This is a genomic window from Komarekiella delphini-convector SJRDD-AB1 (assembly GCF_014831675.1).
In the GTDB taxonomy this organism is placed as follows: domain Bacteria; phylum Cyanobacteriota; class Cyanobacteriia; order Cyanobacteriales; family Nostocaceae; genus Komarekiella.
In genome coordinates, this window is the sequence record NZ_VJXY01000004.1 from 1 (window position 1) to 57,671 (window position 57,671).

Below are 57,671 nucleotides of genomic sequence, written 5' to 3' on the forward strand. Positions count from 1 at the left end.
TTTTACTGTGAGTCGCAACACACTGCTGCGATTAGTGCGTAGGATGCCTCTAACATCAGTCGATTCGCCACAAACTCTTGGAGTAGACGATTTTGCCTTTCGCAAAAGCCAAACTTATGGCACTATACTCGTTGATTTAGAACAAAGTCAACCAATAGCTTTACTCAAAGACCGCTCTGCGGAAACTTTAGCCCAATGGTTAAAAGCACATCCAGGTATTAAAGTTGTCTCACGAGACCGAGCCAAAGCTTATGCTAGTGGCATTAGCCAGGGAGCGCCCGAAGCTATCCAGGTTGCAGATCGTTTTCATCTACTACAGAATCTAGGAGAAACACTGGAACGAGTGTTTCATGGGCATAGCAAAGACTTGAAACAAGTTGATGAAGCTTACAGTCAAATCGAAGTCATCCAAACAGATGGCACAGTAGTTGCGCCAGTACCGCCACCCCCAACACCGACTAAACAGGAGCATCTTGCTGAACAACGTCGTACACGAAGACTGGCAATTTATGAACAAGTTTGGGAATTACATCGCCAGGGTTGGTCGGGACAAGCTATTGCCCGCAGACTTGGTATTGGTCATGGAACCGTGTTTCGTTACCTGAGTAGCCCCACATTTGTTGAACGTCAGGGACGCAGCGACCGTGGTCGAAGCTTGCTGAACCCTTACAAAAATTATCTTCTCAAACGCTGGAACGAGGGTTATATCGATACCAAAGGTCTGTTTGCGGAAATTCAACGGCGTGGTTACTCTGGTAGCTATGATACTGTGGCCCGCTACACCCGTCGATTGCGTTCCTCCCAAGGTTTGAAGCTGAGGCAACGGCTGGTAAATAAGCCTCTGCCAATAGTTGCTGAACCAGAGAAAAAGTCTTTGACTCCCAGTCGTGCAACTTGGCTAGTGCTGCGGCGACAGGAATTGTGGAAGCGAGGCGATGAACAACTGATTGCACTGCTAACGGCACAACACCCCGAATTAGCTCAGGCAATTGAATTAGGTCAAGGTTTTGCTCAACTGGTGCGTACTCGACAACCTGAAGAACTTGATACTTGGTTGACGCAGGCGGAAAATAGCATTCTTTCTCCTTTTCGCAACTTTGCTAAAAGTTTGCGAGAAGACTATGATGCTGTCAAGGCTGGTGTAACACTTTCAGTGAGCAATGGCCCTGTTGAAGGTCACATCAACCGATTGAAAATGTTGAAACGACAAATGTATGGTCGCGCAGGAATAGATTTACTTGAGCGACGGCTCTTGCTGGCTATATAAAGCGCGGGCAGGTGACAGTAAAAAGTAAACTCTATTTTTGCGTTAGCGCAGCTTACCGTAGGTATCGCTCTTGGTGGGTACTTCGTGCCATCTCTCAATCTCAGTAATAGTTATTATTTCATCTTTTCTTGTTGCGATCGCCTAAACTAATATCCCCAATCAAGATCACCAAAAGTTGCCAAGACCCTTTTTTCTGACTGGGTTAATTTTTTGGATGAAGGAGATGGTGCATTCACACCAGATGCAACCGTAACCTGATATTTCATCTGAAATGACTGGAAATTACCTTCAGTTTTAGGCGTACAGTTTAACTCCAGTTGATAAATTCCAGTATTGGGAAAGACAATATCTGCTCCAGGAATACCTTGATATTTTTCAACTGAGATAGCTTTAACAGTAGGTTGTAGCACTGGTAAATCAGCAGGTTTACGAGGTTGCAAGTAAACAGCCATTTGACAATTAGCCTGCTCTAGTGGCAGGATTTTTCCTCCTTTGCGGGTAAGTGCAACCCAGGCTTTAGCATATTCTCCAGCTTTGAGAGTATGGTAAGGCTCAATGTGCCAAGTGCCTGCCACATCCCCTGATACTTGAATATTGTGAGCAGTAGCAGGAGTCACAAATAAGGCGAAAAACAGCGTGTAGCTTAGAGTTTTATTGATAGTTGATAGATATAACATTTTATTTGTAACCTTCACATAAGCCACAGCCTACGTCAAAAGAGAAGCATTCAAACTTAACTTTTTTAGTGATTTTATTTATATCTTTTAGGAAAGTATTCAATTTTCAATTGCTTGCGCGATCGCTAACCCAAATCCAGATCACTCAGTACGATGCGAGCGATCACTTCGTCTGTCAAGGGTAAGTGAACGATGAAAGTGCTACCCTTACCAAGTTGGCTTTGCACCTGTATACTACCTCCATGAGCCTGAACAATTGCTTGCGCGATCGCTAATCCCAAACCAGATCCACCAGTACGACGCGAGCGATCGCTGTTCACTCGATAAAAACGGTCAAAAATCCGCTTTTGCTCGTGCGATCCAATGCCAATCCCTGTATCTTGAACTTCAATTACAGCATGACCGTTGCTGCGTTTGAGGATGACAGTTACATAACCGCCAGCAGGGGTGTATTGAATAGCATTGGCAATTAGATTAGAAAACACACGTAACAGTTGGTCTTCATCTCCCATTACATATAAAAGTTCTTGGCATAAAACCAAAGATGTTAGTTGCAAAGAAGCCGCAGCCGCTAATGCTAAAAATTCTTCTATCAGGTCATTAATCAAAATATTCAGACAGCAATGTATTTGTTGTGCCGCCTGCGTTTGCTGTTCCAATCGAGACAGTAACAGCATATCCTGAACTAATTCAGCTAGTCGATAATTTTGACGTTGGATAGATACCAAAATATCTCGCGTCTCCTGAGTTAGATACTCCATATCAAATAAAGTTTCTACCGTTGCATTAATCGCTGTTAGAGGAGTACGCAACTCATGAGAGGCATCAGACGTAAACTGTTGCATTTGTTTATACGACCTGTCAATTGGTCGCATTGCTAAGCCTGCTAGCCACCAACTAGAACCACCAACTAACAATACCGTAATTGGCAATCCTAGCGCCAAAATTACTTTCAAAGCCGCGAGACGACTATCAAGGTCATTTAGACTGCGCCCTACCTGAATATAGCCCCAATCTTGATTATTTTGAGTGTGCAGCAGTAGAGACTTTTGACTGTAACGATTACCTTGCAAGTCTTTGACTGTTTGCCATACTTGGATTTGCACAGTCGGTGGCAATTCATCAGGTTGGAAACCTGCCACTGCAATTAACCGCCCTGAACCATCGACAAAACGGATGTAATATTGCTTATCTTTGTATACAGGACTAAAAATGCCGTGTTCATTATGGGTGCTTTGACTGTGACTCAGGATATTTTGGGTAGGACAACTGGACTCAGCTAAACAAATATTTGGTAAAACCTGCTGGAAAACTAGCTCTGTAATACCAGGTTGTTTCAAAGTTGGTTCAATTACATCATGTAGTGTACCTGCTACCGATTCCAGTTCCCGGTTGATAGAAACCACATAAGCATCAATGATTACCTCATAAACCACGAAACCGCATAAGGACAGAATCAAAGCCATAACTACCGCATACCAGGTAGCCAATTGCCAGCGAGTCTTACGAAATAGTCGAATCTGCATTGCCAGGATTGAAACGATAGCCCATACTAGGGACAGTTTCGATTAGCCCATCACAACCATATTCCGATAATTTGCGTCGCAAAAGTCGGATTTGAGCTGCTACTACATTACTAACGCGTTCTGCACTAAAGGCATACAGATGATTCAAAATTTGGTCACGAGTAATAACTGTATTAGGACGTTTCATTAAGTATTCTAATAATTGAAATTCTTTTTTTGTTAAATAAATTACCTGATTTTCCCCATTAGGATACTGACGAGAAACTGTACAATTACCGCAGTCTAGGATAAGACCACCAACTTGCAATTGTAAAGGCTGGATCTGAGACGTAAGCGATGCACCTCCTAAAGCAGATCGCCGTTGCAATGCACGCAATCGTGCCAATAGTTCTGCCATGCCAAACGGCTTGATTAGATAATCATCTGCCCCTGCATCTAGACCAGCTACCTTATCTGCCATGCTATCTTTAGCGGTTAGCATCAGCACTGGTAAAGCATTGCCCCGATTTCTTAAACGTTTACACAATTCTAAACCTGACATTCCCGGCAGCAACCAATCAAAAATTGCCAGTGTATATTGAGTCCAATTATGTTCTAGATAAATCCAGGCTTCATTTCCATCCAAAACCCAGTCAACAATATATCTTTCTTTACTCAACTTTCGCTGAATTGACGCACCTAGATCCGGCTCATCTTCAACTAACAGAACTTTCATAAGCAGTAGATTTACTCTAGAAAGTTGTTCATTAAATTACACGCAATTGAACAATTCCAATGGGTAACTCTACATTCATACCAGCGAGAATAGTAGATATTTTGTAGAACTTATCACCAGTAGTCACTGCTGTTTTTTTAACATTCTTCATTTCTACGATGATGACAGTTCCAGGAGCAACTAATTCGGCAAACTCTAGCGTAGCTTTTTTGCCTTGAATAGAAACTTTTGCCGCAATTTCTTTACCAGATTGATCGGACACATCAATACTTTCTCTAAGAACAATGTTAGCTGGAGCTTCGATAATTAGCTGAGAAATAGCCTTGCTTTTTTGGGGAACCGCTATTTTTAAAGTATGTCTGAGAATTCTCCAGTGGCGAATACCTTGAGGAGATTCACCTAAGCTAATAACGTGAGGAAAATTACCAGATTGTGGTGTAGGATTTGCATAAGTAGCTGGAACTACAACTGCCATGGTTAAGGCTAAAATCGTAGTATGTATCAATTTTCTATTCATTATGCTCTTATGATTACCTCACTATATACATCAATTATCAGAATCATCTTCGGTGAAAGATGTTACCTCTTAATAGCTTGACAAAGTGAGATGAAATTTGGGTGAAATTTTAGCTAGTTCAAGGTATTATTTAAAAATAAAAATAAATCAGTGACCTTTGGCGGAGCAATAATACTTTCGTAACCGTATACTTTTTTATAGTCTCAAAGCTCTGTCTAACCTCGTTTCAGCTTATATCGATATTGACAAACAGTTGAAAAAGCAAAATGTTAGTATTAGTATCTTTTCATACTTCAACTGAAAATATACTCTCGTAGATTTGTTTGGCAACGACGGAGGTAACTAAGTGCTTGTTTTTCTATGTAACGAACTCTCCTCTCACTAATGTTGAGATGTTGAGCTATTTGCGTCAAGGTGAGTTCGCAATTATCTTCCAAGCCATAATGCAAAATTAGGACTTGTTGCTGCTGTGGAGTTAATTCTCTCAGTGAGAGATATATATCTTGACGCATTAAATTTTGAGTTACTTGGATTTCAAGCGAGGCTTCTGGAACTTCTGTTAAAAGTTCTTGCAATTCTGTGTCTTGGTTATCGCCCATTTGTTTATCTAATGAGACAGGTTGACGAGATATCATCAGCAGTTCGCGGATTTGAGCAGGGTTTAATTTCATCTTTTCTGCAATTTCAGGTACACTAGGACTACGCTTTAATTTTTGAGATAATTCCCTTTGCACTTTTTTAAGTTTATTCAACTTTTCGGTAAGATGAATTGGCAGTCTAATAGTTCGTGATTGTTGAGATATTGCTCGTGTCATTCCCTGGCTAATCCACCAATAAGCATAGGTAGAAAACTTATAGCCACGAGTGGGATCAAATTTCTCTACACCACGCTCTAAACCTAGTGAACCTTCCTGAATTAAATCCATAAACTCCACATTTCGTCCTTGATATTTTTTGGCGATAGAAACCACTAAACGAAGATTTGCTACCATCATCTTTTGCTTTGCCTGTGTACCTTGCTGAAAAATCTCCTTCACTTCTATTTCACTAAGCTGTACATATTTAGCTAATTCTTTTTGAGATGGTTCGTGGTTGAGTTGTTTCTTCAAAGTTTCCTTTTTATTTTGTAACGTAATCATCTGCTGTACCTGTTTGCTAGATGAAATTTCTTCCTCATGAGTCAACAATGGTACACGAACAATATCTTGCAGATAATTCCGAACTATATCTGTGCTGAATTTAATATTTGACGTTGTTGTCATGTTACAAATCGGCATAATTTTAGTATTTTTTGTTTATATGAAAATATGTTTAATAAACATTATTCATTCATGTTACGGTAAGTAGCCACGGCTGAAGGAGAACTGCGATTGAGGTAGCGAAATATCCAATATTTAAAAACTGTATCCATGATGACTGGAACAGTAGCAATAAATAAAGAAGCAAGATTTTTATTTTCTGGTAAACCGTAATGTTGGAAAGTACTTTCTATAACTATTTGCCAACCATAAGGAGAGTGAAAACCGACAAATATATCTGTAAATAGAATAATTAAAAAAGCCTTAGCGGAGTCGCTTAGACTATAAGTTATATCGCCAGCAAAAGACATAAGAATGGATAGCTGCTGCTTACCTGTTAAGATTAAAATAATTAATGTGATGGCTGTAAGTATATCTGTAAAAATATTTGTTACTGCATTAATACTTTTAATTTTATTTTCTGCTACTAGCGCAATAGCTTTTTTCTTAATCTTCTTTTGAACAAGCTCGTCAGAGAATGTGGTGACTTTACCTATTCGAGCTTCAAAATAAACACTTTGCTCAAATCTTTTGAGTTCCGCTAAAACTTTTTCTTCTTGAGAACAATTTAAAAAAATATTTAACTCTTGTGAATTCCAAAACTTCTCAATTAAGGGAGCGATTAAAAAATTCCTAGAAAGCTGATTTATAAGTAATGGAACTACAATCAGAAGTAACAAAAAACGGACAGAGGAAATTGTTTGAAGTCGAGAAGCGCGAAACTCTTCAATAACCTTTACTTCGGCATTTGGATCTAACGTCTGTTGAAATTTTTCTATCGTCCGCAGGATAGAGCGAGGAATAAAGCTCATCTTTTGAGATGATGACTTTGATTTCATCTTAATTTATAAGCATCACAATTATAGTTGCACCCATAATTTAGTGAGACAACTGTGGCATTTTAAAGAGCTATAAGGCTATAAAATTTAAAGTTTAAATCTCTAAATTCTACTTTACAAAAACAGGATGAAATTAAGATGAAAAATCAGTATTTTATAGAAAGTTTTTCCAGCTTTAGTTATTTTCGTATATGCAAAAACGGCAAGTTTTACTTGAATAGCTATTACTTTAGTAATTTGTTATCGCAAAGCTAACGTGGTTGAGTATTCAGTCAGAATAATTACTTCAAATGCGATCGCCACCAAATTATCTACCCACATACTCAACTAAATTGATTTAAACCACGTTTTCTTGAGCAAGAGGACATGGAAAACTTGGATCGCCTGTTTCTATCTGAATTGTAGTGTGTTCTATACCAAAATGGTCGTGAAGTTGTTGATTTACCTGAACTAAAAAAGCATCACTAAGATTTCCAGCAGGCATAATTAAGTGAGCAGTGAGAGCTGTTTCTGTGGTACTCATCGCCCAGATGTGCAAGTCATGAACACTAGATACACCGGGAAGTTCAGCTAAGAATGTACGGACTGCAAGTGGTTCAATACCTGCTGGTACTGCATCTGTGACTAAGTTCAAAGATTCTTGGAACAATTGCCAAGTACTCACAATAATCACGACAACGATCATCAAACTTACAACTGGGTCAAACCATAGCCAACCAGTAGTAACAATCGCAATACCAGCCAGGACTGCACCCAAAGACACCGCCGCGTCAGCAACTAAGTGAATAAAGGCTCCCCTAATATTCAAGTCTCTTTCACGACCAGATAAGAACATTAAGGCACTTCCCATATTGATGGCAATACCTACCGCAGCCACGCCAATAATTGTACTACCTGATACTGGACTAGGTTGAGCAAAACGCTGTATGGCTTCCCAGGCAACTGCGCCAGAAGCTACGAGTACGAGAACAGCGTTCAAAAGAGCTGCCAAAATAGAGGAGCGACGTAACCCGTAAGTGCGGCGTGGTGTTGGTTGGCGACGACCGAGGAAGCTTGCTCCCCAGGCAAGTAACAAACCTAGAACATCACTCAAATTGTGACCAGCATCGGCAAGTAGGGCAAGGGAATTGGCAGCTAACCCATAAACTACTTCAATGACAACAAATCCAGTGTTGAGAGCAACGCTAATAATGAAGGCACGGTTGTAATTAGTCGGTTCGTGGCTGTGTCCGTGACTGTGATTGTGAGACATGAATACTGCCCTTAAAGCGTTACCAACGGCGACAGAACTTCTAGGTTTTGACAAGTGACAAACTTATCTTTAAGCATATCTTTGACCAAGGAAAAAAATTCGGTTATTGCACTTTCACTATCAATAACTGTAATGACAAGTGGTAGCATAGAAGACTCAATAGATGGATCTAGCTCGTTCATAGTGCGAAAAATACCATGTTTGCCATATCCAGAAATTGCTCGCATCACCGTCATCCCTGTTATTCCCTGTTATCGAGCGATTCCCAATAGAGTTTGGTGAAGTGGTTGGTGCTGCCAACCATCAGACTCACTGATTATAGATTGTTAGCTGCTTCCATTTAATTGGTTCGTGATTGTACTGTTGAACCATAACTGTTATCCCGTCGCTACCACTTGCTATTAATTATCGCTTGAAGGTAAAACGACCATTAAATTTTTCACCTTTTACATCCGTTTGAATAACAACTTTATACTCTCCCGTTGCAGTTCCGGCCAGGTTTGCCGTATATTGTTTTTCCTCGGTATTATAAGGAACTTGTAGAGTTTTTTGAGTGCCATCTGGTAGCTGAATTTGAGCCGTGAGCTTGGCATCAGTAATTGATTGGTCTTGCTCGCCGTGTACGCTGATATCTAAATGAGTAGAATCTTTTTCTATATCTGATTTAAACTCTAAATGATATTTGCCCGAATTTACAACTTGACTGCTAGACTTCTCTCCACTATTGGAGTGACCACCTTTTTCATCATGGCCATGACCGTCGTTTTCATTATGCACTTCCCCAGTTTTAGCAACGGGTTCAGTTTTAGTAGATGTTTCTGTAGTTGCTGTTTTAGTAACGGGTTCAGTTTTAGTAACACTTTCTGAGTTAGCGGCTTGATTCCCACCACTACAAGCACCCAAAAAAATTAATCCTACACTGCTAACAATTACTAAACTGGTTTTCAGAAATTTCATTGATTTACACTCCTCAATATTTGGTCAATTAACAACTAAAAACTTGCCTCTCCTGCAATTTATGTCTGAACAATTGGTTCAGCCTTTCTTGGCATCAAATATCTACTAAACTGTACATACAAAGTCGGAAGTACCAAAAAAGTTAAAGCAGTTGAAGTAAACAATCCACCTAACACTACAACACCTAGTGGCTGGAGGATTTATTTTCCGGCTCCGCTAACAATTACCAAGGGTGAAATGCCCAGTCCTGATGATAGCGCAGCTAAGTAAGTTTAAAGACAAAGTACTTTATACTTCATCCACTATCCCAGATGAAGATGAAATTGAGATGAAATTTTTAGGGACAATAAGTAAAATTTCTATGTTAGCAATTGTTACTAAATCATCAACACCGTTGCTACTTAGACACCAATTGCCCCTGGTGTCAGCTACGCTATACTTATCCATACAAGTATTTCAAAATTAAAGAGCATCAGTCAGCTAGATAGCTGCGTGAGTTAATTCCATATCTTCGTAGAAGCGTGAGAGCTTGTTTTTCCACTTGTCGTACTCGTTCCCGACTAATACCCATCCGTTGACTAATCTGTACTAGGGTCAGTTCACATCCACCTGCTAAACCAAAGCGCAAGATTAAGACTTCCTTTTGCTGGGGAGTCAGCTTTGCTAATAAGTTGTGAATATCTTGATAGAGCAATTCTCGTTCGGCGTAGCGTTCGGGAGACATTCCATCATCTTTCAGCAGATCCTGTAATTGGGTATCCTGCTCAAACCCAATTCTCATATCTAAGGAAACAGGTTGACGAACCAGCTGCAAATATTCTCGAATCTGACTGGGTTCCAGATTGAGGGCTTGGGCGATTTCATTCACGCCAGCAATGTAACCAAGCTTTTGAGATAACTCTCGCTGAACACACTTAATTTTGTTCAGTTTATCAGCCATGTGAATGGGTAAACGAATAGTACGGGATTGTTGTGCGATCGCTCGTGTAATTCCCTGACGAATCCACCAGTAAGCATAAGTGGAAAACTTGTATCCAAGAGTTGGATCAAATTTCTCTACCCCTCGTTCTAGCCCCAATGCACCTTCTTGAATTAAGTCTAGAAACTCAATATTGCGTTTCTGGTATTTTTTAGCAATAGACACCACTAACCGCAGATTAGCCTGAATCATCTTCTGCTTGGCAATTTGTCCTTGACTTAGTTGTTGCAGTAGTACATCTTCTTTCAACTGCATCTTGTCAGCCCATTGTTGCAAAGTGGGTTCATGCTGTAATTTTTCAGCTAGCTCTTCTTTTGCAGTAAACATCACCATCATTTGCTGAACTTGTTGAGCAAAAAAAATTTCTTGCTCATGGGTTAACAGAGGTACACGTCCAATGTTATGAAGATAGATATTTACTGCATCTGCTGTAGATGAAAATTCGTTATTCTTGCTCTTAAGTTTAGTCACTTGGGATGTTGAATTAGGCATAAATATGTTAGCCTCAATTGAATAAAATCAAATGGTTACATAAAAATAAATAAGCACAAAATAATCGAGATGATAAATTTTAAAAACTTCATCAATTAATTGGTTCAAACTGTCCTAAAAAAGTAGGTCGGGGACGGGTAATGTCAACTTCCCACAAAGCCTTAACATTCGCTAATGATTCCCGTAATAAATCGGGAATCATTCCTCGTAGTCCATAAATTTCTATATCTGGAGTTCCTAAACCAACTGTCTTTAGTCCTAATTGGCGACAGGTATAAACAGTGCGGGGAAGATGATAATTTTGAGTGATGACAACAGCTTTATGTACACCAAAAACTTTATGAGCGCGATAACAACTCTCATAAGTGCTGAAACCTGCATAGTCTAGGGTAATGTTTTTCATCGGTACACCCAGATCATGGGCATATTTCTGCATAGACCTGACCTCATTATAGGAAACTGTGCTGTTATCTCCTGTCATTAAGAGCTTACTAATCTTTCCCATTTTATAAAGTTTGACAGCAGCTTCTACACGGTCTGACAACATAGGTGTGGGATTACCATTTGGAAGAATTCCTGCACCGAATACTATTGCAACCAGTTCTTTTGGGACTGATTCTGGTTGAACGTAGCGATCGCCATTCGTCATTAAACCTATATAAGCCGTTGCTATTAAAGGTTTTGCTAATACACTAATTACTAAAACTAGCAAAATCCATCGCAGGTAACGGAAAAAATTGAAATATTTTTTTCCTACAATTTTTTTAAAAAATCTCATATAAGTGATGTTTTACAGAGTATTTTATTGGATCAGCGATGCACATTCTCTAAAGTTGATGTGTAACTATAAATTACTTCTTATATTATCAGCCAGTAAAACAAATCACTGGCTGTACTTTAGCAAAATTACTGTCACATCTGTGCTTAACTTAGTGATGCCAATTAATTCTCCAACACCACCCCAGCTACCTTTCCATTTTCCTCAACAACCGCACTTCGCTTAGGTAATAAAAACCTACCAAACTTCGAGTACAAAGCAGGTAAAACCAGCAAGGTTAACGCTGTAGAAGTAAACAAACCACCCAAAACCACTATCGAAAGTGGCTGTAAAACTTCCTTACCTGGACCCGATGTAATTACTAACGGTACTAATCCCAAAGCGGATGTAAAGGATGTCATCAAAATAGCATTGAGTCTTTCCATTGACCCGACTAGAAGGATTTCTTTTAATGACATTCCGCTAGAAAATTTAGTAGTGTAATTGTCTACTAAAAGTAGTCCGTTGCGAGTAGCTACACCAAATAAAGTCACAAAACCTACCAAGGAAGCGACTGAAACAACGCCCCCTGTTAGTGCTACAGCAATTACACCTCCGACTAAAGCGATGGGCAAGTTAATCATAATCATTGCTGTAGAAGCAATGGATTTGACAGAAAGATACATTAATACCGTAATCACTACAAAGGAAATAGCACTGAAAATCAAAATATTTTGTGAGGCTCTTTCTTCGGCTTCAAATTGACCGCCATACTGAATAAAGTAACCAGAGGGCAATTGCACTTGTGCTTTGACTTTGTTTTTAATTTCATTGACTACCGATCGCAAATCTTTGCCCTGAGCATTAGCAGATACTACAATTAGACGGGAGACATTTTCCCTGTTAATAGTATTTGGGCCAGTGCCATAGACAACTTTAGCCACATTAGCTAAAGGAATTTTATTTCCCCCTTCATCTCCACCTTGGGAAGGGGTATCAACTAACAAATTTTCAATTGTTTGTAAATTATTCCGGTATTCTGACTGCAACCAGACAATTAAATCAAAACTTTGTTGCTTATCCAAAACTTGCGATACTACTTTACCATTGAGCGCAGTTTCGACAAGTTCAGATAGTTGCCCAACTGTTAAACCATAACGTGATGCGGCAACACGGTCAAATTTTATTTGAATTTGTTCAATGGGAACTTGCGGTTCTAATTGTAAATCTACAAGCCCAGACACAGATGACATTGCACCTTCAACTTGTTGACCAATCCGGCGGAGTTCTTCTAAGTCTGAGCCAAATATTTTTACAGCAATTTGACTTCTTACCCCAGATAATATTTCATCAATTCTGTGAGAAATAAATCCACCAATATTTGCAGCAGCACCAGGTATTTTATTAAATTCTTCCCGCAACCATTCTACTGTTTCTTTCCGCTTTTCCATTCCTTTGTCACTCAGCCCAATATCGAGATGGCCAAGATTTACGGGTGCTGCATCTGGATCACTAGGGGCGCGTCCTGCCCGTAACTGCACATATTTTAACCTGGGGTCATCTTTGAGTTTATTCTCCAACACAAAGGCGGCACTGTTAGTAGCTTCTAAAGATGAACCTGGATAAAGAGCTAAAGTATTTACCAAAGTTGATTCTTGAAATTCTGGTAAAAAAGCCCGTCCTAAAGCTGGAAAAATCACTATTGCCGCTACCATTCCCGCTAAAGCCACCGAGATAATGATCATGGGACTGTTGATAGCAAAATCTAAACAAGGATAATAGAAACGCTTGAAAATTCGGGGTATTAATGGTTCCTTTAACGGCATTTTTCCGTGTGGAAGTAAAATTGCACACAAAGCCGGACTTACAAGCAGCGCTTCTAAACTAGAAACTATAACTACCACCAGATAACTAAGACCCATCGGGCCAAAAATCCTACCCTCTACACCAGCGAGGGCAAATATTGGAGAAAAAACGACAATAGTAATTAAAGTTGCCCCAATCAGAGATTCCTGGACTTCCTCTATTCCTTGAAAAACAACTTCCAGTATTGGACTAGGATTAGGAGAGTATTTATTTTGTCGCAACAAACGAAAAACATTTTCTGCATAGACAATGGCATCATCAATCGCTGTACCAATGGCGATCGCTAATCCCCCCAAGGTCATTGTATTCAGCCCCAAGCCCAAAAAAGATAATACTTGCAATGAAAATATAAAAGTCAGGGCAAAATTTAACAGCACAACTCCAAGAGTCCGCCAATTCATTAAAAAAGGGATGAGGATAACGGCTGCAATGATACTACCTTCTACCAAGGCTGATCTAACATTTTCTACTGAAGCATCAATATAATCAGCTTGACGGAAGGTCGCATTTACTTTAATTTCTTTCGGTAAACCTGCTTCTAGCTCAGATATTGCGGCTTCAATCGCACGGGTGACGGTGGGAGTATCAGCGAGAGGTTGCTTATTCACCATCACTACTACAGCATCTTTGCCATTTAAGCTGCCATCGCCTATCTTAATCGCACCGCCAATTTGAATTTCGGCAACATCTCCCAACCGCACAGGCGTTCCTTGACGGGCAACAATTACAGATTGTTTTAAATCATCCAAGGATTCAATTCGGCCAATTCCCCGAATCAGAGTTTGCTTGTCAGGGCTGATTAAAAAGCCACCAGGAGCATTGACATTTGCTCCCTGTACTGCGTCAGATACTTGCTGTAAGGATACATTAAAAGCTCTGAGTTTGTTCGGATCTACTAGTACTTGATACTGGCGCACTTCACCGCCATACACTAGTACTTGACTAACGCCAGGAACTGCTAAAAGGCGGTTTGTAACTTGCCAATCAACGATTCGGCGTACTTCCATCAAGTCGATTTTGGATGTTGGGTTTTGGATGGGTATTTCTCCTTTCTGCCCCTCCTCTTCCACTGTGAAAGCATATTTTAATACAGTGCCGATAGGTGAACTGATAGGAGCGAGTCTTGGTGTTTCAATTCCTTCGGGTAGCTTACTCACTACTTGTTGCAGTCGTTCTTGTACTAACTGGCGGGCTTGATAGATATCTGTTCCCCAGCCAAAAACGACTCTGACTACGGAAAGTCCTGCTGAGGAGGAAGAACGAACTGCGCTGATCCCTGGTGTGCCGTTGATTGAGCTTTCAATTGGTAATGTCACCAGAGATTCTATTTCTTCAGGAGCAAGTCCGGGAGCTTCTGTTTCAATTTCGACCTGGGGAGGTGCAAAGTTGGGGAAAACATCCAACGGCATTTGCGGGATAGTATTAAATAATATGATTATTGTGGAAATAAGTGCCGCAATCACTACTAACCAGCGTCGAGAAATTACCCATTTAGCAACTGTACTAATCATTATCTATTTAGTTGTTTATTGTTGTTGGTTATTAGTTGTTAATTATTTCAAATCCACAACTTTATAAAAGAGAACTTCAAATTCCACATTATTAATTTTTTGGCGTTGCTGATAGCCTGCGTGGCGTAGCCATATTGAAGTATGAAATAAAAAATCAAGGATTTAAAACTCCTACTCTCTGCGCCACCCTGCGGGTTCCGCCTTTCCTACGGGACACTACGCGAAAGCGGTACTGCGTGTTAGCGTTAGCGGGGCGTAGCCCGATAAATTCATACTCTTAATCAGCACCGCAAATTTTTTATTAGTAATTGGAATGAGTATCCTTGTCATTTTTCTCAACAGAAATGGCGGGAGTAGAGGGGGTTGGTTGTTTGTGGTTGTCGATATAAACCTCGGTTTCATAATTAAAACCGTTACCTACTGGTACTAAACGGGAACGGTTACGACGGCTAGACCAGAAACTACCAGCTAGGAAAGCCAAAGTAGCAAGGGCCACTCCTCCTGCTCCAAATAACCACAGAGGTAGCGGTAAGATGTTAGCCTTAGTATCCTCTGAATGTGCTTGTTCCTGTTCTTCTCCTTCGTTAGATTTACTACCACCCTTCAATGATTGTGCATAAAGTTGTGGCGCACGCTGGGTAACGACTGAATCTCCCTCGAATAAACCACTTTTAATCTCAATTAAATCTTCAGAGGTTTGTCCTAGCTCAACTTCAACAGATTGGAAGGCATTGCCGTTTCGGACATAGACCAATTTCTTATTATTTGCATCTACTACAGCAGACTGGGGAATTGCCAAAGTAGCTGTAGATGTCTGGTCTGTTACAACTTCAAATTCAGCAAACATTCCGGGTTTGAGCTGCCCTCTAGCGTTATTGACTTCGGCTTGTACTGGTACTACTCGCGTTTCTCCTTCGACTATTGAGCCAATCCGTGTAATCCTGCCTATAAAGGTTTGATTAGGTACACTAGCAACCTTCATCCTTACCTGTTGACCTGTCCTCACTTTATCTAAATCTTTTTCATAGATATTCGCTGTGGCAAAAACCCGACTATCATCTGCGATCGTCATTAATTTACCACCCGCGTCCTGAAATGATTGACCGATAGTAACTTCCCTATCAACAACCTTGCCGGTAATCGGAGCTGTTACTGTTATTAGTCCCTTAGCATTAGCGCGGTTTCCTAGTTGAGAAAGGCGAGTTTCATAAATAGCACTGCTGCGATTAATATTGGATTTTGCTAGGCTAACTGCTACTTGAGCGCGTTTGAGTTGATTTTCAGCCGCAATGACATCGCGGCGGCTGTTGGCTGTGGTTAATTTAGCTTTAGCTTCTGCTAGCTGGGTTTGAGATTCAAGAGCGTTGCGACGTGCCAAAGCACCTTCAGTGGCTAACACTTGATCTTTCTCATACTTTTCTTGAGCAAATGCTACTTGGCTTTGGGCTTGGGCGATTTCTGCTGTGGCTATTTGCTGATAGCGATCATAATTTTGTTGAGCCAGCCTCAAGTCAGCTTCAGCCTGCTGTAAATCAGCTTGACCTTGTGCTAATTTGTCTTGAGATTCCACGCGCAATGTCACTAAATCTGGACTGGTCACAACAGCCACAGGTTGACCTTTCTTTACTGATGCGCCTGGTTCTACCAACAGTTCAACTACTTTTACCCCTTGAATTGGGGTGGTGACTTCCACTTTCTGGCTAGGTAAGGTTTCAATCTGTCCAGTAGTTTTAATGCCGACAGCTAATCGTTGGCGTTGCACTGGTTCTACCTTAACTCCTAGCAGTTTTGCGGTTTCTGCATCAACTTCAACAGAACCAGTTGCTTCGCTTCCACTACCCTGAAATGAACTTGCACCGCTATGGTCGTGTCCAGCACCAGCCAAAACAGTAGTAGGAGTATTTAGTAGTAACATCAACATTGTCAACGAAACATAACGCAGTGGAGCAGAACATTGAAACAAATTAGAGATTCCCATCGCTTGTTGTGTCCTAAGTTAGTGAGAAAGCAGAATCGCCTTTGGATGTTGGCATTTAATGTGCAAATTTGGACTACCGCTTTCTTTAGCTAGTTACATTGCTTTTGTGAGTAGTTTAAGGAATTTGAATAGTAGTCTTTTTCCAGTGTTTCATATCGATATGAAATTTGGGTGAAATTTTTGATGGCGATTGTTATTAGGAGTAACTATAATATTTAGGCGATATTCATGTTTGGAATTTTACATTTTTCTTAAAACTACAAAATACACAAAATGTCTATATAATTTATATACATTTTGAAATTACTGTAGGCATTCTTACAACACAACTATAAATATTTCTTGTATATTTTCATTACTATTAGCTAACGTAAAAATTAAATAGCCTACAGCTTTCTAAATAAGAAGGCACTCGCTATCAAGCTTCAGCTATTAGCCCTATTTTGAAAAGGAGACAGTAGACAGTAGACAGAAGGCAGAAGTAAAGAAAAATTTTATCTTTTGTTGTGTTCATATAGCGCCTGCTTTGCGCTCACTTTATTTCAGAACGTCTCTTTTAAAAAAACTAATTTTAAACTTTAAAATTTTATTATTTAAAGTTTAAAATTAACATAAAGATCGATAACCAAATAAACCAATATTTAAATATTTTATTAATTTAGATTTTCCACTAAAGAGCGATATAAGTTGATGACGTGACTGTCAGCCAAACTATAATAAACATTCCGACCTTCTCGACGATAGCTGACTAAACGCATAGCTTTCAATAACCGCAGCTGATGGCAAACTGCTGATTCACTCATTTTGGTTAATGCAGCTAGATCGCAAACACACAACTCACTAGAAGCCAAAGCTGATAGGAGGCGTATACGGTTTGTATCTGCTAACACCCCAAAAATTTCTGCCATTTGTTGTGCTTTATCTGTCGGTAAGATTTGAGCCTGAGATGAGCGTACATTATCTAGATGCACCAGATGAGTATCACAGGTAGGGGTATCAGAACTTTGAATTAAGTCTAAGTCCTGCTTTTTCTTGTGCTTATTCATAGCAAGTTTTACTTAGCAATAGTTATCAATCTCAATAATAACTAAAATGATAACCATTGTACAGTTGAATAGTTGTTCAATTGTTGTATTAGAATATTGGCAGCTAACTTTTTGCCTTGATTCTAAAGCTGCTATGACTCAAACTCCTGAACTCAAAACCCAAACTTTGCAAGTTGGCGGTATGGACTGCGGAAGCTGCGCCAAGACAATTGAAGTCGCTTTGCAACAGTTACATGGTGTGACAGAAGCAACAGTAAACTTTACAACTGGTAAGGCTAGGGTTTCTTATGATCCAGAGATATTGAGTGAAAAGAGTATCTATAACCAAATTAAAGGTTTGGGTTATACGATAGAGCAAAGTCATGAGGCACAATCCCATCAGCATACTCATTCCTGTGGCGGTGAACACGACCATGACCACCAAAATCATGACCATAACGTAGATATGGTTTCTCTGCAAACGCTACAGCTACAAATTGGCGGGATGGATTGTGGCAGTTGTGCCAAAACCATTGAGGTTGGGGTGCAGAAGATAATAGGCGTACAAGAAGCATCGGTCAGTTTTGCTAACGAAAGATTGCATATATCCTATGACCCACAATTGGTGAATGAGAAAGCAATTTATGACCGGGTTAAAGATTTAGGTTATACGGTTGAGAAGGGAGCAACGCGATTTGGTGAGGTCAGTTCTCATCATCATACTGATTCTTATGGTCATGACCACGAGTATGATCATAACCACGAGCATTCTCAGCCAATAAACAAGTTAAAACAAAAACAAAAATCCGACCTCACAAGCTGGAGATTCTGGATTGAAAATCGTCGGGGACAGAGTGTCATACTTGCAGGCATAGGCTTAGTTTTAGGTTTACTTAATCAGTATTTAATGCTACCTATCTGGATTGCACGAGCTTTTTATGGCATTGGTATAGTAATTGCTGGCTATCCGATCGCACGGGCTGGTTTGTTTGAGTTGCGCTTGCGTCGCGCCGATATGAATCTGCTCATGACTATTTCGGTGATTGGGGCAGTAATTTTAGGAGACTGGTTTGAAGGGGGGCTGGTTGTCTTTTTGTTCTCTTTAGGCACAACATTGCAAGTTTTCACCTTTGGTCGTACCCGCAATGCAATTCGCTCATTGATGGATTTGACTCCACATACTGCTACAGTTAAGCGCGGGAATCAGGAATTTACAGTTCCCGTCGAAAGTATTCAGCTAGGTGAAGTTTTGACGATTCGACCAGGAGGGCGTGTGGCGTTGGATGGTGTGGTTGTTTCTGGTAACAGTGCTATTGACCAATCTCCAATTACGGGAGAGTCAATTCCAGAAGATAAAGCCGTTGGGGATACTGTCTTTGCAGGCACTTTAAATCAGACAGGTTTTTTAGAAGTCAAAGTTACGCACACTGCTAGCGATACAACCGTTGCCAAAATTATTAATTTGGTAGAACAAGCTCAAGAAAGCCGCGCACCTTCACAGCAGTGGGTGGATAAGTTTGCACAGGTTTACACACCGATAGTGATTTTAACTGCGATCGCCATTGCCCTAATTCCGCCCTTAGCTTTTGCTCAACCTTTTAACGTCTGGCTTTACCGCGCACTGGTCATGCTAGTAATTGCTTGTCCCTGTGCCTTAGTCATTTCTACCCCAGTTTCCATTGTCAGTGCTATTGGTGCTGCAACTCGGCGGGGCGTTTTATTTAAAGGGGGTAATGCACTGGAAACGGCTGGACATCTAACTACCCTTGCTTTTGATAAAACTGGCACAATTACCCAAGGGATGCCTATTGTGCAGCAGGTTTATGACTTGGGGAAAGTGAGTGCAGACATGATATTACAGATTGCCGCTTCCTTAGAACAAAAGTCTGAACATCCCTTAGCAAAAGCTATTGTGGCCAAGGCTCAAGAGATGGGGCTGGAGTTAGAAACTCCCCTTGATTTTACCGCATTACCTGGTAAAGGGATTCAGGCAAACTTTGGTGAGATGTTATATCTGGTTGGTAATCGACGGTTGTTTTCAGACCAAGGTATTTGCTTGTCTGATGAAGCTGAATCTTTGTTAACTGAAATTGAACAACTCGGTCAAATTCCGGTGTTGGTAGGGACGAACGAAGGGTTATTAGGAGCGATCGCCCTCTCTGATGGTATCCGCTTGGAAGCCACCGAAGCCCTGCGACAATTGAAGCGGGTTGGATTGAAGCGATTGGTGATGTTGACAGGCGATCGTACTGTTGTGGCCAAGCAAATTGCCCAACAAGTTGGAATTACAGAGTATCAGGCAGAACTGTTACCTGAAGATAAACTGCAAACAATTCAACAGTTGCGTCGTCACGGGGTAGTAGGTATGGTTGGAGATGGCATTAACGATGCACCTGCTTTAGCTACGGCAGATATTAGTTTTGCTGTGGGTGGAATTGATATCGCTTTGGAGACAGCAGATGTGGTGCTGGTAGGTAGTGACTTGAGACAGCTTGCTTATGCAGTAGATTTAAGCCGACGTACTGTGTCAGTGATTCAACAGAATGTGGTTTTTTCTCTGGTAACTAAGGCTTTATTTTTACTATTGGGAACGTTTGGGTTTGTTGGTTTAGCGATCGCCGTCTTAGCTGATACAGGAACTTCCCTGCTAGTAACTGCAAATGGAATGCGTCTGTTTAAAACCAAAACTTTTAAAAATTAAACAAATAACGCATATTCTACAGAGATTAGTAACGTTTAACCAACGTTATTAAATGTTTTACTCTAGTAATTGCCCTTGCCTCAATCTCTGTAGTTTCAACATCGTGATACATATCATTAACCACAAAAATCCAACACCATACCCAGCAATTACATCTGTCGGCCAATGTACTCCTAAATATAGGCGACTGATGCCAATTGCCACAATTAGAATAACCGCTAAAACATAGATTAACCGCGAAAATTGAGGATAATAAGTAGCTAGTATATAGGCAATAAAACCATACATCACCATAGAGCCTAGTGCATGACCGCTAGGAAAACTAAAAGATTTTTCAGAAATCAAAAGTGTCCAAAGTTGCGGACGGGGTTTAGAGAAAAATAACTTTAAACCTGTATTTAGAGTTAACCCTCCTATACAAGTAAGCACAAAAATATATGTTTCTATCCGGTAACGTCGCCACCAAAGTATTCCTAAAGTCATTGCTGCGACTACTACTACTGTCTTTGGATTACCAAGATTCGTAATAAATAACATTAAATTATCAAGACTCGGATTGGCAAATTGATGTAACCATAATAAGAAAGATGTATCAAATGCAAAAGCTTCTGTCTCTAAAACTTCTTCAGCAAGCTTGGCGACAACAAACAGGATCAGCAAACAAATTGCAAGTCCAACTATACCAATTGTGGCAATTAAAGGAGCTAAACGAGGGTATATATCGCGCAGCCAAAAGTTAGAAATTTTTCGTATCATTGAATATGTCTAAGTCTGTTATGGATTTATAGCTTACAAAATAATAGTCAAGAACTTGAAAAGACGATTTTGAATCGAAAATAGAGTTATTTTGCTCAAACTAGGCTTCTAAGTACCTGGTTTAAAGTAATCTAGTAACCTATCTCCTGAATCTGCCCTTACTAAGGCTACTACTACATCGGGTAGTACAGCTAAATTGGGATACACTAAGTAACGAGGTTCCCAATGAGGAGTAAACTTATCTTTAAATGTATGTAAACCCTTAAAGTTATAAAACTTATTTAAGTGTTCGTAAAGATATTTTAATGCTTTCTCCAAAGTGGGAGAATTTTGTGTTTCTCCAACTCCAGAAAGTGCTGATAATCCCAAATTAAAACCGTCATAATTTAGTTGCTGAAAGTGCTGAAACATTGAGACAAATAAAAATTCCATTGTCCCTTTTTCAATGTGTGTACGTCGTCGCATTAAGTCGATAGTAATTTCATTTTTTTGATACTCTGATATCACATTGGCGAAGGCACTTATTGTTCCTTCTGGGGTATGTACAACCACTATTTCACATTCACACAAGTAGTCATAATCAAACCAACCAACAGAAAATTTTTTCTCGGCTCCCTGCATCATCTTAAGCCATTCATCACTTACTGACCTCAATTCTGTTAATAATTCATTGGCAATCGGTGGTTGATAAAATTTAACTTGATGACCTGACTTAGTAAGTCTATTGAGAGCATTTCTTAAGTTCTGGTTAGCTTTGCCTTGAAGGGTGAAGCTATGTAAGTCAACAATTGCCTCCTCACCAATTTGAACAGTACGGTAGCCTAAAGATTTATATATATCTAAATCATCTGGTAAAGTTTGATAAAATGCGGGATACCAGTCATTTTTCTCACAAAATAGCTGAAACCCAACAATTATTTCTTGTCTTTCTTCAAGCGGGCCAATGGGGTCGCCCAAAGCTATTGCACCTCTACCTTTTGCTACATAACCAATGAAGCTTTTTCCAGAAGGACTGAAATAATAAGTTTTATCATCAAAGAGAGTAAATCTTGCTAGAGAAGATTTTCCATATTGTTCTACAATTTCTTTTGCTCGTTTTCTTTCTACATCTAAAGCAGAACTTCTTAATAAGACCGGACGCAAGAGCATGAATAAAGCATAAGCTAATGTAGAAGCACCTACTAAATATATTGAATTAGCGAAAAACTGTCCAAATCGCGTTGTAGGTTCTAACCCTGCATTATCAGCTGTGAAAAACATTGCCAAAGTTTGCAGCAACGCTTCTGGTAAGTCAAAATTAACCGTATATTGCCTATCTAGTAGAAAGAAACCTACAGTGCCGTAAGCTAATGTAAACAGCAATGCACCAATTAAAACTCGAATTCCCTGAGTGATGGAAGGACGATCTGATTGTGCTGTAAAAACATTACGCATTAAAATAAGTTGAGCTAGTAAAACTCCAGCCAGCAAACTTTCTTCATAGTCTAAACCTTTGATTAAATGGCTAATAATAGTTACAATTAACAACCCAACTGTTAGTAACCAAGCTACTCGCTTACGTCGTAATAAATTAGCTGCCAGAGTTAACAATATAAATCCAGTGATTGCTGCAAAAAAATGTCCACCCGCGCGGATATCAAAAGGGACAAATTGCTCTATCAATTCTGTGCGTCTAGGCGAATTAGGAGTAACCGCAGATATCAAATTCACAACCCCTACTATGGCGGTTAAAATAGAGGCTGTCCACAATCCAATGCGTTGACGTTTATTTAGCAATTGCTTTTCCTCACTTTGCTTAATTATTTGATTGTGTCGTAGAGCAAGTTTAATTTCAAGTTGGGTTAAACATAAATTAAGCTAGGAACGCGCTTTTAGCCGTTGATTAATTTCATACAAACCCAGCAATGCCACTGCAACTATCAAGGGCAAGATGTAGTAAATTCCTCGGTAAGCTATTAGTGAACCCAAAGCTGCTGGGGCTGTTATTTCTGATGGCAGTAGCAAAAGTATTACGGTTTCAAACACCCCTAAACCTCCAGGAACGTTGCTAACAATACCTGCAATCATTGCTAGTAAGTAGATACTAGCAAAGCCGAAATAGGACAAAGGAATACTTGGGGGTAACAGAAGATAGAGAACAGCGATCACCAATCCCCATATCGATAGTGACGGCGAATTAAGAGAAATAAACTGACAACGAGAGGAATAGCTAGAACTACAACCCAAGCTCCTGCTTGGAATTTTGTCACAATAATCACAACCGCAACGATAAAAGTAGCGATCGCCCCCATACCATTGATGATTGCGCTAGTACCCCAACCTGAAGTTTGTTCCTTAAACTAATGACGTACCATTCCGGCTTGCGAGAGGGTAAAGAAGGTAAACACCCCAACAGCATACAGAGGGATAATCGCGTTGACTTCGCCTTGAAAAATAATGGTAAGAATAGCAGCTAAAACACTCAGTAAAATAATACCGTTAGAATACACCAGGCGATCGCCCAACAGTAACAACTGTCGAGGCAGAAAACTATCTCTGGCTAACAGTGAGGCAAGTCGCGGAAAATCTGCATAACTGGTATTTGCAGCTAGTAGCAAGATTAATAATGTCGTAAACTGCAAAAAATAATATAGTATTCCGCTACCAAAGATTTGAAGGTAAGTTGGTCTACTAGATGTTTGTGCCAGTAGTTCCAGCCAACATCTGCGCCAACAATACCATGACCGCCAAGAAAAGCATGGAATTCGTTTGCAATTCCTAACTTATCTAGAGTTTGATGAAACTGCTGAGTTGATGTCAGAAATTCTTGATCTTGCTCTCCAGCATCCAAATATGCTCTAATGCGTTCACGTTCTGCTACTGGTATTGTTTTAATAAAATCTTGGGGGCTATTTGCTGTACCACTACTATCGGTAAAGTAGCCACTAGAACTAAAGAAAACATTAAAGTTATTCAGGTGGCGTAAACCAATATTAAACGCTCCCCAACCACCACTTGACTGTCCTCCCATTGCCCAAAACTGCGGTTCATTCAACGTCCGATAACGAGATTTCACAATTTTGACTAACTCTGAACCAATCAAAGTGCCAACTTTACCATTGGGGCCATCATAGTAATCTGAATCCCAAAACGGACTTGTACCGCGCTTGTCATTGCCATCTGGGGTAATCACTATTGAATGAGTTAATTTGTCACTTTTGTAAAGGTCATGTAGTACGGAGGTGACAGCCGCTTTATCCTGATAAGCACGAGCATCTCCATGTCCCCCGTGCAGTAGGAAGATGACTGGATAGCGTTTGTTTGGGTTCTTGGCATAGTCGGGAGGAAGAATTAAGCCATATTGTCGCACTTCTCCCATTGCCTTGCTGTTGAAAGTCTTTAGCTCAAAGGACAATCCTGTATTTTTTTCTACCTGCGGAGGATCAAGTTGCGGCGCACCAGCAATGAACACGTACCAATAACCAGTTGCCAACAAGGTAGCAACTATGGCCATACCTGCTAGTAAAATATTTGACCATCGTAACTTCATCTATAATTTCCTTGGTTATTATCTCAAAATAATATTAAAATTACACTTCTCTATAATTGCTCAAAATTAAAATAGTAGACAATTATTTGTTAACCAGCTATAAAACTAATAATCAGCCCAGTCAAAACAATCAAAGTCAAAATAATATAGGTGATATCTCGCTGACGCATAAAAGCTAACAGAGAAAAAGCAACTCTAGCAACAGGAGTAGCAATTAATAACAACAACCCAAGTTGAATAATGCCACGACGGCGACCTGATAATGCTGAGGTTGCTACTCCTTCAGGAGAGCGAAAAGCTGGAGGTTCACCGCGAAAAATTTGATAATTAGGAGTTTCTTTGCCGTGATAAATTAGGTATAAAACTCCGCCGAGCAAGACTAAAGCTGAAGAGAAAAGTACGCCATATCTTAACAAATTACCGACCAAAATTTCGACTTGTCTTTCACTCAAGTTGTGTCGATTTTGGAACATTTTAAATTCTCCCAGTCAAGCCGTTATAAATCATTTGAATTGCCAATAGCACAATGACTAAACTAAAAATATTTCTTAAAACGCCTACTCTTGCTTTTACTAATACCTTAGCTCCCAACAATGCGCCTAAAAGTACTCCTAACATGACAGGCATTGCCAGTCCAGGGTCAATATAACCTCGTTTCAGGTACACACCCGCGCTAGCTGCTGCTGTCACCCCAATCATAAAGTTACTGGTAGTAGTAGAAACCTTAAACGGAATCCGCATGAATTGATCCATTGCTAGTACCTTGAGTGCGCCAGAACCAATACCAAGTAACCCGGAAAGCACTCCGGCGACAAACATCAGACTAAATCCTACAGGAACAGCATGGACATTGTAAGGTTGTTCACCTGACTGTGTTGGGTAAGTGCTGTTTAGCTTTAAACGAGTTGCTAAACGATCAGGTGGAGTATCAGCTGAGTGTTCAGGACGGGATTGACGCGAGAGATAAGCGCTGTAAAGTAAAACAAATCCAAAGACCACAGCGAGTATTCTAGTGGAAACAAAAGCGGCTATAGTTGCACCTGCGATCGCTCCAAACGTCGTTGCTACTTCTAAGAACATTCCCAAGCGTAAATTAGTGTAGCCTTCTTTGACGTAAGCAGAAGCAGCGCCGGAAGAAGTTGCAATTACAGATACTAGCGAAGCACCAATTGCGTAACGAATGTCAACACCAAAAACCAAAGTTAATAGAGGGACAAGCACCACTCCACCACCTAAGCCTGTCAACGCTCCCAAAAAGCCTGCTGTAGCAGAACTAATCCAGACTAGTAGGGTAAATTCTAAAACATTCAAGCGAACACCTCCGGTGGGCGCGTCATGCCAACGCACCTTCGCTTCTAAATTAAACGTTGCTTATGAAAAAACTCAATAGCAACATCTGCATTATATGGTAAGCAAGTTAAGAAATAATTAATTACACGGAATCATGAGGGGTTGCAAATAAAACTCTAGCAGCACTAAGAATTAGTAGCAAGGCGAATATTTTAGTTAAAACCCTATTCGGTAAACTCGTTCCTATTTTGGCACCGAACCACCCACCTAAAATAAATCCTAGACAGAGAAGTGCAGCTACTTTTATGTCTACATATCCTTGCTTATAATAAGTCCATGCTGCTAATAAATCTATTGGTGGAACTAACAAAGCCAATGTAGTTCCTTGCGCTTGGTGCTGAGAGAATCCTAAGAAAAAAATCAAGGCAGGCAAAATAATTATTCCACCACCAATGCCTGTCATGCCACTAACAATTCCTGCTATCAATCCCAAAATTATGCAAAGCCAAATATTAGTCATGATTAAATTTCTTCCTAATTAATGTAATGAAAGCTAGAATCACAGAGTTTTTTGTTAGCTAAAATTGATGTTCCTATACGTATACTGCTATCAGCATCAACTAGCGAGATGACTACGTACTTGTTCTTTATACCTTCGTAGAGTACTCAAAGCTTGTAACTCTATCTGTCTGACTCGTTCTCTACTAACACCCATGCTTTGACCAATTTCCGCTAAGGACAGTTCATTTCCATCTACTAAACCGAAACGTAAAGTTAATATTTCTCGTTGCTGGGGAGTTAGTTTTGACAATAAATTTTGGATATTTTGTTGGAGAAATTTTTGATCGGTGTAAAATTCAGGAGAAACTCCTTCATCCTCCAACATATCTTGTAATTCCGTCTCTCTTTCTGCGCCAACTCGTAATTCCAGAGAGACAGGTTGCCGTGCTATAAGTAAATACTCTCGAATTTGTTTGGGGTCTAAAGATAGTTCTTCAGCAATATCAACTGCGGTAGGAGTTCGACCTAATTTTTGAGCTAGTTCACGTTGGGTTCGCTTGATTTTATTCAGTTTTTCTGTAATATGAATAGGCAAGCGGATAGTACGTCCTTGTTCAGCGATCGCTCGTGTAATTGCCTGACGAACCCACCAATAAGCATAAGTTGAAAATTTGTATCCTCTGCTAGGGTCAAATTTTTCAACTCCTCGCTCTAAACCTAAACTTCCTTCTTGAATTAAGTCAAGAAAATCTAGGTTACGTCTTTGGTATTTCTTAGCAATAGACACTACAAGTCGTAGATTAGCCTTAATCATTTTTTGCTTGGCTTGATATCCCTGGCGTAGTTGCTGCACTAGTAATTCTTCACTAATATCAACTTTTTCAGCCCATTCTTTTTGTGTAGGTTGACGCTTTAATTGAAGAGTTAATTTTTCTTTAGCAGTAAGTAAAATCATCATTTGTTGTACTTGCTTACCAAAATCAATTTCTTGTTCATGAGTTAACAAAGGAATACGTCCAATTTCATGCAGATAGGTACGCACAATATCAGCATTGGATAAAGATTTTTCGTTTTTCTCGCTTAATTCTATAGATGGATGAGATATATTTTTCATAGTTTTTTGAACCTTCGTAAATACTGATTGACTTGGAGTAAATGAATTTTGACTCTGTGTAGTTAGTATGACATCAAGAAATGAAATTAGAATGAAATAATGAATTTTATTGATTAAATTGCTAACTTTTTTTTTGACTAGAGAATGTAAACAGGTTAATTGAAAAATCCAATTCTGTTGAGAGGATAAAAGCGAACAATGGCTCGACCTATGATTTTATTGTGGGGAACAAAACCCCAATAGTGGCTATCATAGCTATTGTTGCGATTGTCTCCCAGAACTAGATAAGAATTTTTTGGTACAATTACAGGCCCCCATTGATAGTCTGGTTTAGCTTCAAGGTAATTCTCTTTTAAAGGCGAGCCATTAATATAAACTAGTCCATTCTTAATTTTAACTGTTTCTTCTGGTAAACCAATTACACGTTTAATAAAAGCTTCGTGGTAGTTTTCAGAAAGCAGTGTTTTGGTCGGATTAAAAACAACAATTTCACCTCGTTGAGGTGAGATAAAATCATAGCTAACCTTATCAATAATTAAGCGATCATTAATCTGGAGTGTTGGTTCCATTGAGCCAGAGGGTATATAACGAGCTTCAGCAACAAATGTGCGAACACCGAAAGCAAGAACTAGGCTTAAACCAATTGTTTTAACTGTTTCTAGCAAAATATTTTCGTTTTTTGATGGGGATGATTGTTGGTGATGAATATTAGACATAGTGTTAATAATAAATAACAAGCATTAGACAGAGATAAGTCTTGAAAGTTATTAGTGAGCAAACGTATTGATGTTGGCTTCAGTCATAAATTAAATCTTTGGTGGTAAAATTTTGAGAATCGTAGTCTAAATTATTCATAACTTTTAATTCCTGTAATCTCGGTTCGTAACTTCACATTAAGGGGTAAAAGTCAAGAACTCGAAAAGATTTCTCTGATAGGGAGCAGATTTGCTTAATTCAGCAAAAACTGATATTTCTTTAAGTTAAGAGCTTGATGTTACAGGATTTTGTCAAAAAGTTGAAAAAGTGATGTCTATCCAAATTAAATAACTACAATCACGCATTCAGTCAGCGTACCTAATCTTTATGAAAAACATCAGGTTCTATTTAATATGATTTCCTTACCCTGGTTTTTAGAAATTGTGGTTGGAGTCGGTATGGGTTTCTGTTCTGGGCTGTTTGGTTTAGGCGGAAGTTCAATTGGTACGCCCATTCTACGGCTGTTAGAGCTACCACCTTAATCGCTCTGGCTAGCCCTCTTCCACTTACATTACCGAGTGCAATAGGAGGTGCGATCGCCTCCGTCGGAGCGTAGCTCATCGCACAGTAGTGATACCAACCTTAAGATAATCAAACCATCATTCTACTGTTGAGCAACACGGCAAATCGTCGCCATCATTAATCAATCTTGTCGATCAATCGGCAATGGTGCCGGTTGCTTCTGCTTAAGGCTTAAGTAAATAACCAAATTTACAATTATAGAAAGAAAAAGCATACTAGTTTCGACTGTACCTAAACCAAAACCACCATTTTTAGCTGGTTGAGATAGTAAATCACCTATAGATGCTCCAAGCGGACGAGTCAAGATATATGCTATCCAAAATGCCAAGACTGCATTCATTCTAAAGTAATAATAACCACCAGCTACTATCGCAATTAAAACACCAAATACTAGTGCTGATTGGGCATAACCTAGCTTCAAAGCCTCTGCTAGTAAGTCTCCTGTTGCCGTACCCAAGGCAAACGTAAATAAAATAGCCACCCAGTAGAAAAGCTCTCTTTTAGCTGTATTGATGGAGTGCATAGCTAATGTCTTTTCTTTTAAATACCACAACGCAAAAACTGCTAGCAAGACAACACTAAAAACTATAGTAGTTGTCATCAAACTAACTCCAAGCTCATCTACCAATCTATCAGTAATTAGTGTACCAGTGATACTTGTAAAAACAACTACAATCCAATAACTTACTGGGACATACCTTTTCAGCCTAAATTGATTCCAAAGCGCAATGAGTAATACGCCACTCATAATATAGGATGTAACGCTTAAACCAAGGTTTAGAGTTACTGACAAATAATCAGCCGCAGTTTCACCTACTGTGGTCGCCAGGACTTTAACAATCCAGAAAGAACCTGTAACCTCTGGAACCCTGTTTAAAACTTTTTTCATGATATTTGCTTGATTTTTTTAGAGTAGTGATGAAGCCTTAATCGTAGTGATTTGGCTTTGTTTGACTCTAAACAACAAATGTCAAGAAATTGGAAAGTTTTGTAGGGTATGTGATGCAACTAAAAAAATTTACACATGAAAAATATAATGCTGTTTCAGACTCAATCAAAGGTTCGTAACATTAGCTATGTAAAGTAGTGAAATATCATTAAGCAAGCCTTGTCTTTCTCAACTAAATCCAAAGCCTGCTCAAACATCAAAGATGCCATACTACATTGGTAAAGAAGCTATCTACTACAATTAGATATTACAAAGACATACCATACTATTGCGATCGCTCTTGAGTGAACCTATACTTTTTCTAATCCTGCCTAGGTTTTGGCTTTTTCCTACCAAACAAACTAGTCATACTTAATCCAGTCACCAACAACCCCAAAAGTCCCAGTCCGTTCAAAATTGGGTAAATTCCTTGTAAACCAAAGATTTCACCGCGATGAATCGAAAGCAAAAGACTACGCGGAACTCCAATATTAGCTGACCACTCACCCACCAGTGTAGCTGCGATACCAGTTAGCAATGTTACAAAAAGCGGTAAAGCTAGAATAATCGCCAGAGTGCGGTGGTACTTGCGAAATGAACGCATGATCAAAAATCTCCAGTGGAAATTATCTTAGTGATTTCTCACCCCTTGGAAACAGTGGCGATATTTGAGTTAAGTGTCTGTAACCCCTCAAGAACTTTCGCTTTATCTTTTGCTTTCAGCGCACCCTTCACCTGAGTTGCAGCATCTTCGATTGCATTATAGGTTTTGGAAGATTTAGTTTTAACACCATCTTCAACCTTGACCCAAGCGTTTTCAAACTTGTCAAACTCCTGTTGGGCTTTATCAAAATTTCCTGCTTCCACAGAAGTTTTTGTATTTGAAACAACACTACTCAAAGCATCAAAACCTGCCTGTGTAGCACCAGGAGTTTGAGATACTGTTGTTCCTCCAGTCGTTTCAGTGGTAGCAGGGGTCTGGGTAGTAGATTGTTGAGGGCTATTGCATCCTACTAATGTCAATAAGCTAATTGCAGTCAGGGAGATGATGTAGATTAAGCGTTTCATAATACCTCTCTAAAAAATATACTGGGATTGAATCTAGCTTCTTTTCTTTAGTTTTTCATACATAAATGAAATTACGATGAAATTTGCTCTTGAATTGATGATTTAAAATACAGTTTTTGAGTTTGGTGATTGTCCAAAAAATTTACATCTTTTTAACTTAATTTATCTGGGATAGATATTAAATGAAATTAGTTATCAATTAGACGAGCAGAGATTTCTGATAACTTACCTTCTATAAGTTGTAACTGTTCCTGATGTGCTTTCAAAAGTCTCATAATCTCAACAATTTCATCTTCCCGTAACAAATTCATTTTATCGTGTAGCAATTCAATTTCTAATTCTGCTTTTTTATTTACTTCATAGTCATATTTCGCATCCTGGCGATCAATGGTAGCTTGACGATTCTGACTCATCATAATGATGGGTGCAGTATAAGCTGCCTGAAAGGACAACATTAGGTTAAGTAAGATAAACGGATAAGGGTCCCAATGCTTGATGTAGGCTGTGACGTTAAGAATAATCCACAGTATAAGTAAAGTACTTTGAATGATAATAAATCGCCAAGAACCAACGGTATCAGCTACTATATCGGAAAACCTGTCGCCAAAAGTCGCCGGAGACTTAGGTGGATTCTGTGCGGGTTTGCGCTCGCGTAGACGCTGTAATAGTCTATACTCTTCTGTACTAACGCGGGTGCGTAAAGGTTTTTTTTGCACGTTGGTTAGAGTTTTTAGTCGTTGGTTTACCAAAGTATATTAGTATGTTGGAGGTTGCAGTGACTAAACGTTTAGTAATTACAAGTCTAAATTCAAAAACTCCAAAAGTAGCTCAATGCTATCTATGAGGAGAGCAAAAAATTTTGCTCTCCCATAATTGGTTGCTAATGTAATAGTCAACTAGTTTGTGTATCTAAAGCTTGTTTTTGCGAGTACCAATACCTCAAGCACTGAACGTACTCAAGTATGACAAAGTTTGAGTATTACTATTTAAAGACCTTCTCTAGATTATCCACTTCATCTAGCACAGGAATGGCAAGATGAGCGTAATCTCTAGATAATTTTGCCGCCTCAACACTAGCAACAAGTCCATCAAATTTCTGTACTTGTGTAGTTCCTCCACGCGCTAAGATAGATGGTCTGACTGCATTCCAGGTGCGGCGAATCTCTGACGCTGTTGTTTTCAGTTGGCTTGTATTTCCTGTTATCGACCAAATTTCCAACTCGCGTCCATAATAGTCAAGTAGCGTTACCTCAACTGGTACTTTTGGTTCAAATTCCTTGGTAATATTGGCAGCGAGTAACGTCACTTGGTTAGCGTCGCGCATTGCAGATATGCGATTTTTAGCGGTGACAGCACCCTTGAGTGCTACTATTTTGGCATCCAACTGTACTAATTCTGTTTTATTCTCACCTTTGATTTCGGTACGTAGATTTTTTGCTGCATTTTCAAGAGAGGTAAGATTAGCTGTGGCTTTTGTCCAATCATTAGCTTTAGCCATATCGTAGATGCTTTCACCATATTCACCCACTTGGCTCAGAGAAGTTGGTACTTTATCATCATTTACCTCAGTATCAACATCGTTAGCTGCGTCTGGCTGTTCTCTGTTTCCATCGATTTTCACATCTTTATCCTTACTAATAATCATTTGAATGCTACTGTGACGCTGCGGTATGATTGCAACAGGTAACTGGGGTTGATTTGTAGAGATAGCTTTTGCCAAACCAGCGATACCCAAAGTACTAAGCAAAGAGCCGATAATAATGATTTTTGTTGAGTTATTCATAAATCCTATATGTCTCAATCTGTATTTGTAGTTTTACTGTAGATTGCATTTGTTAAGAAGTTGGAAAGTTTTGACTGAGTAGAGAAAACTTTTTCAGTCCTTCTATTACAACTTAGATATTGTTATCAAAATAATTTTTAGTAGTTGCAATCAATCTTTCCAACTTCTTGACTTTTTATATTTAAAGTAAAACTATAGCAAATCAAAAATAGGTGTAAGCAACACAAATAATGATAACTATTTTGGATTGCTAAACAAATACAAAATTCCAGGATTGACACACATGATAACTTCAAAAAAAATCGCTTTAGCAGCTGCTTTAATGAGTATTTTAGGTGTTGGTGCAGTGGTCAAAACCGTAAGTGCCTCTCCTTCTCAAAACAGTGTACAAGTAGCTCAGGCTAGTGACGGAGATGGCGAAGCTAATGACGCTACAGAACCTCCTGAAATCATGAATAATGGTGTTCATCACACTAAAATAGCTCAAGCAAGTGATGGTGACGGTGAAACTAATGATGATCAAGAAGAACAGCAAGAGGACAAAAAACTACAAGCTTTAGCTAAAATTACAGCAGAACAAGCTAAACAAGCTGCTGAAACTTCTGTCGGTGCTAAAGCTAGTAGTGTAAAACTCGAAAATGAAGATGGTAACTTGGTTTATGCTGTAGAAATTGGTCAAAAAGAGGTGAAAGTTTACGCTGGTAATGGTAAGGTTCTCTACACTGAGAATGCTAACCAGGAAAGCGATGAAAATGAAGCTTCTCGTCCAAAGAGTAGTATTCAAGTTACGGAAAATAATAATGAACGAGAAACAAATGAAGGCAGTAAATAGGGTTATTTATTACTAGTCACAAGTGATATGTAGCTGTAAATAGCTAAATACGAGGTTGTTGAATTAGCTCTTTTCAACAACCTCCTTTATTTGTAATCGAATGATTACAGTCATGTTTGATTGAGCAAATGTATCAGTTGCATCATATTTTCTCTTGCGATCGCTCATAAATTTTAAAAATTAAAATTTTGTATAAAACTGCTGAAGATAAGATCCTATCTTCAGCAGTTAAGATAAAGCTCTACCTAGTTAGTTTCGTAATACCAAGTTGCAATCAAAGAGGTAAATTGGTCATATCGGAGCAAACCGAGTCTAACAAAGAATCTCGCGAAATTCCACCATTAGGGAACACTTTGCTAACACTTCGTTTCACTATGTAATCAGCAAAAAAAGCTGTAGATTACAGAATGACATTTGAGAAAGCAAATTGGTATTAAATTGACGGTAATTTCAAACTAAAGGAACGACAAGATAAAGTGCAGAAGTTGCGCTTAACCTTCTGGGCCACCCTCTCCATTGCCATCAGGGCCACCATCAGGGCCGCCAGGTGGATCTCCAGCAGGATCGGATGGATCAGACTCTTCAGCATTGACTTGAGAGAATTGGGTGTGTTTGGAATACTCAGATTTGACAGAAACACTAGACGGTATTTGACTTGCAAAGACCGACTTTGTTAATCCCAATCCCAACATACTAATAGTAGCTGCTGCTACTATCACTTTTGCGGAATTTTTCATTTTATCCACTCCTTTAATTAGAGTTAAACAACCTGTATAAGTAAGGTTGTCGGATTGAATTATGGAAAATAAAAGTCAAGAACTCGGAAAGATTTGGTTTAATTTAAAAAATGATGCTGCGATCGCCTCAATAACAAGGTCATAAAAAAATTAAGTCATTCATCTGAATCTTTCCAAGTTCTTGACCTTTGCTGCTTATAATCACAAACCTATATTTCAGATAAATTTGCACCATGAATATTTCAATTAATCTAGCTATAGCTTTCATCAGCATTTTGGGTTTTGGTGGTCAGTTGCTTGCATAAGAACATGATTACTTTGCGATGGGCTACGCCCTAACAGAAGCGATCGCTAAGTGACTCCTGTGGAGTACCGCGTATGGTAACTATGAGGAATGTAAAGTAAAATGCGTCTATTCCCCGTATTGGTAGCAGTAGTGACAATTGCAATTCCTTTAAGCGAATGCAAGAATGCAAATGCACAAACTGCTGACAGTTTAAAACAGACAACAAAGGTTTTTACACCAACAATTAATCAGCAACTCAAAAAAGACTCCGACACCACTCTCTCTCAAAAGAATACCAATCCACCTGCGACAATACCCGTATTTCCCACAAGTCCAGGAAATACTCAAATCAACAAAGCCCCAGAAGTAACTGAATTGCGCGTGCTGGTGTCGGAAGTAGTTGTCAGACCTCAAGCAGGACAACTAACACCAGAACTAGAAAACCAAGTTTACAAAGTCATTCGTACCCAAGCAGGACGAACTACAACCCGCTCCCAGCTGCAAAAAGATATTAACGCTATATTTAGTACTGGTTTCTTCTCCAATGTTCAAGCAATGCCAGAAGATACTCCCTTGGGAGTAAAAGTAAGCTTTGTAGTGCAGCCTAACCCCATTCTGACCAAGGTAGAAGTGCAAGCTAATCCTGGCACAGGTGTTCCCTCTGCATTACCTACTAATGCTGTAGATGAAGTCTTTCGTGAGCAGTATGGCAGAATCTTGAATTTGCGCGACTTACAGGAGAGTATCAAGCAATTAACTAAGCGGTATCAAGACCAGGGTTACGTGCTAGCCAACGTGATTGGAACACCGCAAGTTTCTGAAAACGGAGTTGTCACCCTGCAAGTAGCAGAAGGAGTAGTGGAGAATATTAGAGTCCGGTTCCGCAATCAAGAAGGTCAAGAGACAAACGAAAAGGGACAACCAATACGAGGTCGGACACAGGAGTATATCATTCAGCGCGAATTAGAGTTGAAGCCGGGACAAGTATTCAACCGTAATACTGTGCAAAAAGACTTGCAACGGGTGTATGGACTAGGGCTATTTGAAGATGTAAATGTCTCCCTTGACCCTAGTGCTGACCCCAGCAAAGTAGATGTAGTAGTGAATGTGGCCGAACGCAGTGGCGGTTCAGTTGCTGTTGGAGGTGGCATTAGTTCTGCTAGTGGACTGTATGGCACTGTTAGTTATCAGCAGCATAACCTAAACGGAAGAAACCAAAAATTAGGTGCAGAAGTACAGGTGGGACAGAGGGATTTGCTGTTTGACTTACGATTTACAGATCCCTGGATTGCGGGAGATCCTTATCGGACTTCTTACACCACTAATCTTTTTCGTCGTAGCTCCATTTCGTTGATTTTTGATGGCAAAAATAATGATATTAAGACCTTTGAAGCAGGGAAAACGAATGGCGATCGCCCCCGTGTCCTCCGTCTAGGTGGCGGTGTCACCTTTACCCGTCCCCTCAGCAATAATCCTTACAAAAATTCTGAATGGACGGCTTCAGCAGGTTTGCAATATCAACGAGTTTCCACCCGTGATGCCAATGGCAACATCAGAAAAGAAGGAACCGTGTTCAAGAATGGAGTAGCTACTGAACTAGTTCCACTTAGCAAGTCTGGGCAAGGTGAAGACGATTTGCTGTTGTTGCAACTAGGGGTACAACGCGATCGCCGTAATAATCCCTTACAACCCTCTAGCGGTTCGTATCTCCGCTTCGGAGTCGATCAGTCAGTACCAATAGGACTAGGCAATATTTTTCTCACCAGGTTACGAGGTAACTATAGCCAATATTTCCCTGTCAACTTTATTAACCTGACAAAAGGCCCACAAACCTTAGCATTTAACTTGCAGGGTGGAACTATCCTTGGTGACTTGCCTCCTTACGAAGCCTTTATCCTTGGTGGTAGTAACTCCGTCCGGGGTTATCAAGAAGGAGGATTAGGTAGTGGACGTAGTTACATACAAGCATCTGCTGAGTATCGCTTCCCCATTTTTTCAGTCGTCAGTGGCGCACTATTTTTTGATGTTGGTAGTGATTTCGGAAGTAATACCAAGTCAGCTGAGGTACTGAACAAAAATGGTAGTGGCTACGGTTATGGTCTTGGTGTGCGCGTACAATCGCCACTAGGGCCAATTCGCATTGACTACGGCATCAATGGCGATGGTGACAATCGCATTAATTTTGGGATTGGTGAAAGGTTTTAGGTTTTCAGCAGTCAGTGTAAACAATACATTTTTACTGACTGCTGATTATTTTATTTGAGTTTATCCTTGCTTGCAAGCTCAAGTTTTCGATGAAGGGAATACCTCATTGAAAAAAATAATAACCAAACTAATACCAAGTTGCCAAAGTTAGTATTGTTTGGAACCAAAGTCGCTACTAGACTTGCTTGCAAGGAAATAATACGATCAAACACAACTTGGTATAAGAACCTAATTTCGAGACTAAGTTTATAAAGCACGGCGAATGTCAGTAGACAAACCAAAAATAAGCGAATAAAGGTGCTGCAAAGACCTACCTGATACCAATAGTATGGTTAGTTTAAGTTAGTAAATTTGTAGTCGAAATACACCAATTGGGATATCTGCATTCATCCCTACAAACCTGACAGAAACCGGATAAAGCCAAGCATTAGAAGTTCCTGAAATTAAAACACGATTGAGAACAATATTGAGTTCAGTTCCAGGAGCTACCTGTTGAGGAAAAACAGTTGTAATAGTTCTGCCATTGACAGTAATATTAGCAGCTATCTTTTGACCAAACTGGTTAGATAATTCAATATCATTCCTTACAGTTACACCTTTAGGTACAGCAATAGTCATCTGGGATAAAGCTCTACTATCTTGAGGAATTTCTAGCTTGAAAGAATCTCTGACAATTTTCGCTTTATTTTGAGGAAATTGCACTGCTCCAACAACGTCAGGAAATCCGCTATTTTTCATCGTGGTTGTGCCATAAGCAGCAGATGACAAAGATGCGATAGTTAAAGTTAATGCAACAGCATGAATTAGCTTTTTCATGTCAATCTTCCTTTAAAATATAGTGAGCAAGTTTACTCTAAATGACAAAAGTTAAGAACTTGGTAAGTTAGTAAAATGTTAATGCTACTGTATAATTTCTTTGGAATCAGCTTTTTATATCGTTAGAGATAAAAGTAGGAAATTTCCAAGAATAAATGGATGTTGAGTTATGTTTTTTAAGCACTGTTCAATAGCACAACTAAAACTCAAGTTTATGGTTATTAGTTAATAACTTTTAGTAAGTACTCCACTTTACCTACTAAAAGTCAAGAACTCTAAAAGATGTACCTAAATGTGTTAAGAAATTCAACAAGAACTAATCTTTCCAAGTTCTTGATTTTTCTAATCTAAAGTTAAATCAAGGTTTAAGCTTGATATCTGTAGCAGCTATATTAGGTATGAAAAGTTTAACGATGTACGCAAGTGGAGGCTTTGCACAATATTTAGTATGTCAAAAACAAAATAAGAGAACGTCACAAGATTGGCAAATAATTGTCATACCAAGTTTTTAATATACACAGGTTAGAAGGACATAGGATAAGGTAGATTAGAAAACTGTAGCTTTAAAAAGTATATGCACGAATGACGTAGATAGCATTAGTAAAATATTAGGATTGAGCATGGCTTATTTGATCAATCTCTTGCCGATTAGACAACTTTATCACCTGAGTCGCGATCGCTTAACTCGCTATATTGTCGCAGTTATATCAGTTGTAGTCGCGCTACTGCTGACACTGTTGCTACAATCTCTGGTAAAATCAACAGTTTTCTCTCTATTTTTTGCTGCTGTAACTTTTAGTGCTTGGTATGGTGGCTTAGGAGCAGGATTACTTGCAACTATTTTGTCAGTTTTAGCTAGCAACTTTTTCTTAACACCTGTAGCTGATAATTTAGTACTTCGGCACGGTGCGAATCTTCTACATTTGGTCTTATTTAGTATAGTTGCGTTGCTCGTTAGTTCGCTTAATGCTGCACTTCGAGTTGCTCGACAACGAGCCGAAGCAAATTTAGCCAAACTTCAACTTAGTGAGGAACGGTATCGTCATATTGTCGATACTGCTTATGAAGGTATCTGGTTATTGAATGCCCATTTGCGAACTGAATACGTTAATCAGCGACTAGCTGAAATGTTGGGTTATCGTATTGAAGACATGAGCGATCGCTCTTTTAATGAGTTGATGACTGAAACGGTTGGGAATGAAGTTGAAGCAATCTTGGCACAATGGCAGCAAGGCAGAAGACAACGATTTGATTGTCGTTTTAGTACTCAAGATGGCTCTAATTTGTGGGTAATTGCTTCTACCACGCCAATTTTTACTGATCGGGGTGATTTTAACGGCGTGCTATTAATGTTATCTGATATTACCGAGCGTCAGCTAGCAGAAGTAGAAAGGAACCAGTTACTAGAGCGAGAGCAGTCTGCACGAGCAGAAGCGGAAGCCGCAAATCGTAGTAAAGATGAATTTCTCGCAATCCTTTCTCATGAATTGCGATCGCCCCTCAACCCTATTCTAGGTTGGGCAGAGATACTGCAAAGCAAAAAATTAGATCAAGAGACTACTAATTACGCTCTTAAAACTATTGAACGTAATGCCAAATTGCAAACTAAATTAATTGAAGACCTACTAGATGTATCTCGGATTATTCAAGATAAAATAATTCTAGATCTGTATCCAATAAATTTGGTATCTACTATTGAGTCAGCAATAGAGATGGTGCGATTACTAGCTGAAGAAAAAGCAATATTTATATCATTTTCAACTATAGATTTAGAAAACAGAAATGAATTACTAAATTCTCATACTGGTTCATCATTAAATAATTTCAACACTTCCTCTAAAAAATATTACGTTTTAGGTGACTCCAAACGTTTACACCAAATCATGTATAATTTGCTGTCTAATGCGATCAAATTTACACTACAAGGAGGTCGCGTAGATATTGAGTTATCTATAATTAGTCTTTCAGAAAATTATGAGTTAGCAGACTCAACACAAAAATTCGCTCAAATTCAGGTGAAAGATACAGGTATAGGTATCAAGCCTGAGTTTATACCTCATGTTTTTGAATCTTTTCGCCAAGCAGATAACGCTACAACGAGGAATTTTGGTGGGCTAGGTTTGGGACTAGCAATTGTTCGCCACTTAGTAGAACTTCACAGTGGTACTGTTGAAGCTCAAAGCATGGGAGAAGGACAAGGCGCAACTTTCATTGTCAGACTACCACTTCTACAAGATAGAGAAGAGATAGAGAAAAATCATAATTCAAAAGCCCTTTCACATTTGACTTGTGCTTCATCACTTTTAGCAGGCTTAAAAGTTTTAGTAGTAGATGATGAACCTGATATTCGAGAGTTGCTTGTTTTTATCCTAGAACAACACGGGATGCACGTCTCTACAGCTGCATCGGCTGAACAAGCATTACAAATTCTGGCAAATTCAGAGCAAGATTTACTCATCAGCGATATTGGTATGCCAAATGTAAATGGTTATATGCTGATGCAGGAAATTAGAGCGAGTGAAGTGAGACAATGTAGCCAGATTTTGGCGATCGCTTTAAGTGGTTATACTCGTGAATTAGATAAAAAACAGGCGCAGTCAGCAGGTTTTCAAAAAAGTTTAGCTAAACCTGTAGAACAAGCTGAGTTAATTGCAGCTATTGCAAATCTCACAGGGCGGAGTTTTTAAGATTGATTGGGTTTAGACTGACTTTACCTGAGGAATGGGCTACGCCTTGCTATGAGCGATGCTTCCGGCAACATAACGCACTTTAAATATAGTTGAATCCTACTAAGCACACTGAAGATTCAGTTTAATTCACAGACAGTTTTTAAACTACCCATTCATCTCCTACCATACCTGCAAAATTGACAGTGAGATGAATGAGCCTTTTCAAATAAATCTACTGTTGAAATACTTTTCGGAGATTATTGACTTCACCTTGTACAGGTGCGGCAAGCAGACTATATTCAGTAGGAGAGCTAGCTGTCTCAACTAAAGCAACTAGTGTATCGTCAAACTTCTGTAATTGAGGTGAACCGCCGTGAGATTGGATTGCAGGACGTAAAGCTTCCCAAGTCTCTCGAATTTTACCAGCAACATTTTTTAATCTAGCTGTATTCTCATCGGCTGCCCAAATTTCCAGTTCACGACCATAGTAGTCGAGCATTGCAACCTCCAAAGGCATCTTAGGTTCTAACTGCATTGCTAGTTGAGCAGCGATCGCACTAACTTGGTTAGCATCGCACATCGCTTGATGGTTCTTTGCTGCAACCGTACTTTGCAAAACAGTAATACTTGAGTCAAGCTTGGCTAAGTTGACATCGGTTCTTCCCTTTTGTGTTTTGAGGCTATCTGATACAGCTTTGAGTAGCGATAAATGGTGTTTTGCTTCTGTCCAATTGTTGGTTTTAATCAGGTTATAGATAGTCTTGCTATATTCGCCAATTTGATTTAGAGTTACTACTTGTTCATCTTTGCTCACTATTGCAAATACTTTTTTACCATTAACATCATCATTACTGTCACTAACTTCTATAGGGACACTAATCGGTGATGGAGATGCGTAAACTGATTGTACTGATAAACTTAAACTCAAAGTTCCAACCAAACTAGCTTTCAAAATAAGCTTGATAACAGATTTCATGCTAAAACCTCCATGACTGTGGTTTTGTGACTTTGCTCTGTATCTATCACCAGCAAAGCACTTTAGGAATTGCTTCCTCTAGACTCTATCAGTCAGATGTGACAAATTCTTTACAAAACTATAAAAAAACAGTCACATTTTTCTCTTTATCTGATTTGCAAATGATGTTTGCAAGTTTTCACAAGTATTTCTGAAACACAAAATAATTTTTTCAAATCCTGATAAATCTTTCCAACTTCTTTACTTTTACTAACTAAATTGAAATTACAGCAGAAGTCAAAAGTCAGTTCGCGTGGGCGTTTCCGTTGGCGCAGCCTCTCGTAGAGAAGAGTAGAGTAGAAAAATGAGCTTTGTGACTGACTTTAAAACCTTGAAGATATACTTCATTAAGTTTAAATCTGTTGTAATAGATTTTCCAAACAAGGAGATACTCTCTTATGACTAATAAATTTGTGAAACTTGCTTTATCTATTGCAGCCTTGAGTCCATTGTTATTCTCTTCTATAGCACCAGCTAATGCCCAAGCATCTACCGCACAAATACAAAAAACAGACGCACATCTTTCAACACAAGTGCATCCCCAAAATGTCAAGGCTACCAAAATGATGCGGGCAACCACAGCAGCTTCCAAATCAACTAAACTTATTAGTTATTCACCTCAAACAGCACCAATTCTCCGATTAGGAAGCAGAGGCAAAGCAGTAAAAGAGATTCAGGCATTCTTGAAAACACAAAAACTCTACAATGGAGCAACTGATGGAGTTTACAGTAGAAACACACGTTCTGCCATTATTGCTTTTCAGAAGTCTCATAATTTGAAAGCTGATGGAGTTGTTGGAGTAAAAACTTGGTTTACCATAATTCATTAATTACTTAGATAGTACAGTTTGCTTTTTAAGCATAGTTTACCAAAAGAGGGAGGAGGCGAATGTTGCTCGCTTTCTCCCCTTGCTAACAATCATTAATATTAAGTAAATCTATTCCTAATACTTGAATATATTGACAAAATTCACACTGCCAGAAATTTACAACATATTACAACTCAATCCGCATAATACAAAAATCAGCCCATACGAGAATAAAGTGTTTTTATATCTTGATATATGGAAATCTTAATTGTTGAGGATAAATTTGAAATTTCTCGGTTAATCCAGTTTTCTTTGGAAAACGAAGGATTTTCTTGCCATAATTGTGGTGATGGGCTTCAAGCATTCCAAATAATTCAAGAGCATAAACCGAACTTAATCATCCTCGACTTGATGATTCCTAGTCTCAATGGACTAGAGTTGTGTGCCAGGATTCGACAAAAACCTGGTGCAAAAGACCCCTACATCTTAATGTTGACAGCTAAAAGTGAGGAAATTGATCGTATTATTGGCTTGTCTACTGGTGCTGATGATTACTTAGTCAAACCTTTTAGCCCCAAAGAGTTAGTTGCCAGAGTTCGGGCGCTTCTGCGACGTAGCTTGCGCCAACCAGAGCAACATCAAATTTACCGTACCCAACATTTTCTGCTCGATATAGAGCAACACTCTGCTTTGCGTCAAATGAACCCTAATTTTTCAGAAATAATAGACTTAACAAACTTGGAATTTAACTTACTAACTGCTTTTGTTAGCTATCCCAATCGAGTTTGGAATCGCACACAACTAATAGATAAATTATGGGGTAGTGAATTTTATGGAGATGAACGAGTAGTCGATACACTTATAGCTCGGTTACGAAAAAAGATAGAACCTGATTCAGCAAATCCTATTTTTATTAAAACAGTCACTGGTATTGGTTATAAATTTGAAGACTGACCCATTTAGTAATTATATCTTGGTGAGCGATCGCACTGTTTTGTGTCTATGTATGCTAAAAAACAAGTAATTGAAACAAAGCTAACACAGTATTATCACAACTCTTAGTTACTGTGAAAATACTCAATAAACTTTGCTTGATAGTTATGGATAAGTATCTCTCAATAAGCCGTTCAATTCCTATCTTGATTTTTGCTAGTTTTGGATTAATAGCAAGTCCAGATGTGGCAGTTCTAGCAGCAACTAGTAAATTTAATCCTGAATCTGACTCATTAACTTTAAACGTTGAGTATGAAAACGAGCTTAACAACCTCAACGATACTGACGCTGCTTATGTCAGAGCCATCAGAGAACATTTTGATTAAAATGTGAGGTCGATTGCTTAAAATTAGTTACATAAGGGATGGGAATACAACCCATCCCTTAATTTTTCCTATGCTAGTGGTACTAAATAAAACATTATTGACAATTAATCTTTTCTAATTCTTGACTTTTATTAAATATATTGATATTACAAAAATTAAAGGCATAGATTTAAGCAACATACATCATGAATGCTTTAGTACAAAAACTGATAAACAATATATTTGATTTTGATCATCTTATCAATTGCGTATCTTGGTAGTATAAATATTATCATAAATAAATCATATATCAGGACTTAAACATTTTTGGGTGCAGAAACGAGCCTCAAACCCTTGTACAGCAAAGAAAATACACTAAAGGCTCAAAAATGTTTGAAACCTAAATATATTAGTCAACAAGACAAATCAATGTCAAAATCTTTCTGTATATAGGTTTGATTGTTTTTTCTGGCTACTTTTTGTCTAAGTCTTATATTTAGGTTGTTAACCTTTTTATAGACAAATTATTTAGCTTTCCGCAAGCAATAAAGTAATAAGTAAGGAAAATTAAATGGTCAATAAACGTCCTCCAGGTTTAATAGCAATTGTTATTTATAAAGGCTTTGTTGCTTTACTACTTACAGCTACATCTATTGTTCTACTTTTAGCTTTGAAAAAACATGATACCCTTGTGGCCTTTTCCGAATCTTACATATTGGAAGGTAAACGCGAAGTTATTGAATGGTTACTAGAAAAAATTATTAATATCAAACCACAAACTTTAAAATTTAGTGGAATTGCCACTGCAATATACGCAGTTGTGACAGCCATTGAGGCTATCGGTTTATGGTATGAAAAAACTTGGGCAAAGATATTAGTTATTGGATTAGTTGGTATTAGTATACCTCCCGAAATCTATGAGTTAATTAAAGGGGTAACGATTTTCAAATTTTTAGTCTTTATGGTTAATCTAGCTGTACTATCGTACTTGGTTAGACACTTTTATAAACATTAATTAAGAGAACTTGCTGGTAAACGCACTGTAAAACAACTTCCAATTCCCAATTGACTTGTGACGGTAATTAATCCACCGTGGTTTTGAGCAATAGCTTGGGCAATAGCCAATCCTAAACCAGAACCACCAGAATTATAAGAACGTGATTTATCTGCTCGCCAAAAACGCTCAAAAATATTTTCTAAATCTTTTGGTGCAATTCCTATACCTGTATCTTGGACATTAACTACTATATCGGCAGCAGAACGATTAGCTGTGATTTCTACCGTTCCTTCTGACGGTGTGTAATGTATAGCATTTTGAATTAAATTAGTAAATAGTCGTGTTATTTGATTTGTATCACCTAACAGATAAAGCTTTTCAATTAATTGACTCTTGAGATTAATTTCTTTAGCGATCGCCTGTGGTTGATATAGTTGCACTAAGTCGTTTAAAATTAAACTAAGATTAACAGTTTCTTTACTCCGGTTAGGAATATTATCATAACGAGCTAAAAATAGTAAATCTTCAGTGAGGCGAGTCATTTGGTTAGTAGCACTAGAAATAGCCTGAAATTTTTCTGCGTCAGTTTCTCGCATTCCTTCTGGATATTTTAGTGCTACACCTGCATTACTTTTAATCGCCATTAAAGGACTGCGGAGTTCATGGGAAGCATCAGCAGTAAACTGTTTTAAGCGTTCAAAGCTTTCTTCAATTGGTTGCATCGCTTGACGAGTCAGCCAAACTCCACCAACACTACTAATAATCAAAGCTACAACAATTCCACCGCTTAACCCCAAATCTAATTTATTTAAAGTTTCATCGAATTCTTCTAGAGATTGACTAGCTCTTATATATCCAATGAATTGTTTATCGTCACTACTAATAATTGGTAAAGTGACAGACTGAATACGATTTTTACCAACTGTGTTAATTTGTTCTCCTTCTCTGACATTAACAGGTAGACTTAAAATATCTCGCCCCTGTTTTTCAATTAGATTACCTTTAGTATCAAACCAGTTTAATCCTTGATGATTTTCAAATAATTTATCTTGAGGTAAGTCATTTTCAATTTTAATTTTACCGTTATCAAACTCGGCATTAGCAGCAGCGACTTGTGCTAATGCAGCAAGTTTCTCTGTTTGTTGTTTATGCAGGCTATGGGTAAAGACAATGCGAACGGCAATTGCAAATCCACCTAAGATTAATGATAATACGATTAAATAAGACAACAGTAAACGACGGCGAATTTTTTCAAACATAAGCTAATTTTGCCCTTACTTAGGACACAGACGATAACCAACACCATAAACAGTTTCGATAAAATCTTCTGAACTTCCTACGGCTCTGAGTTTCTTTCTTAAATTTGTCATGTGAGTTTTAACGGTTTCCTCCCCGGATAATTTATCAAACTCCCACAATTTATCTAAAATTGCAGAGCGAGTTAAAACTTGAGTAGGGTTTTTCAAAAAACATTCCAATATCATGTATTCTTTATGTGTTAATGATAGAGGCTTGCTTGCATAGGTGACGTGACAATTACTAGAATCTAGTTGTAAATCGCCGTGAATTAAAATTAATTGGCGAGTTTCTGGACTTCTCCGAGATAAAGCTCTAATTCGTGCTGCTAATTCTTCTAGTTCAAATGGTTTAACTAAATAATCATCTGCACCAGCATCGAGTCCAATTATTTTATCTGGCGTTGTATCGCGTGCTGTCAACATCAAAATAAAAGCGTTGCAATTAGAAGCACGTAACCGTTTACAGAGAGTAATTCCGTCTAAGCGCGGCAACATTAAATCTAATAAAATTAAATCATAATTACCTGCTTCGGCATATTCCCAACCTTCAATCCCATCGTAAGCAATATCAACAGCATGATGCTGGTGTTTTAAATCTTCAGCTAAGGGTTTAGCGATGCGATCGTCATCTTCAACTATTAAGATTCTCATATCTTTGATGCTATGCCAAAAATCAGAAAGGGAAAAATTAGCAAACCTACGATTCTAAGGATGAGGGGTGTTCCTATTATGAGGTAAGTCATCTATCTGCTTAAACGTATCACTCAATTGGGTAACGCACTTTTTTCTCCTTTCGTACAGAAAAGAATAGGACAACCGCCAGTAGGATAAAGGCGATCGCCGAAGCATAGCCCCTTGGCAGTGATAGACCACCATCTTTGATTGGTTTGGTAAGAAAATCGCCGAAGGTGGCTCCGAAGGGTCGCGTGAAGATGAACGCGAGCCAGAATAGGAGGACATCACTCAACTTAGTTATGTAGTGAAGGGCAATGACAACACCAATGACGCTGGCCGTCACGAATGCGCCTTGGATATAGCTTAGTCCTAAGTTGCTTGTTAGAAAGTCACCAAAGGCCGTTCCCAAACTGTTTGAGAACACAATTGCCAGCCAATAGGTTGTCTCTGCGTCTTTCCTTGCGATCGGATAAACGCTCAGATCCCGATCCCGATAATACCAGATAGCCAGAACACTTAAGAGACAGGCTACCAGGATCAGCGATCCCATTGCGTAGCCCAGTCCGAGAGAGCGATCCATCAGGTCTGAAACTTCAGTTCCGGCTGTGGTTGTCGCAATGATGGCTACCCAGTAAAGGGCTGGACGATATCTGTCAGATTGAATTTGAAAAAACAGGAGAATAGCCAGAATGGCAAAAGTTACGGCAAAGGCTATGTAATAACCCAGCCCAAGAGACATTGAGATGAAGTCACCTGCTGTTTCGCCGAGCGTCGTGGCGATGATCTTCATAATCCAAAAGAAAATTGTGACTTTTGCAACTTTGTTCATTATTGCTCCTACCTACTGCTGGATACGATACTTTATCTAAACTTGCAGGTTTATCGTAGAGAGAAAAAGTCAAGAACTTAGAAAGAGATGGCTGGTAGTGAAGATTTTTACTCTTTACCTACTGATTTCCATCTTCCACTTTCAAATACCAGCAGTAATGCGATCGCACTCAAAGCAAAAATACTTCCAGCGATGAAATTAAAATGAAATTCTATCGCCCTCAAGAAACCTCAATTTGAAGAAATTCTTACGAATAGCGTAGTGCTTGTAGTTGTTCTAATTGTTGGGTTTGTTCTTGCAGCCGCATAGCGAGGCGATGCCTTTGGCGGGCTACACCTACGCACACTGTTAAAAAATTGCTAAACAGACAATATGCCAATGTGTTAAACTATTATGCCTTTTTAGCTTCAGGGTTTCTTTCGCAAGCATGAAGACAAATATCGCCCATAGCTTTATTTTCAAGCAATAACAGTAATTTATTAATCTTATGAATAGGCAAATCAAAAATTTTGATTTGTGGCTAAGTGGACGTTTGCAAGGGTAATTTAATTGTGAGGCTAAGAACCAGGACAGTAATCACAAATCGTTTGAGCAAATTAGCATTGATTCGCATAATTTGGGTATTTTTACTCACTATTTTGATTGTCATAACGATAACTCTCCCCAATTCAGTGAGAGCGCAAGATGAAAGAGTAACAGTACGTCTAGATGGTCGTGCATTGTTCCGAGTAAGTGCAGTGGATAACACCAAGGCATCAGATCGAGCAAGGCAAATCGAACGACGCATGAATCGGTTATTAGAAAATCCAACAGCAATTTCTCCACCTCAGATTGAAACTTCCCAAGATAAGCAACAGCGCGTTATTACTAGTGCGGGAGTACCAATTGTTACTCTAACTTCAACAGATGCTCAAGACAATTTAACAACCGTTGACGCGCTAGCTATCCAATGGTCACAAGCAATTAATGCTGCTCTTAAACGAGCAAGTCAACGCCGCCTTTCGCCTTGGGGGCGATTTGTAGCAGAAGTACAAGCATCAGTAGAGACTGCTTTTGGGCGACTGATAGAATCTGCCATCATAATTATTCCGCGTGCGATCGCTGCTATTTTAGTAATTGGTCTTTTCTGGGCAATAGCCACATTCATACGCTGGCTGATGCGAATTATTTTCCGCCACATTGTTGAAGATTTGACCGTTGAAAACCTAATTAAGCAGGTTGCATATTACGCCGTTTGGACACTTGGTTTGATGGTTGCCCTCGATGCTTTTGGCTTTGATCCCCAGGCTGTGGCGACTGGATTAGGATTAACTAGCCTTGCTTTGGGATTTGCCCTTAAGGATATCATCTCCAACTTTATTAGTGGTATGCTAATTCTTGTATTACGTCCTTTTGAATTGGGCGATCAAATTGTTGTTGGCGAAACCGAAGGAAACGTTGAACGTATAGAATTGCGTGCTACCCAACTTCGTACCTACGATGGTCGCGTGGTACTAATTCCTAATGCTGAAGTGTTTACTTCTCGAATCATTAACAACACAGCTGCACCTATCCGCCGTAGCAGTGTCGAACTATTCATTGGTTACGATAGTGACCTGCAACAAGTAGTTACTGTATTAAAAAATGCAACCCAGGCAACACAAGAGGTACTTGATGAGCCGGGGGTTTCTGTGCGGATACGAGAGTTAGGACAAGATGACGTTGTAGTTGAAACGCGCTTTTGGACAGATTCGCGGCGTTCTGATTTTGTGGCTACGACATCAGCTGTCAGACAGGCGATAGTTGCTGCGTTGAAAAAAGCGAATATTGGATTACCAGACCCCGATGTCAGAATTTTAGTGCCGCGTCATCCCCAAAAGTGGCAAGCAGCATTCGGTCTAAAAGATAGTGACACCACTTCATATTAACCCTGTGAATAAATTTTTACCAATATCTACTCAAAATATTATCAACAACAGTTCAATGACTATGGCGATGGTGAATGTCCCTAGTGTGAGGGTGAGTGTGATAGAGAATCGTCGTGTGTTCGTGAAGATGGTTGTGAGGTTCGCCTATATTTATCCCCTCATCGTGGTTATGCTGATGGTGTTCATCATGGATATGTTTATGTTTATGCACAGTAACATAGTGTAGATGTTCGTGTTCATGTGGATGAGGCGAGAGGGTAATTTGCACTACCACTAGCAGCATCAAGCCTACTAAACTACCATAAATAAACTCACGTTCAGCAAAGTGACTTCCTAACCAACCCGCAAGAGGGTAAGAGATTGCCCACCAAAGATGACTCCAGGCAAAGTGTGCGCCATAAACTCGCCCTTGTATAGCAGTCGAGATACGGTCTGCAATTAATGTCTGAGTAGGTAAGTTGACTAAATTTTGCCCCGCACCTGCTACCAACCATAAGACCATCAATACTGTTAAATTTGCGTGGTTAGCAGGTAATAAAGCCAAGGTGATCAAAGTTGCACCAATAAAAACAAACGTTGTACGCGGCAAACTTCTATTGAACGTACCATAAATAACTGCACAGAGAGTTGCACCAATCCCAAAAGCTGCCATCACCCAGCCGTACTGCACTTCTCCCAATTGAAGTGTACCTTGGACATAGCCAACAGTATTGACTAAGATTTGCGCTCCGGCAATTGATGCGACTAACTGCATGAAGAGTGCGTAACGAATAGGTGCATCTGTAAGCAGGCGAGTTGTACCGTCTTGAATGTCTCCCCACGTTCGGCGTGTTGTCCTGGAAAGCTGTTGATTTTGTGCAACTACGAGCTGACCTGGTAGGGTGAAGATTAACACTGCCGCGATCGCAAAGCTGAGAGCATCCAAAAAGAAGACTTGTCTTGCACCAATGAAGGCGGCGACACTTCCAGCGATACCGGGGCCAAGTACACCAAGCAATTGGTAAGTAGCCGACGAAAGAGCGATCGCCCCTGCATAGTCATTCTCACCCGTGACTAATGGAATTGTGGCTTGGTAAGTTGGGGTAAAAAAAGCATTAAAAACGTTCAGCGCAAATATTAATATGTAAACTTGCCAAATCTGCGTCACGAAAGGCAACATACCCACAATTAACATTCTGAATATGTGGGTAATGACCATGATTTTCTTACGGTCGAAGCGGTCTGCGATCGCACCTGCAAGAGGAGAAAGCAATACAAAAGCAGTCACACGCAGAGTTAAAGCTACTGAAAGCACAACTGCCGCATTCTTTCCAGCTAAGTTAAAAGCCAGAAGGGCTAAACCCACCCAAGTAAGTGCATCACCCAATAAACTAGTGGTTTGAGCAGTATACAGCCTTGCAAATACCGGATTTCTCAAGCTGCGGAAAAATGTCAAGGTATTCATTTATCAAGGGGCATAGTTATAGAAGTCTTTTATAGTAACATTTTAACACTAATGGGGGGAGGGGGCATATTTATCAAAGCTGGAAAATAGTCTTGACAAAACCATTTTCACCACTCTGCTATTTTCTAGAAGGCGTGTAGTATTTTTAGCGTTGCTGTTAGCGCAACTTGGCGTTAGCCATATCATGGGATAATCTCACCTAATTGGGAACGCATTTTTAATAGTTTCAACCGCCAATTCATTCCGCATTTATGCAACTTCGTATTTTTAGTCATGGTTGTAGTGTCGCTGTAGCAACCATCATTCCCCACACTGCACCAAAATGAAATTTTGTCGCTCGCTCAATATCAAACTGTGCAGATTTGAGGAAATTGTGAAATTCAAGTTGGGTATAACACTGCTTATAAGCAGGATCAACCAACTTTAATATAAAATCGCAAAGGCGGCACAATAAATAATCTTTGCACCAATCCAAAATAATTACTTGACCATTCCAGCGTTGGTCATATATTGCTGCTAGCTTGTCATACTGCTGGCGAACTTTGGTTTCAGTCATAGTGAATATATGGAACTCTTCATTAACCTGATTACTAACACCTTTTGTGCTTAAAATATCAAGATGAATCAAAATTTACTCAAGGCAAACAATTATATTTAGACGTTTCATCAATAACTCTAGAAGATAAAATTCCTATGATATTTATCATTGCTCAAAAACTGCTTTTGGTACTTTGCCATCCTCTACAACCGACATAGTACGTTTAGGCAACAAGAACTTACCAAACTTAGCATATAAAGCTGGTAAGACCATTAAAGTTAATGCTGTAGAAGTAAATAAACCACCTAACACCACTATTGAAAGTGGTTGTAAGATTTCTTTTCCGGGGCCACTCTCAATTACTAAAGGTGCTAATCCTAAAGCAGAGGTAAAAGCTGTCATCAAAATAGCATTCAGACGTTCCATTGATCCTTTAATCAGAACTTCTTTAACTGGTGTACCTTCCGCAAATTTGGTGTTGTAATTATCCACAAGTAACAAACCATTGCGGGTAGCAACTCCGAATAAAGTAACAAAGCCAACTAGAGAAGCAATGGATATCACTCCACCTGTCAAAGCCACTGAGAATACTCCTCCTACTAATGCCAAAGGCAAATTAATCATAATCATGGCGGTGGAAGGAATAGATTTTACAGAAAGATACATAATTACTGTAATTGCGACAAAGGCGATCGCACTCGAAATTAAGATATTCTGAGTTGCTCTTTCTTCTGCCTCGAATTGTCCTGCATACTGAATATAGTAACCAGAGGGTGGATGTACCTGTTGCTTAACTTTAGCTTGAATTTCATTGACTATGGAACGCAAATCTCTACCATTAGCGTTAGCGGACACAACAATCAAGCGGGAGACATTTTCTCTATTTATAGTATTAGGCCCAGTACCATTTTCAATTGCGGCAACCTGTGCTAAAGGAATTTTTTGCCCATTAGGAGTATCAACTAACAAATTGCGAATCGTATCTAGATTTTGCCTTGCATCTGGCTTTAACCACACGGATAAATCGAAAGTTTGTTGTTTTTCTAAAACTTGAGATACTACTCGTCCATTAAGAGCAGTTTCAATAATTTCGGAAAGTTTACCTACTGTCAAACCATACCGTGAAGCAGCAAGACGATTGAACTTAATTTGTATTTGTTCAATCGGTATTTGAGGTTCTAGTTGTAAATCTACAATCCCATTAACGGTTTTCATGACATCATCAACTTGCTGTCCAATAGTGCGGAGTTGTTCTAAGTCGGGGCCGAAAATTTTAACTGCGATCGCACTCCTGACACCAGACAACACCTCATCCATGCGGTGCGAGATAAAACCACCAATGTTTGGCGCTACCCCCGGTAACTTGGCAAATTCCTCCCGTAACTTCTCAATCGCCCCTTCCCTGTCTTTCATTCCTGCGTCGCTTAACTCAATATCCAAGTGTCCTAAATTCACCCCTGCTGCATCGCCGTCTCCTGGCGCACGTCCAGAACGCAGTTGCACATATGGAAATCTAGAGTCTCCTTTGAGTGCGTGCTGAAGTGCTTCACCAGCTGCATTAGTCGCTTCTAGAGAAACCCCAGGATAAAGAGTTAGAGTATTCACCAAAGTTTGCTCCTGAAACTCTGGTAAAAATATTCTGCCAAAGGAAGGGACAATTACAGCCGCAGCCACCAAACTAGCGATCGCAGCGCCTATAACAATTCCAGAACGCCGCAGAGAAAATGTTAGTAGAGGAAGATACAGTCCTTTAAAAAATCTTGCTACCCAAGGTTCTGTTTCTGGCAAGCGACCATAAGGCAGTAAAATTGCACATAAAGCTGGAGTTACCGTTAATGCCGTAATACTAGAGGCTATAACTGCTGCCATATAACCTAATCCCATTGGGATAAAAATGCTGCCTTCTACACCAGCCAAAGCAAAAACTGGAGAGAACACAACTATGGTAATGATGGTAGCTCCAAATACCGAATCGCGTACCTCTTGACAACCTTCAAATACAACATCTAAAACTGGACGTGGGTTGGGAGAATATTTATTTTCTCGCAAGTTACGGTAGACATTTTCAGCATCGACAATCGCATCATCAACGGCTGAACCAATCGCTACTGCTAACCCTCCCAAAGTCATGGTATTTAAACCTTGTCCCAACCAATTTAGTAGTAGTACTCCTAGTAATAAAGATAAAGGTAGGGCAGTTAAACAAATAGCTAGGTTGCGCCAATTCATCAAAAAGGGAATTAGAATTAAGGCAACAATAATGCTGCCTTCAATTAAAGCCTCTCTAACATTTTCAATAGAAGAATCAATATAGTTTTCTTGACGAAAAGTAGGTGTAACTTTGATATCTTTGGGTAATCCTGCTTGAATCTCTGACATCGCTGCTTCAATAGCACGAGTCACAGTAGGAGTATCGGCTTGAGGCTGTTTATTAATCATCACAACAATTGCCTTTTCACCGTTAAAACTGCCATCACCTCGTTTAATAGCTGCACCAATTTGCACATCAGCAACATCAGAAATTTTAACAGGCGTACCATTGCGAGCAGTAATTACTGATTGCTGTAATTCTTCAATAGATTCAATTCTTCCAATACCCCGAATTAACTTTTCTCGGTCAGGAGTAATTAAATAGCCACCAGGAGCATTTACATTGGCAGCAGATACAGCTTGTTCTACGTCTTCTAAAGTAACATTAAAGGCTCTTAGTTTTGCTGGATCGACTAATACTTGATATTGGCGAACATCGCCACCATACGCTACAACTTGACTCACACCAGGCACAGCTAACAGGCGATTTGTCACTTGCCAATCAACAATTCGCCGCACTTCCATTAAAGGAGTGCTTTGGGAGGTGAAGGCATATTGTAATACAGTGCCGATAGGGGAGCTTGTAGGGGAAATTTGTGGAGTTTCTACCCCTGATGGCAGCTTACTTTGAGCTTGTTGTAATCGCTCTGTTACCAGCTGGCGAGCCTGATAGATATCAGTGTTCCAGTTAAAAATGACTTTAACCACAGAAATTCCCGCAGCTGAAGATGAGCGTACTGCTGTTACTCCAGGAGTACCGTTAATCGCACTTTCAATTGGTAAAGTTACCAGGGATTCTAATTCTTCGGGGGCGAGTCCTGGTGCTTCAGTTTGAATTTCAACTTGGGGTGGTGCAAAGCTGGGGAAAACATCCAAGGGCATTTGGATAATCGTCCGAAATATCCAAATTGTCAGGATAATTGTACCCAGGATGACTAACCAACGGCGAGTGATCGCCCACTTGATGATAGCACTCAGCATTTTTATTGTTGGGTATTTTTACTGATGATTATGACTTTTGGTTCTTCATGAGGCGCGCGGTGGTTATCATCTGAGTTTGTAGAACCATTAATAGAATCTTCTGGTACATCATAGGCAAGTTCTGCCCCGACTGGAACTAGTTGAGGCTTGCTGCGACGACCTGCTATGAAACCTACAGCAGCTATTGCAACTCCTCCACCTGCTCCTAGCAACCACAACGGTACTGGTAAGCTGGGCGTTTTAACTTCAGTCGCTTGTACAGGAGCTTCTTTTGTCTCACCTTCTGTTGGCTTAGTACCACCCCGTAATGATTGTGCATAAAGTTGTGGTGCGCGTTGAGTGACAATCATATCTCCCTCGAATAAGCCACTCTTGACCTCAACCATATCTCCAGAGGTCTGACCTAATGTGACTTCAACTGTTTGGTAAGCATTACCATTTTGCACGTAAACAACTTTCTTACCATTCGCGTCAACTACTGCTGAGGTAGGAATAGCTGAAATAGCAGAGGAAGTTTGGTCTGTTAAGACTTCTAGTTCTGCGAACATTCCTGGTTTGAGTTGACCATTAGAGTTATTCACCTCTGCTTGTACTGGTACAACTCTTGTTTCTCCTTCTACCACCGTACCAATCCGGGAAATTCGTCCAGAAAAGATGCGCTCGGGCATACTAGCAACTTTTAATCTTATTCTCTGACCAGTTTTTACCTTGCTTAAATCTTTTTCATAAATGTTAGCTGTGGCAAAAAGCCGACTATCATTGACAATCGTCATTAATTTGCCACCCGCATCATTAAAAGTTTGACCAATAGTAACTTCTCTATCAGCAACCTTACCGGAGATGGCAGCGGTTACGGTCACTAGTCCTTTGGAATTGGGGAGATTTCCCAGTTGAGCAAGTCGAGTTTGATAACTAGTATTACTGCGATTAATATTTGACTTTGCTAGTTGAACTGATGCTTGGGCGCGTTTGAGTTGATTTTCTGCCCCGATAACGTCCCGACGGCTCTTGGCTTTGGTAAGTTCGGCTTTTGCTTGCGCTAGCTGGGTCTGGGACTCTAAGGCATTGCGACGGGGTAAAGCGCCAGCATCAGCTAACTGCTTATCTTTGTTGTACTTTTCTTCAGCAAAGTCAACTTGACTTTGTGCTTGGGCAATTTCAGAATCGGCTATTTGTTGATATTTTTGATAATTTTGTTGAGCCAGTCTCAAGTCTGCTTGTGCTTGTTGTAAATCAGCTTGACCTTGTGCTAATTTGTCCTGAGATTCCACACGCAATGTTACCAAATCTGGACTAGTAACAACAGCAACAGGTTGACCAAGTTTTACTGATGCACCAGGTTCTACCAACAATTCAACTACTTTCGCCCCAGTAATTGGGGTAGTCACTTCCACTTTTTGGCTGGGAAGAGTTTCAATTTGTCCAGTAGTTTTAATGCCAATGGCTAACCGCTGACGCTGGACAGGCTCGACTTTAATCCCTAACCGTTTGGCTGTGTCGGCATCAACCTGAATAGAATTATTAGTTGAAGTGGCTTCACTTCCTCCTTGAAATTCGTCTCCATGTCCGCCATGAGCCAGGACAACTGCGGGACTTGCTAATAACAGCAGGCTCAGGAATGTGCCAGAAACATAACGAATAGCTGTAGGTGTTTGGGAACACAGAGAGTTAGACATCGCTACTAAAAATCCTTAAGTATGGGAGGGAAGAAATTGCGAACAGTCAAAAATACTTTTAAGTTTTAGAAATACACTCTTTTACTAGTCTTTCATTCAGAAATGAAATTAGGATGAAATCAAGTTTTGACCGCTCTCAGAATCACATCACTCTAAACACAACTGGAATTCAAGAAAGCAAGTGTTCCCTATCTATTTGGCATTGGATACTTGCATCATGCTTCACATAGATACTTTTGCTTACCTTCAGGTGACGCTCTTACTGAGGCTGGACTACTCGCTAACACCAGTTCCCAAGCCAGGGAAACCTTTTAGCGTGAAGCTCTTAACGTCGCTTCCACTGAGTTCGCGGAGCGTCTCCGTACCCCTCCGGGGAAGCAAGCTACGCGCAGCGTCCCGTAAAGCTTGCGGCATAGCTACGCTTAGGGCGCAGCCTCTCGTAGAGAAGGGAAATAGAAGAGAAGATAGCCAGGTTCCCTACGGCGGGTTTCCTGCCTACCCTGCGGTTTCTGCGTACTCCTGTAAAGAAGCAAGCTACGTAAAGTGTCCCGTAGGGAAGCAGTACAGGACTGGACTTACTGGTTATACCAAGTTTTTCGCCACTGTTTCATTTGGTTAATCTCTGCTTGCTGTGAATCAATGATACTTTGAGCTAATTTCATAATTAGCATCGGCTGAACCTAAATCCATTGCCATGTTATGGTTCATGCCACCACCATGATTCATCATACTACCGTCGTGATTCATTGGTTGCTTGTCGCTAGTATCAGTAGCGGTAGTAGTAGGGTTTGATACTTGGTTTTGGGAAGCGGGTGTAGAACACGCTGTCAACACACTACTGGTAAAAGAGGCGAGCGCTACTAAAGTCAATGACAAAAAGCTGTTTTTCAGAGTAGAAAGTTGCATAGGAATTATCTAAATGTTTCCTGATTTCATTTTGAAATCTCCAGTTGCTTGGAGAGTCAACCCTAATGGTGATTTATTTTTTGCTTAAGTACTAAAATCATCTAAGCTCGACTTTATCCATTTTTGAGAATATGAGGGGGGCAAAAGGAAGAAACATGAACATGGAAAAATAGGAAGTGGCATCAATGACAATATGCATCTATACCCATGAGCCTGAATTTACCCGCAGGAATAGCCAGTATCATACAACTGTTCTCAAGACTTTTCTCAACCAGAGTCTGGAAGCAAGCCGAAGTACTGATGATCGGGGCAATTCTAACGACGCGAAAGCGTACAGTATCCTCAATACTGGAAGTCATGGGAATAGCGCATGAGAAAAATTTTCAAAATTATCATCGTGTTTTAAGTCGTGCCGTGTGGTCAAACTTAGAAGCTAGTCGCATTTTGTTAATGATTCTGGTCAGTATTTTTGTACCATCAGAACCAATAATTATGGGAATTGACGACACCATTGAAAGGAGGAAAGGGAAAAACATCAAGGCTAAAGGTATCTATCGTGACCCAGTACGTTCAAGCCACAGCCAGTTTGTCAAAGTCAGTGGTCTACGATGGTTAGCAGTCATGTTACTCGTAGAAATACCTTGGGCACAAAGAGTTTGGGCTTTGCCTTTTTTCACTGCTCTAGCACCATCTGAACGTTACAACCAACAACTTAAACGTCGCCATAAATCCCTGACCGATTGGGGAAGGCAAATGATGTTACAGATTCGACGATGGTTGCCGAACCGAGAGTTGGTAATGGTTGCAGATAGCAGTTTTGCAGCATTAGAACTTCTCTT

Annotated in this window: 54 protein-coding genes and 1 pseudogene (1 of these 55 running past the window's edge); 12 read left to right on the top strand and 43 right to left on the bottom strand. The window is 39.6% G+C overall.

What is annotated here, in order from left to right; translation table 11 throughout:
• Positions 1–1,267, top strand: a 1,267-nt coding sequence (locus FNW02_RS05140) for an ISL3 family transposase (RefSeq protein ID WP_191756505.1), incomplete at its 5' end; no start/stop codon positions are given.
• Positions 1,268–1,413: 146 nt separating this feature from the next.
• Here the strand turns inward: FNW02_RS05140 and FNW02_RS05145 are convergent.
• From FNW02_RS05145 to FNW02_RS05220, 16 genes and pseudogenes are all read right to left on the bottom strand, one after another.
• Positions 1,414–1,944, bottom strand: coding sequence for a hypothetical protein (locus FNW02_RS05145; RefSeq protein WP_225225433.1), 531 nt, complete (start codon positions 1,942–1,944; stop codon positions 1,414–1,416).
• A gap of 125 nt (positions 1,945–2,069) precedes the next feature.
• Positions 2,070–3,470, bottom strand: coding sequence for a two-component system sensor histidine kinase RppB (gene rppB / locus FNW02_RS05150; RefSeq protein ID WP_191756506.1), 1,401 nt, complete (start codon positions 3,468–3,470; stop codon positions 2,070–2,072).
• On the bottom strand, positions 3,448–4,185 hold the full coding sequence (gene rppA, locus FNW02_RS05155; protein ID WP_191756507.1) for a two-component system response regulator RppA: 738 nt from the start codon (positions 4,183–4,185) through the stop codon (positions 3,448–3,450). Before rppA ends, rppB begins: the two co-directional genes overlap by 23 nt.
• A gap of 31 nt (positions 4,186–4,216) precedes the next feature.
• A complete protein-coding gene (locus FNW02_RS05160; protein ID WP_225225434.1) occupies positions 4,217–4,660 on the bottom strand; it encodes a DUF2808 domain-containing protein in 444 nt (147 codons plus the stop codon).
• A gap of 335 nt (positions 4,661–4,995) precedes the next feature.
• Positions 4,996–5,979 (bottom strand): RpoD/SigA family RNA polymerase sigma factor, encoded by a 984-nt coding sequence (locus tag FNW02_RS05165; RefSeq protein ID WP_191756509.1) that lies wholly within the window; start codon positions 5,977–5,979, stop codon positions 4,996–4,998.
• Between the two features lie 44 nt (positions 5,980–6,023).
• Positions 6,024–6,839: a CemA family protein gene (locus tag FNW02_RS05170; protein WP_225225435.1), complete on the bottom strand. Its 816-nt coding sequence runs from the start codon at positions 6,837–6,839 to the stop codon at positions 6,024–6,026.
• Positions 6,840–7,176: 337 nt separating this feature from the next.
• Positions 7,177–8,091: a cation diffusion facilitator family transporter gene (locus FNW02_RS05175; protein ID WP_191756510.1), complete on the bottom strand. Its 915-nt coding sequence runs from the start codon at positions 8,089–8,091 to the stop codon at positions 7,177–7,179.
• A gap of 11 nt (positions 8,092–8,102) precedes the next feature.
• Positions 8,103–8,327 carry a DUF190 domain-containing protein gene (locus FNW02_RS38380; protein ID WP_225225436.1) on the bottom strand — a complete coding sequence of 75 codons (225 nt, stop codon included), beginning with the start codon at positions 8,325–8,327 and terminating at the stop codon, positions 8,103–8,105.
• 169 nt (positions 8,328–8,496) lie between these two features.
• Positions 8,497–9,048 carry a hypothetical protein gene (locus FNW02_RS05185; RefSeq protein ID WP_191756511.1) on the bottom strand — a complete coding sequence of 184 codons (552 nt, stop codon included), beginning with the start codon at positions 9,046–9,048 and terminating at the stop codon, positions 8,497–8,499.
• Between the two features lie 59 nt (positions 9,049–9,107).
• Positions 9,108–9,314: pseudogene (locus tag FNW02_RS05190) on the bottom strand (efflux RND transporter permease subunit); the annotation flags it as partial.
• Positions 9,315–9,336: 22 nt separating this feature from the next.
• On the bottom strand, positions 9,337–9,495 hold the full coding sequence (locus FNW02_RS05195) for a hypothetical protein (protein ID WP_191756512.1): 159 nt from the start codon (positions 9,493–9,495) through the stop codon (positions 9,337–9,339).
• Between the two features lie 25 nt (positions 9,496–9,520).
• A complete protein-coding gene (gene sigB, locus FNW02_RS05200; protein ID WP_191756513.1) occupies positions 9,521–10,519 on the bottom strand; it encodes a sigma-70 family RNA polymerase sigma factor SigB in 999 nt (332 codons plus the stop codon).
• 91 nt (positions 10,520–10,610) lie between these two features.
• Complete coding sequence (locus FNW02_RS05205) at positions 10,611–11,297, bottom strand: SanA/YdcF family protein (RefSeq protein WP_191756514.1); 687 nt, start codon at positions 11,295–11,297, stop codon at positions 10,611–10,613.
• Positions 11,298–11,461: 164 nt separating this feature from the next.
• Positions 11,462–14,653 (bottom strand): efflux RND transporter permease subunit, encoded by a 3,192-nt coding sequence (locus FNW02_RS05210; protein ID WP_191756515.1) that lies wholly within the window; start codon positions 14,651–14,653, stop codon positions 11,462–11,464.
• Positions 14,654–14,954: 301 nt separating this feature from the next.
• A complete protein-coding gene (locus FNW02_RS05215) occupies positions 14,955–16,631 on the bottom strand; it encodes an efflux RND transporter periplasmic adaptor subunit (protein ID WP_191756516.1) in 1,677 nt (558 codons plus the stop codon).
• Positions 16,632–17,284: 653 nt separating this feature from the next.
• Positions 17,285–17,677 (bottom strand): ArsR/SmtB family transcription factor, encoded by a 393-nt coding sequence (locus FNW02_RS05220; RefSeq protein ID WP_099066896.1) that lies wholly within the window; start codon positions 17,675–17,677, stop codon positions 17,285–17,287.
• 46 nt (positions 17,678–17,723) lie between these two features.
• Between FNW02_RS05220 and FNW02_RS05225 the strand changes: the two genes are divergently transcribed.
• Positions 17,724–20,357: a heavy metal translocating P-type ATPase gene (locus tag FNW02_RS05225; protein WP_431356791.1), complete on the top strand. Its 2,634-nt coding sequence runs from the start codon at positions 17,724–17,726 to the stop codon at positions 20,355–20,357.
• Positions 20,358–20,414: 57 nt separating this feature from the next.
• Here the strand turns inward: FNW02_RS05225 and FNW02_RS05230 are convergent, their stop codons facing one another.
• The 10 genes from FNW02_RS05230 to lepB all read right to left on the bottom strand — a co-directional run bounded on the left by FNW02_RS05230 (position 20,415) and on the right by lepB (position 28,263).
• Positions 20,415–21,113: a phosphatase PAP2 family protein gene (locus FNW02_RS05230; protein ID WP_191756517.1), complete on the bottom strand. Its 699-nt coding sequence runs from the start codon at positions 21,111–21,113 to the stop codon at positions 20,415–20,417.
• Between the two features lie 108 nt (positions 21,114–21,221).
• Positions 21,222–22,889, bottom strand: a complete 1,668-nt coding sequence (locus FNW02_RS05235; protein ID WP_191756518.1) for a bifunctional lysylphosphatidylglycerol flippase/synthetase MprF — start codon at positions 22,887–22,889, stop codon at positions 21,222–21,224.
• A gap of 81 nt (positions 22,890–22,970) precedes the next feature.
• A complete protein-coding gene (locus tag FNW02_RS05240; RefSeq protein WP_225225437.1) occupies positions 22,971–23,261 on the bottom strand; it encodes a hypothetical protein in 291 nt (96 codons plus the stop codon).
• Positions 23,262–23,452: 191 nt separating this feature from the next.
• On the bottom strand, positions 23,453–23,734 hold the full coding sequence (locus tag FNW02_RS38385) for an amino acid permease (protein ID WP_225225438.1): 282 nt from the start codon (positions 23,732–23,734) through the stop codon (positions 23,453–23,455).
• Positions 23,713–24,642 (bottom strand): alpha/beta hydrolase, encoded by a 930-nt coding sequence (locus FNW02_RS05250; protein ID WP_191756519.1) that lies wholly within the window; start codon positions 24,640–24,642, stop codon positions 23,713–23,715. Before FNW02_RS05250 ends, FNW02_RS38385 begins: the two co-directional genes overlap by 22 nt.
• A gap of 89 nt (positions 24,643–24,731) precedes the next feature.
• Entirely contained in the window at positions 24,732–25,115 is a 384-nt protein-coding gene (locus FNW02_RS05255; RefSeq protein ID WP_191756520.1) for a DUF1634 domain-containing protein, read from the bottom strand.
• 1 nt (position 25,116) lies between these two features.
• Entirely contained in the window at positions 25,117–25,989 is an 873-nt protein-coding gene (locus FNW02_RS05260; RefSeq protein WP_191756521.1) for a TSUP family transporter, read from the bottom strand.
• Positions 25,990–26,074: 85 nt separating this feature from the next.
• Positions 26,075–26,452 (bottom strand): sulfite exporter TauE/SafE family protein, encoded by a 378-nt coding sequence (locus tag FNW02_RS05265; RefSeq protein ID WP_191756522.1) that lies wholly within the window; start codon positions 26,450–26,452, stop codon positions 26,075–26,077.
• A gap of 96 nt (positions 26,453–26,548) precedes the next feature.
• A complete protein-coding gene (locus FNW02_RS05270; protein ID WP_225225439.1) occupies positions 26,549–27,547 on the bottom strand; it encodes an RNA polymerase sigma factor, RpoD/SigA family in 999 nt (332 codons plus the stop codon).
• 155 nt (positions 27,548–27,702) lie between these two features.
• Positions 27,703–28,263, bottom strand: coding sequence for a signal peptidase I (gene lepB, locus FNW02_RS05275; protein WP_191756523.1), 561 nt, complete (start codon positions 28,261–28,263; stop codon positions 27,703–27,705).
• 393 nt (positions 28,264–28,656) lie between these two features.
• Here lepB and FNW02_RS39465 point away from each other — a divergent pair, with 393 nt between their 5' ends.
• Positions 28,657–28,785, top strand: a complete 129-nt coding sequence (locus FNW02_RS39465; RefSeq protein WP_263627716.1) for a hypothetical protein — start codon at positions 28,657–28,659, stop codon at positions 28,783–28,785.
• Positions 28,786–28,946: 161 nt separating this feature from the next.
• Here the strand turns inward: FNW02_RS39465 and FNW02_RS05285 are convergent, their stop codons facing one another.
• The 5 genes from FNW02_RS05285 to FNW02_RS05305 form a co-directional block, all read right to left on the bottom strand.
• A complete protein-coding gene (locus tag FNW02_RS05285) occupies positions 28,947–29,714 on the bottom strand; it encodes a COG4705 family protein (RefSeq protein WP_191756524.1) in 768 nt (255 codons plus the stop codon).
• 361 nt (positions 29,715–30,075) lie between these two features.
• Positions 30,076–30,357 (bottom strand): peptidase, encoded by a 282-nt coding sequence (locus FNW02_RS05290; RefSeq protein ID WP_191756525.1) that lies wholly within the window; start codon positions 30,355–30,357, stop codon positions 30,076–30,078.
• Positions 30,358–30,395: 38 nt separating this feature from the next.
• Positions 30,396–30,821, bottom strand: coding sequence for a DUF4363 family protein (locus FNW02_RS05295; RefSeq protein ID WP_191756526.1), 426 nt, complete (start codon positions 30,819–30,821; stop codon positions 30,396–30,398).
• A gap of 188 nt (positions 30,822–31,009) precedes the next feature.
• Positions 31,010–31,537: a DUF1003 domain-containing protein gene (locus FNW02_RS05300; RefSeq protein ID WP_191756527.1), complete on the bottom strand. Its 528-nt coding sequence runs from the start codon at positions 31,535–31,537 to the stop codon at positions 31,010–31,012.
• A 266-nt stretch (positions 31,538–31,803) separates the two neighbouring features.
• Positions 31,804–32,604: a hypothetical protein gene (locus tag FNW02_RS05305; protein ID WP_191756528.1), complete on the bottom strand. Its 801-nt coding sequence runs from the start codon at positions 32,602–32,604 to the stop codon at positions 31,804–31,806.
• A 283-nt stretch (positions 32,605–32,887) separates the two neighbouring features.
• Between FNW02_RS05305 and FNW02_RS05310 the strand changes: the two genes are divergently transcribed.
• Complete coding sequence (locus tag FNW02_RS05310) at positions 32,888–33,436, top strand: PepSY domain-containing protein (protein ID WP_191756529.1); 549 nt, start codon at positions 32,888–32,890, stop codon at positions 33,434–33,436.
• 491 nt (positions 33,437–33,927) lie between these two features.
• On the opposite strand, the gene FNW02_RS05315 is transcribed toward FNW02_RS05310, so the two are convergent.
• Positions 33,928–34,173: a hypothetical protein gene (locus FNW02_RS05315; RefSeq protein WP_191756530.1), complete on the bottom strand. Its 246-nt coding sequence runs from the start codon at positions 34,171–34,173 to the stop codon at positions 33,928–33,930.
• Between the two features lie 406 nt (positions 34,174–34,579).
• Between FNW02_RS05315 and FNW02_RS05320 the strand changes: the two genes are divergently transcribed.
• Positions 34,580–36,664 (top strand): BamA/TamA family outer membrane protein, encoded by a 2,085-nt coding sequence (locus FNW02_RS05320; RefSeq protein ID WP_191756531.1) that lies wholly within the window; start codon positions 34,580–34,582, stop codon positions 36,662–36,664.
• 342 nt (positions 36,665–37,006) lie between these two features.
• Here the strand turns inward: FNW02_RS05320 and FNW02_RS05325 are convergent, their stop codons facing one another.
• Positions 37,007–37,480: a DUF2808 domain-containing protein gene (locus FNW02_RS05325; RefSeq protein WP_191756532.1), complete on the bottom strand. Its 474-nt coding sequence runs from the start codon at positions 37,478–37,480 to the stop codon at positions 37,007–37,009.
• 620 nt (positions 37,481–38,100) lie between these two features.
• Here FNW02_RS05325 and FNW02_RS05330 point away from each other — a divergent pair.
• Positions 38,101–40,167, top strand: coding sequence for an ATP-binding response regulator (locus FNW02_RS05330; RefSeq protein ID WP_191756533.1), 2,067 nt, complete (start codon positions 38,101–38,103; stop codon positions 40,165–40,167).
• Between the two features lie 214 nt (positions 40,168–40,381).
• Here FNW02_RS05330 and FNW02_RS05335 read toward each other — a convergent pair whose 3' ends face one another.
• Entirely contained in the window at positions 40,382–41,125 is a 744-nt protein-coding gene (locus FNW02_RS05335) for a hypothetical protein (RefSeq protein ID WP_191756534.1), read from the bottom strand.
• Between the two features lie 437 nt (positions 41,126–41,562).
• Here FNW02_RS05335 and FNW02_RS05340 point away from each other — a divergent pair, with 437 nt between their 5' ends.
• The 4 genes from FNW02_RS05340 (at position 41,563) to FNW02_RS05355 (ending at position 44,286) form a co-directional block, all read left to right on the top strand.
• Positions 41,563–41,994: a peptidoglycan-binding domain-containing protein gene (locus FNW02_RS05340; RefSeq protein WP_191756535.1), complete on the top strand. Its 432-nt coding sequence runs from the start codon at positions 41,563–41,565 to the stop codon at positions 41,992–41,994.
• Positions 41,995–42,228: 234 nt separating this feature from the next.
• The gene (locus tag FNW02_RS05345; protein WP_191756536.1) at positions 42,229–42,927 is read left to right on the top strand and encodes a response regulator transcription factor; all 699 of its coding nucleotides are present in this window, start codon (positions 42,229–42,231) and stop codon (positions 42,925–42,927) included.
• Positions 42,928–43,073: 146 nt separating this feature from the next.
• The gene (locus tag FNW02_RS05350) at positions 43,074–43,292 is read left to right on the top strand and encodes a hypothetical protein (RefSeq protein ID WP_191756537.1); all 219 of its coding nucleotides are present in this window, start codon (positions 43,074–43,076) and stop codon (positions 43,290–43,292) included.
• A 550-nt stretch (positions 43,293–43,842) separates the two neighbouring features.
• A complete protein-coding gene (locus FNW02_RS05355; RefSeq protein WP_191756538.1) occupies positions 43,843–44,286 on the top strand; it encodes a DUF2127 domain-containing protein in 444 nt (147 codons plus the stop codon).
• On the opposite strand, the gene FNW02_RS05360 is transcribed toward FNW02_RS05355, so the two are convergent.
• From FNW02_RS05360 to FNW02_RS05370, 3 genes are all read right to left on the bottom strand, one after another.
• Positions 44,283–45,527, bottom strand: a complete 1,245-nt coding sequence (locus tag FNW02_RS05360; RefSeq protein ID WP_191756539.1) for a sensor histidine kinase — start codon at positions 45,525–45,527, stop codon at positions 44,283–44,285. The genes FNW02_RS05355 and FNW02_RS05360 overlap by 4 nt on opposite strands.
• Before the next feature lie 15 nt (positions 45,528–45,542).
• Positions 45,543–46,217, bottom strand: coding sequence for a response regulator transcription factor (locus FNW02_RS05365; protein WP_045873743.1), 675 nt, complete (start codon positions 46,215–46,217; stop codon positions 45,543–45,545).
• A gap of 109 nt (positions 46,218–46,326) precedes the next feature.
• The gene (locus FNW02_RS05370) at positions 46,327–47,070 is read right to left on the bottom strand and encodes a COG4705 family protein (RefSeq protein ID WP_191756540.1); all 744 of its coding nucleotides are present in this window, start codon (positions 47,068–47,070) and stop codon (positions 46,327–46,329) included.
• Between the two features lie 602 nt (positions 47,071–47,672).
• On the opposite strand from FNW02_RS05370, the gene FNW02_RS05380 reads away from it, so the two are divergent.
• On the top strand, positions 47,673–48,977 hold the full coding sequence (locus FNW02_RS05380; RefSeq protein ID WP_225225441.1) for a mechanosensitive ion channel family protein: 1,305 nt from the start codon (positions 47,673–47,675) through the stop codon (positions 48,975–48,977).
• Between the two features lie 52 nt (positions 48,978–49,029).
• On the opposite strand, the gene FNW02_RS05385 is transcribed toward FNW02_RS05380, so the two are convergent.
• The 6 genes from FNW02_RS05385 to FNW02_RS05405 all read right to left on the bottom strand — a co-directional run bounded on the left by FNW02_RS05385 (position 49,030) and on the right by FNW02_RS05405 (position 56,832).
• The gene (locus FNW02_RS05385; protein ID WP_191756542.1) at positions 49,030–50,421 is read right to left on the bottom strand and encodes an MFS transporter; all 1,392 of its coding nucleotides are present in this window, start codon (positions 50,419–50,421) and stop codon (positions 49,030–49,032) included.
• Between the two features lie 271 nt (positions 50,422–50,692).
• Positions 50,693–50,977 carry a hypothetical protein gene (locus FNW02_RS05390; RefSeq protein ID WP_431356792.1) on the bottom strand — a complete coding sequence of 95 codons (285 nt, stop codon included), beginning with the start codon at positions 50,975–50,977 and terminating at the stop codon, positions 50,693–50,695.
• 147 nt (positions 50,978–51,124) lie between these two features.
• Positions 51,125–54,250 carry an efflux RND transporter permease subunit gene (locus tag FNW02_RS05395; protein ID WP_191756543.1) on the bottom strand — a complete coding sequence of 1,042 codons (3,126 nt, stop codon included), beginning with the start codon at positions 54,248–54,250 and terminating at the stop codon, positions 51,125–51,127.
• A gap of 2 nt (positions 54,251–54,252) precedes the next feature.
• The gene (locus FNW02_RS05400) at positions 54,253–55,926 is read right to left on the bottom strand and encodes an efflux RND transporter periplasmic adaptor subunit (RefSeq protein WP_191756544.1); all 1,674 of its coding nucleotides are present in this window, start codon (positions 55,924–55,926) and stop codon (positions 54,253–54,255) included.
• Between the two features lie 575 nt (positions 55,927–56,501).
• Positions 56,502–56,597 (bottom strand): hypothetical protein, encoded by a 96-nt coding sequence (locus tag FNW02_RS40075; RefSeq protein WP_431356793.1) that lies wholly within the window; start codon positions 56,595–56,597, stop codon positions 56,502–56,504.
• Positions 56,563–56,832, bottom strand: coding sequence for a hypothetical protein (locus FNW02_RS05405; RefSeq protein WP_431356794.1), 270 nt, complete (start codon positions 56,830–56,832; stop codon positions 56,563–56,565). Before FNW02_RS05405 ends, FNW02_RS40075 begins: the two co-directional genes overlap by 35 nt.
• Before the next feature lie 207 nt (positions 56,833–57,039).
• On the opposite strand from FNW02_RS05405, the gene FNW02_RS05410 reads away from it, so the two are divergent.
• Positions 57,040–57,671, top strand: partial view of an IS701 family transposase gene (locus tag FNW02_RS05410; protein ID WP_191756545.1) — the beginning only. The gene runs 727 nt beyond the window's last position; only the first 632 of its 1,359 coding nucleotides appear in the window; its start codon is at positions 57,040–57,042; its stop codon lies beyond the right edge, outside the window.

Excerpts from the sequence above, each read along its gene's own strand:
- FNW02_RS05145 (WP_225225433.1), bottom strand. The coding sequence starts at position 1,944 with ATGTTATATCTATCAACTATCAATAAAACTCTAAGCTACACGCTGTTT.
- rppB (WP_191756506.1), bottom strand. The coding sequence starts at position 3,470 with ATGCAGATTCGACTATTTCGTAAGACTCGCTGGCAATTGGCTACCTGG.
- rppA (WP_191756507.1), bottom strand. The coding sequence starts at position 4,185 with ATGAAAGTTCTGTTAGTTGAAGATGAGCCGGATCTAGGTGCGTCAATT.
- FNW02_RS05160 (WP_225225434.1), bottom strand. The coding sequence starts at position 4,660 with ATGGCAGTTGTAGTTCCAGCTACTTATGCAAATCCTACACCACAATCT.
- FNW02_RS05165 (WP_191756509.1), bottom strand. The coding sequence starts at position 5,979 with ATGCCGATTTGTAACATGACAACAACGTCAAATATTAAATTCAGCACA.
- FNW02_RS05170 (WP_225225435.1), bottom strand. The coding sequence starts at position 6,839 with ATGAAATCAAAGTCATCATCTCAAAAGATGAGCTTTATTCCTCGCTCT.
- FNW02_RS05175 (WP_191756510.1), bottom strand. The coding sequence starts at position 8,091 with ATGTCTCACAATCACAGTCACGGACACAGCCACGAACCGACTAATTAC.
- FNW02_RS38380 (WP_225225436.1), bottom strand. The coding sequence starts at position 8,327 with ATGACGGTGATGCGAGCAATTTCTGGATATGGCAAACATGGTATTTTT.
- FNW02_RS05185 (WP_191756511.1), bottom strand. The coding sequence starts at position 9,048 with ATGAAATTTCTGAAAACCAGTTTAGTAATTGTTAGCAGTGTAGGATTA.
- FNW02_RS05195 (WP_191756512.1), bottom strand. The coding sequence starts at position 9,495 with ATGGATAAGTATAGCGTAGCTGACACCAGGGGCAATTGGTGTCTAAGT.
- sigB (WP_191756513.1), bottom strand. The coding sequence starts at position 10,519 with ATGCCTAATTCAACATCCCAAGTGACTAAACTTAAGAGCAAGAATAAC.
- FNW02_RS05205 (WP_191756514.1), bottom strand. The coding sequence starts at position 11,297 with ATGAGATTTTTTAAAAAAATTGTAGGAAAAAAATATTTCAATTTTTTC.
- FNW02_RS05210 (WP_191756515.1), bottom strand. The coding sequence starts at position 14,653 with ATGATTAGTACAGTTGCTAAATGGGTAATTTCTCGACGCTGGTTAGTA.
- FNW02_RS05215 (WP_191756516.1), bottom strand. The coding sequence starts at position 16,631 with ATGGGAATCTCTAATTTGTTTCAATGTTCTGCTCCACTGCGTTATGTT.
- FNW02_RS05220 (WP_099066896.1), bottom strand. The coding sequence starts at position 17,677 with ATGAATAAGCACAAGAAAAAGCAGGACTTAGACTTAATTCAAAGTTCT.
- FNW02_RS05225 (WP_431356791.1), top strand. The coding sequence starts at position 17,724 with ATGATAACCATTGTACAGTTGAATAGTTGTTCAATTGTTGTATTAGAA.
- FNW02_RS05230 (WP_191756517.1), bottom strand. The coding sequence starts at position 21,113 with ATGATACGAAAAATTTCTAACTTTTGGCTGCGCGATATATACCCTCGT.
- FNW02_RS05250 (WP_191756519.1), bottom strand. The coding sequence starts at position 24,642 with ATGAAGTTACGATGGTCAAATATTTTACTAGCAGGTATGGCCATAGTT.
- FNW02_RS05255 (WP_191756520.1), bottom strand. The coding sequence starts at position 25,115 with ATGTTCCAAAATCGACACAACTTGAGTGAAAGACAAGTCGAAATTTTG.
- FNW02_RS05265 (WP_191756522.1), bottom strand. The coding sequence starts at position 26,452 with ATGACTAATATTTGGCTTTGCATAATTTTGGGATTGATAGCAGGAATT.
- FNW02_RS05270 (WP_225225439.1), bottom strand. The coding sequence starts at position 27,547 with ATGAAAAATATATCTCATCCATCTATAGAATTAAGCGAGAAAAACGAA.
- lepB (WP_191756523.1), bottom strand. The coding sequence starts at position 28,263 with ATGTCTAATATTCATCACCAACAATCATCCCCATCAAAAAACGAAAAT.
- FNW02_RS39465 (WP_263627716.1), top strand. The coding sequence starts at position 28,657 with ATGATTTCCTTACCCTGGTTTTTAGAAATTGTGGTTGGAGTCGGTATG.
- FNW02_RS05285 (WP_191756524.1), bottom strand. The coding sequence starts at position 29,714 with ATGAAAAAAGTTTTAAACAGGGTTCCAGAGGTTACAGGTTCTTTCTGG.
- FNW02_RS05290 (WP_191756525.1), bottom strand. The coding sequence starts at position 30,357 with ATGCGTTCATTTCGCAAGTACCACCGCACTCTGGCGATTATTCTAGCT.
- FNW02_RS05295 (WP_191756526.1), bottom strand. The coding sequence starts at position 30,821 with ATGAAACGCTTAATCTACATCATCTCCCTGACTGCAATTAGCTTATTG.
- FNW02_RS05305 (WP_191756528.1), bottom strand. The coding sequence starts at position 32,604 with ATGAATAACTCAACAAAAATCATTATTATCGGCTCTTTGCTTAGTACT.
- FNW02_RS05310 (WP_191756529.1), top strand. The coding sequence starts at position 32,888 with ATGATAACTTCAAAAAAAATCGCTTTAGCAGCTGCTTTAATGAGTATT.
- FNW02_RS05315 (WP_191756530.1), bottom strand. The coding sequence starts at position 34,173 with ATGAAAAATTCCGCAAAAGTGATAGTAGCAGCAGCTACTATTAGTATG.
- FNW02_RS05320 (WP_191756531.1), top strand. The coding sequence starts at position 34,580 with ATGCGTCTATTCCCCGTATTGGTAGCAGTAGTGACAATTGCAATTCCT.
- FNW02_RS05325 (WP_191756532.1), bottom strand. The coding sequence starts at position 37,480 with ATGAAAAAGCTAATTCATGCTGTTGCATTAACTTTAACTATCGCATCT.
- FNW02_RS05330 (WP_191756533.1), top strand. The coding sequence starts at position 38,101 with ATGGCTTATTTGATCAATCTCTTGCCGATTAGACAACTTTATCACCTG.
- FNW02_RS05335 (WP_191756534.1), bottom strand. The coding sequence starts at position 41,125 with ATGAAATCTGTTATCAAGCTTATTTTGAAAGCTAGTTTGGTTGGAACT.
- FNW02_RS05340 (WP_191756535.1), top strand. The coding sequence starts at position 41,563 with ATGACTAATAAATTTGTGAAACTTGCTTTATCTATTGCAGCCTTGAGT.
- FNW02_RS05345 (WP_191756536.1), top strand. The coding sequence starts at position 42,229 with ATGGAAATCTTAATTGTTGAGGATAAATTTGAAATTTCTCGGTTAATC.
- FNW02_RS05350 (WP_191756537.1), top strand. The coding sequence starts at position 43,074 with ATGGATAAGTATCTCTCAATAAGCCGTTCAATTCCTATCTTGATTTTT.
- FNW02_RS05355 (WP_191756538.1), top strand. The coding sequence starts at position 43,843 with ATGGTCAATAAACGTCCTCCAGGTTTAATAGCAATTGTTATTTATAAA.
- FNW02_RS05360 (WP_191756539.1), bottom strand. The coding sequence starts at position 45,527 with ATGTTTGAAAAAATTCGCCGTCGTTTACTGTTGTCTTATTTAATCGTA.
- FNW02_RS05365 (WP_045873743.1), bottom strand. The coding sequence starts at position 46,217 with ATGAGAATCTTAATAGTTGAAGATGACGATCGCATCGCTAAACCCTTA.
- FNW02_RS05370 (WP_191756540.1), bottom strand. The coding sequence starts at position 47,070 with ATGAACAAAGTTGCAAAAGTCACAATTTTCTTTTGGATTATGAAGATC.
- FNW02_RS05385 (WP_191756542.1), bottom strand. The coding sequence starts at position 50,421 with ATGAATACCTTGACATTTTTCCGCAGCTTGAGAAATCCGGTATTTGCA.
- FNW02_RS05390 (WP_431356792.1), bottom strand. The coding sequence starts at position 50,977 with ATGACTGAAACCAAAGTTCGCCAGCAGTATGACAAGCTAGCAGCAATA.
- FNW02_RS05395 (WP_191756543.1), bottom strand. The coding sequence starts at position 54,250 with ATGCTGAGTGCTATCATCAAGTGGGCGATCACTCGCCGTTGGTTAGTC.
- FNW02_RS05400 (WP_191756544.1), bottom strand. The coding sequence starts at position 55,926 with ATGTCTAACTCTCTGTGTTCCCAAACACCTACAGCTATTCGTTATGTT.
- FNW02_RS40075 (WP_431356793.1), bottom strand. The coding sequence starts at position 56,597 with ATGCTAATTATGAAATTAGCTCAAAGTATCATTGATTCACAGCAAGCA.
- FNW02_RS05405 (WP_431356794.1), bottom strand. The coding sequence starts at position 56,832 with ATGCAACTTTCTACTCTGAAAAACAGCTTTTTGTCATTGACTTTAGTA.